Genomic DNA, 53,270 nt, shown 5'->3' with positions numbered 1-53,270 from the left:
GCGATCAGTCATGCCCCCCTCCTTCCACGATCACGTCGCGCGATGCCTCGGGGCGACGCACCGAAGATCCGGAAGCGGACTAGAAGGGCATCCGCCCGCGAGCCTTGCGGCCGGCGGAGCCGCTGTGGCCCACGGCGCGGGAGCTGGAGCTGAAGGGCTTGCTGAAGAGCTTCCCGAGTACGCCGGGCGCCTTGGCGCCGGCCCGGGAACCGGCGCCGAGTGTGCGCTGCGCGCCGTTCTGCGGATGCCGGGAGAGCCGGGGCAGCACGAAGGCGAGGATCGCCAGCAGGACGCAGAAGGCGAGGATGCCTGCGATGACCATGACATTTCTCCTGGGTTCGGGGCGGTGGTGCGGTGCCGTTGCTTGTGCCCCTTCTGGCGGGCGGCACGCTCGCCCTCCGCCGCCGAGCCCTGCGCGGCTCGACAACCCGGTACCGTATGACGGAATTCAGATACCGCTGTGCGGAAACAGTGAAGAGGTGGGGGCGTGCGAGGCACCGGGTTCGCCGCGCAGGTACTGCGCGGGCCGTCGCAGGTGGTGCTGCTGGCCGACGCGCGGGCCGGCGCCGTCGTCTGCCTGGCGCTGGCCGCGGCCGACTGGCGGTACGGCGCGTACGGGCTCGGGGGCGCCCTGGTGGGCACGGCCACCGCGCGCCTGCTGGGAGTCGGGCGCGGGCGCCTGGAACCGGGCCTGGAGGGCTTCAACTCCTTCCTGCTGGCCCTGTGCTGCGCGGTGCTCCTGGAGGCCGACCGGCCCGCCACGGCGCTGCTCGCGCTGACCGGGAGTGTGGTGGTCACCGTCGTCACCGCGGCCGCGGTCCGGCTGCTGGCCGCCTGGGACCTGCCGTCGCTGACCCTGCCCTACTGCCTGCTGGCGGGCGCGCTGGTCCTGGCCGCGCCCGCGCTGCCGCGCATCAACCCGGCCGGCGCCCCGCCCGCCGTCCCGGGTCCGACCGTGCTCACCCTGGCGGAGGCGGGGCGGGCGTTCTTCCGCAACGTCTCCCAGGTCTTCTTCCTGGACCAGTGGCACCTCGGGGCGCTGCTGCTCGCCGGCGTCTTCCTGGCCAGCCGGACGGCGGGCCTGGTCGCCTGCTGCGGCAGCGCGGCCGGCCTGCTGACCGCCTGGGCGCTGGGCGCGCCGGCCGCCCGGGTGGCCGACGGCACCCTGGGCTGCAACGCGGTCCTCGTCGCCCTCGCGCTGTGCGGGGCGCTGCTGGCCGCCACCCGGGCCACCTTGCTCTACGCGCTGCTCGGCGCGGTGACCGCGACGGCCGTCACCCCGGCGGTCGCCGCGCTGCTCGCGCCCTCCGGCGGCCGGGCCCTCACCTGGCCCTTCATCCTCACCACCCTCGCCTTCCTGCTGGCCGCCCGGTCCTTCCCGCGCCTGACCGGAGGGGCGGATCCCGGGGCCCGCGGCTACCGTGGGCAGGGCGGACGGGCGGCCCGCGCGGAGAGGAGCGCCGGCATGGCGGAGGTGAGTCCGCTGCGCGGCCGGGTCGCCGTGGTGACCGGCGCGACCCGCGGTCTGGGCGCGGCCCTGGCCCGGGAGTTGTCGGCGCGGGGCGCGGCGGTGGCGCTGCTCGGCCGGGACCCGGCGGCGCTGGCCCGGACGGCCGAGACCCTGCCGGGGCCGAGTGTGTGCTGCCGGGCGGACGTGCGGGACGACGAGGCGATGGCCCGCGCCGCCGACGACGTACGCGAACGCCTCGGCCGGCCCTCCGTGGTCGTCGCCAACGCGGGCGTGGCCGAGGGCGGGCCCTTCCACGAGACCGATCCGGCCGTCTGGCGCCGGGTCGTGGACGTCAACCTGACGGGCAGCGCGATCACCGCCCGGGCCTTCCTGGCCGACCTGTTCGCCACCCGCGGCTACTTCCTCCAGGTGGCCTCCCTCGCCGCGATCGGCGCGGCGCCGATGATGAGCGCGTACTGCGCCTCGAAGGCGGGCGCGGAGGCGTTCGCGCACGCGTTGCGGGCCGAACTGGCCCACCGGCACGTGGGCGTGGGCATCGCCTACATCAACTGGACGGACACCGACATGGTGCGCGACGCCGACGAGCACGCGGTGCTGCGCGAGTTGCGCCGGCACATGCCGCCGCCCGCGCGTCGGATGTACTCCGCGGCCCATGTGGCGAGCCGGCTGGTGGACGCGGCGGAGCGGCGCCGGGCCGCGGTGTACGTGCCCGGGTGGCTGCGCTCCACGCAGCTGGTGCGGGCCGCGATGCCGGCGGTCGTCACCTCGCTCTCGCGCCGCGAACTGCCCCGCCTCCAGGCGGCCGAGCCGTTCACGGCGACGGGCATCCTGGGGTCCGCCGGAGTCGAGGGGCGCGTCACAGGGCGCTGAGGAACCGCCGCACCTCGGCGGCGAACGCGTCCGGGACCGTCTGGTGGACGCCGTGCGCGGCGTCGAGTTCGACCAGCCGGGTGCCGGGCCGCCGCTCCGTCATCCGCCGCGCGAGGCCGGCGTCGAGGACCGTGCTGCGGCTGCCGCGCACCAGCAGCGCGGGGCAGTCGCCGGCGAGCCAGTCCGTCCAGTGGTCGCCGTTGAGTCGCTCCTGGGAGGCGTTCATGTCCTTCGGGTCGAAGGCGAGGCCCCATCCGTCGGGGTGCTCGCGCACGGCGTCGGCCAGGTGGGGCGCCGAGTCGCCGAGCCGGTCGAGGAGCGCCGCCCGGGTGGGGGCGCGGTGCGGCCAGGAGAGGCTGAAGGACAGGTCGTCGTGGACTTCGGCGCCGATGTCCTCCACGACCAGCGCCCGGACCAGGGCGGGGTCGCGGGCGGCGAGCTGGTAGGCGTTGACGCCGCCGAGCGAGTGGCCGAGCACGACGACGCCGGTGAGGCCGAGATGGGCGAGGAGGGCGGCGGCGTCGGCCACGTAGCCGGCCCGGGTGTAGTCGGCGGGGCGGTCGGAGCGGCCGTGGCCGCGCTGGTCGGGGGCGATCACCCGCCACTCCTCGCCCAGGTCCCGGGCCAGCCGGGTGAAGGTGCGGCCTTCCCCGAAGTGCCCGTGCAGGGCGAGCAGGGGGCGGCCGGGGCCGCCGAAGTCCAGGTAGGACAGGCGGCGCCCGGCCACGGTGAGGGCGGCGCGCACCGGCTCGCGGGGCTCGTCCGGCTCGGCTGACGTCATACGGGCCAGCTTGCCATGATCTTGCTCGCCCGCTGGTCAGCGCCCGGCGGTGCCGGGTGCCGGTGCGATGTCCTCGGGGAGGCGGGGCGGGGTGCCCCGGGTCCACACCACCGTCAGGGTGGTGGCGGAGATCCGCCAGCCGTCGGCCGTCCGGGTCAGCTCCGTGTCGGTGTGGCCGGCGGAGACGAAGACGCCCGGGGTGCCGTCCGCGAGGACGTGGGTGCTCAGCTGCGCGCCCCGGGCGGTGGCCCGGTCGCCGTCGACCTCGATGACCGCGTTGGTGCCCAGGTGCACCGTCCTGTCGAACAGCGCCATCCCCCGCCGCACCCGGTCCACCACGGCCTCGCGCCCCTGGACGGTGCCGACGGGCATCCGGGCGGTGACGTCCTCGGTGTGGAAGGCGCGGCCCCAGGCGTCGTCGATGACGCCGTCGTCCAGGGAGCGCAGGTAGCGGTCGAGCAGGTCGGCGATCTCGGCGCGGTCGGTCAGGGTGCGCAGCCGCCGCCGCACGTCCTGGATCTCTTCGGTCGTCTCTGTGGCGTCCATGCGACCAGCCTCCGACCTCGACCGGAGTCGAGGTCAAGGGTGCGCCGCCGAGGGACGGCATGCACCCGCCGGAAGTGGGCATTTGAACTTTCTATTACGGGAGGTTTACATGGCCATGACCGCGAGACCGGCCACGCCGGCGCCGGAGGGGCTGGACGCCGAGGAGTCGCCGCGGGAGCGGGTCAACCGGCGGTGGAACGAGATCATGCAGGAGACCCGGGTCGCCCAGACGGGCGTCCAGATCCTCTTCGGCTTCCTGCTGAGCGTCGCCTTCACGCCCCGCTTCCACGGCCTGGACACCTTCGACCATGTCGTCTACGTGCTGACCGTGGTCTTCGGCGCCTCGGCCACCGCGGCCCTGATCGCGCCGGTCTCGATCCACCGCTTCCTCTCCGGCCAGCGCATGAAGGACGAGACGGTGGAGATCGCGCACCGGTTCATGATGTGCGGGATGGCGCTGCTGGCGCTCACCCTCGGCTGCGCCCTGCTGCTGATCCTGCACGTCGTCGTGCCCGGTCTGCTGGCCGAACTCCTCGTCGGCGTGGTCATGCTGTGGTTCGTGCTGTCCTGGTACGCGCTGCCCCTGTGGCTGCGCCGCCGCGCGGCCCGGCGCCCGGAACCGGACGAGGCGTAGCGCCGCTCACCGGTTGCGGCGGTGGATGTCCGCGCCGAGCGCCGTGGCGAACGCGCACCACGCGGCGTACGGCACCAGCGCGGCGGCTGCCTTGCGGTCGGTGCGGGCCAGCCGGCGCAGCAGGCCGACGTTGGCGGCGTCGAGGAGCAGGGTGCCGCAGACCCCGGCGGTGGTGCTGCGGCGGCCGAAGAACAGCCAGGTCCAGGCCGCGTTGAGGGCCAGGTCCGCGCCGAAGGCGGCGGCGACCGCCCGCCGCTCACCGGGACCCCGGCTCTCGTTCAGGGCGTGGCCGGCGCTCCAGGCGAGGGTGGCGTACAGCGGCGTCCAGACCGCCGGGAAGGCCCAGGTGGGCGGCTGCCATCGGGGCTTGTCCAGGGCGGCGTACCAGTCGGTCGAGGGGCCGGTGGCCCGGGCCCCGACCGCGGCGCACCCGCTCACCACGGCCGCGGCGGCCCCGTAGGTGAGGCGCCGGCGGACCGGCGAGGCCGAAGGGTTGCCACGCGTGAGCTTCATGCCGGGCGGCTACCCGGTGGGGCCCGCCGCACCCGTCGGGATCCCCTCGGCACCGCCCGTCAGGGCTCCAGCGGCGGCAGGTCCGCCAGGCCGGTGTCCTTCATGACCCGCTCCACGGTCTCCGCGAGGCGGCTGTCGGCCTCGATGACCGTCTCGCCGCCGCCGGGCAGCAGGTCGCGCGGCCGGTACCAGGCGCGCAGCTGCGCCTCGTCGACGTCGTCGGCGATCGGCTTCGTGGCGTGCCGCAGGAGGGTCTCGGCGAAGGGGACGTGGAGGTAGTAGCCGTGGGTGGGGCCGCGGTGGTCCGCGCGCAGCCGGGTGAGCATGTCCCCGTAGTGGTCGGCGTAGAGGATGCCCTCCAGGACGACGTGGTAGCCGGCGTCCAGCGCGTAACGGGCCGTCAGGTCGATGAGGCCGATGTTCGCCGCGCCCGGCCGGTCCCGCTCGCGCAGCACGATGCGGCGCAGGTTGTCCTGGCCGACCAGGGCGAGGCCGCGCCCGAACCGGTCCCGGACGCCGGCCGCCACGGACGACTTGCCCGAGGCGCTGTTCCCGCGCAGCACGATCAGCCGCGTCGTGTCGCTGCCCACCCTCATCTCCGGCACGCTACCGGCCCGCACGGGCGCCGACGGGCCGTCCGCGGACGCCGGTGGGGGCGCACGGGGGCAGCCGGGGTCGTCGTCGGGGCGCGCGGCCCGAAGACGCACCGGGCGGTCGGGTCAGCGGGTGGCCCTCGCCATGGGTGCCTCCGTGGGCTCCCGGCCGTCCACCCGGCCGCCCGGGTGGAAGCGGGCGCACAGGAAGGCGATCGCGAGGGCGACGGCCATGCCGTAGAAGACCCAGCGGTTGGCCTCGGCGAAGTCCAGGCGTACGGCCGCCATGGCGTCCCGCATGGCGTCGGCGGCCGGGCCCGTGCCGGTGGGCGGGGCCGCGTCGCCGTTGCCGGTGACGGACTCGGTGATGTCCCGCGCCACCCCGCGGGCCTGCCCCGGCGGCACCCCGCGGCCGGTGAGCGTGTCCGTCACCTTGTCGGTGTTCACATGGGTGAGCACCGCGCCGTACACCGCCAGGCCCACGCTGGCCGCGTAGTTGCGCACGGTCTGGGTGATGCCGGTGACCTCGCCGTAGGAGGCGCCGATGGCCCGGTTGACCGCGTCCGTGGAGGCGGGGGCGAGGATGAAGCCGATGCCGGCGCCGGCCAGGGCCGCGTAGGGCCACTGGTCGTGCATCGAGAGGTCGGTCATCTTCGCCGCCCACAGGGCGAAGCCGACCGCGCCGAGCGCGGTGCCGATGCGCAGCGCGGGCCGCGCTCCCCGGCTGTCCAGGATCCGGCCGCCCCACTGGGAGGCGATGGCGAAGCCGACGAAGAAGTACAGCAGGAACAGGGCCGCCTGGTCGGGCGAGGCGCTCAGCGAGACCTGGGCGTAGACGGAGGCGAAGAAGAACACCGGCACGAAGGCGAGCATCGCGAAGAAGAGCACGACCACGTCCATCGTGAACGCCCGGTCCCGGAAGACCCTCAGGTCGATCAGCGGGTGGCGGACGGTGCGTTCGTAGCGGGTGAAGGCGTAGAGCACGGCGAGGCCGCCCACGACGCACAGCCAGGTGAACACGCTGTCCCAGCCCCAGGCGTACGCCTGCTGGAAGCCCAGCACGCTCAGGCCCATGCCGAGGGCGATGAGGACCGCGCCACGGGTGTCCAGGGTGCCCGACCTGCGCCGGTCGGGGATGTGCGCCAGCGCGGTGAGGACGAGCGCGATGATCGCCACGGGCACGTTGACCCAGAAGACCGCCCGCCAGGTCCACCCGGTGAGCCACCCGCCGAGCAGCGGCCCCACGGCGGTCAGCGCGCCGGAGAGGCCGAAGAACAGGGCGAGGGCGCGGCCCCGGCGCTCCACCGGGAAGACGGCCACCACCACGGCCAGGGCGGCCGGGAAGAGGAAGGCAGCGCCGAGGCCCTGGACGGCCCGGAAGACGATCAGCCAGGTCTGCGCGAAGTCGCCCTTGGGCACGCAGCCGCACAGCACCGAGGCGATGACGAAGACCAGGGTGCCCACGACCACGATCCGCCGGGGTCCGAGGAGGTCAGCGAGGCGCCCGCCCAGCGCGAAGAACGCCGCCAGGGACAGCAGGTAGGCGTTGACCACCCACTGCATCCCCGAGGTGGACAGGCCGAGTTCGCGGACGATGTCGGGGGCCGCGATGGCGACGATGGTCTGGTCGATGAAGGTCATCGCGACGGCGAACAGCATGGCCGCGAGGGCGAGCGTCTGCTGCGGCACCTGACGCACCGCGCCGGTGCCGTCCCCACGTCGGGAGTCGGTGCTACTCACGCCCTCAAGTCTGCGCCCGGTCGCGCGGGGCCGCATCACCAGCCGGGTCTCCCGCGGGGGCGCCGGCGACGGGAGCGGATGAGGGCCGTCAGGAAGTCATGTCCGGCCTGTTGACGGGATGTTACTGCGCTGTGCACATTACTTAACGGTAGAACCGCTTGGTAACAAGCGATGCCGCCGCACCCACGTCACCCGTGCCCAGCTCCCGGAAGAGAGAGCACATGCCGAAGCATGCCGCGCGCCGTGTCATGACCACATCAGCCGCCGCCCTCGGCGCGCTGGCCCTCGGCCTCAGCGGCACCCCCGCCGCCCACGCCGCCCCCGCGCCTTTGGACTACGTCGCCCTGGGCGACAGCTACAGCGCCGGCTCCGGCGTGCTGCCCGTGGACCTGAGCAACCTGCTCTGCCTGCGCTCCACCGCCAACTACCCGCACGTCCTCGCCGCCGCCACCGGCGCCCACCTCAAGGACGTCACCTGCGGCGCGGCCCAGACCAAGGACTTCACCCAGTCCCAGTACCCGGGCGTCGCCCCGCAGGTGAACGCGCTGAACGCGGACACCGACCTGGTCACCCTCACCATCGGCGGCAACGACAACGGCACCTTCATCAACGCCATCCTGGCGTGCGGCAGCGCGGGCGTGCTGAGCGGCGGCAAGGGCAGCCCCTGCAAGGACAAGAACGGCTCGGCCTTCGAGGACCAGGTCGAGACGAACACCTACCCCGCGCTCAAGGCCGCGTTGAGCGCCGTACGGGCCAAGGCGCCGGGCGCCCGGGTGGCCGCCCTCGGCTACCCGTGGATCGTGCCGGCCGCCGCCGACCCGTCCTGCTTCGTGAAGCTGCCGATCGCCGCCGGCGACGTGCCCTACCTGCGCTCCCTGCAGGCCCACCTCAACGACGCGGTCCGGCGGGCCGCCGAGGAGACCGGCGCCACCTACGTCGACGTCTCCCGGGCGTCCGAGGGCCACGACGCCTGCGCGCCGGCCGGCACCCGGTGGATCGAGCCCCTGCTGTTCGGCACCAACGTCGTCCCCGTCCACCCCAACGCGCTCGGCGAGCGCCGGATGGCCGAGCAGACCCGCGCCGTCCTCGGCCTGGGCTGAGGCCGGCCCGCGTGGACGTACGCTGACCGCGTGTCAGCCTCCCGCCCGCGCCGCGTCGCCGTCCTCGTCCTCGACGGGGCCAAGCCGCTCGACGTCGGCATCCCTGCGCAGGTGTTCACCACCCGCGCCAGCATGCCGTACGAGGTGCGGGTGTGCGGCGCGGCGCCGGGGCCGGTGACCGGGGGCGACGGGCTGTCGTACCACGTGGCGCACGGCCTGGCGGCGCTCGCCTGGGCGGACCTGGTCTTCCTGCCCGGCTACCGCTTCCCGGACCGCGACACCCCGCCGCCGGCCGTGCTCGCGGCGCTGGTCGCGGCCCGGGAGCGGGGCGCGCGGCTCGCCGCCATCTCCACCGGCGCCTTCGCGCTCGCCGCCACCGGCCTCCTCGACGGCCGGCGCGCCACCACCCACTGGCACTACACGCGGGCCCTCGCCGAGCGGTACCCGCGCGTCCGTGTCGACCCGAACGTCCTCTTCGTCGACGAGGGCGGCGTGCTCACCTCGGCCGGCGCCGCCTCCGGCATCGACCTGTGCCTGCACATCCTGCGCGGCGACCTCGGCGTGGCCGCCGCGAACCACGCGGCCCGGCGGCTGGTCGCGGCCCCCTACCGCAGTGGCGGCCAGGCCCAGTACGTGCCCCGCAGCGTGCCCGAGCCGCTCGGGGAGCGCTTCGCCGCCACCCGGGAGTGGGCCCTGCACCGGCTCGGCGAACCCCTCGGCCTCGACGTCCTCGCCCGGCACGCGGCGGTGTCACCCCGCACCTTCTCCCGGCGGTTCGCCGAGGACACCGGCTACACGCCGATGCAGTGGGTGCTGCGCGCCCGCGTCGACCGGGCCCGCGAACTCCTGGAGCGCTCCGGGCGCGGCGTGGAGCAGATCGCCGCCGAGGTCGGCCTCGGCACCGGCGCCAACCTGCGGCTGCACTTCCAGCGCGTCCTCGGCACCTCGCCGAGCGAGTACCGGCGCACCTTCGCCGGCGGCGAGTAGCGCCCCTCGGCCGGCGGCGGCTGGCGCGATCCTTGCGAACCATGGCACTGCCGCCGCTGCCGCCGCCGTACCCGGCGGGCGAGCCTGGTGGGGAGCCGCCGGCCACCGGATCCGGCACCCGGAACGGGTCACGCGGACCGGGAGACGAAGGGACACCACACATGACTCGCATCGCCGTCAACGGATTCGGCCGCATCGGCCGGGGCGTGCTGCGCGCCCTGCTGGAGCGCGGCAGCGACCTGGAGATCGTCGCCGTCAACGACCTGACCGAGCCCGCCGCGCTGGCCCGGCTGCTGGCCTTCGACTCCACCGCGGGCCGGCTGGGCCGCCCGGTGACCGCCGAGGCCGACGCCCTCGTGGTCGACGGCCGCCGCATCGCCGTGCTCGCCGAGCGCGACCCGGCCCGGCTGCCGTGGGCGGAGCTCGGCGTGGACGTCGTCCTGGAGTCGACCGGCCGCTTCACCTCGGCGAAGGCCGCCCGCGTCCACCTGGACGCGGGCGCCCGCAAGGTGCTGGTCAGCGCCCCTTCGGACGGCGCCGACGTCACCCTGGCCTACGGCGTCAACACCGGCGCGTACGACCCGGCGCTGCACACCGTCGTCTCCAACGCCTCCTGCACCACCAACGCGCTCGCGCCGCTGGCCGCGGTCCTCGACGACCTGGCCGGCGTCGAGCACGGCTTCATGACCACCGTGCACGCCTACACCCAGGAGCAGAACCTCCAGGACGGCCCGCACCGCGACGCCCGCCGCGCCCGGGCCGCCGCCGTCAACATCGCGCCGACCACGACCGGCGCCGCCAAGGCGATCGGCCTGGTGCTGCCGGCGCTGGACGGCAGGCTGTCCGGCGACTCGATCCGGGTGCCCGTGCCGGTCGGCTCGCTGGTGGAGCTGAACACCACCGTCGCCCGCGAGGTGACCCGCGAGGACGTGCTGGCCGCCTACCGCACGGCGGCCGAGGGCCTGTTGGCCGGCGTCCTGGAGTACTCCGAGGACGCGCTGGTCTCCTCGGACATCGTCGGCAACCCCGCCTCCGCCGTCTTCGACTCGGCGCTCACCCGGGTGGACGGCCGGCACGTCAAGGTGGTCGCCTGGTACGACAACGAGTGGGGCTTCTCGAACCGCGTCGTGGACACCCTGGAACTGCTCGCCGCGCCGGGGGACGGGCGGGGCGGTGCGTGACCTGCGGAGCGGGGGCGTCACAATGGTCCGATGAGCAATCCCACTGTTTTCTTCGACATCGACATCGACGGCCAGGACGCGGGCCGCATCGTCTTCGAGCTCTTCGCGGACGTCACCCCCAAGACCGCCCAGAACTTCCTGGAGCTGGCGACCGGCGAGCACGGCTTCGGCTACAAGGGCTCCCCGTTCCACCGCGTCATCCCGCAGTTCATGCTCCAGGGCGGTGACTTCACCCACGGCTCCGGCATCGGCGGCAAGAGCATCTACGGCGAGAAGTTCGCGGACGAGAACTTCCAGCTCAAGCACACCACCCCGTACCTGCTCTCCATGGCGAACGCGGGCCCGAACACCAACGGCTCGCAGTTCTTCGTCACCACCGTCGCCACGCCGTGGCTGGACGGCAAGCACGTCGTCTTCGGCAAGGTCGTCGAGGGCACCGACGTGGTCGACAAGATCGAGGGCTACGGCTCCCAGTCGGGCCGCACCTCGGCCAAGATCACGGTCCGCGACTCGGGCGTCGTCGGCGAGTCCGGCCAGGGCTTCGTCAGCAAGGGCTGAGCCTTCAGGGCGCGGCGTCCCCTCCGACGGGGGCGCCGCGCCCGACCCGTCTCCCCCGCCCGCCTGGTGAGGGCCGCCCGGTGGTGCGACGCTGGGGTGGTACGGCGTCCGCGGCAGGCAATCCGGGAGGACCGATGGGACGGGACGTCCCGGCGATGGTCTTCACTCGCGAGGACCGCCGCCGCTACCGGACCAAGATGCAGCAGTGCCTCGACGCCCTCGCCCAGCTGCTGCGCGACGACCGGTTCGAGACCGGCCGACCCCAGGTGGGCCTGGAGATCGAGCTGAACCTGGTGGACGCCGACGGCGAGCCGGCCATGTGCAACAGCGACGCCCTCGAGGCCATCGCCGACCCCGCCTGGTCCACCGAGCTGGGCCGGTTCAACCTGGAGATCAACATCCCGCCCCGGGGTCTGACGGCCGGCGGCCCCGACTCCTGGGAGGCGGAGATCCGCGCCGCCCTGAACCACGCGGACGACCGGGCCCGGTCCGTCGGCGCCCGCCTGGCGATGATCGGCATCCTGCCCACCCTGCGCCAGCAGGACGTCGGCGAGGCGTCGCTGTCGGAGAACCCTCGTTACCGGCTCCTCAACGACCAGGTCTTCGCGGCCCGCGGCGAGGACCTGCGCATCGAGGTGGACGGCGTGGACCGGCTGCGGACGTACGCGGACACCATCACCCCGGAGGCCGCGTGCACCAGCACGCAGTTCCACCTCCAGGTGGCGCCGGAGGAGTTCGCGGCGTACTGGAACGCGGCTCAGGCCATCGCCGGCGTCCAGGTGGCGCTCGCCGCCAACTCGCCCTTCCTGTTCGGCAAGGAGCTGTGGCACGAGAGCCGGATCCCGCTGTTCGAGCAGGCCACCGACACCCGGCCCGAGGAGATCAAGGCGCAGGGCGTCAGGCCGCGGGTCTGGTTCGGCGAGCGGTGGATCACCAGCGTCTTCGACCTCTTCGAGGAGAACCTGCGCTACTTCCCGGCCCTGCTGCCGCTCTGCGACGACCAGGACCCGGCACAGACGCTGGACCGCGGGGACGTCCCCGACCTCGGCGAGCTGACCCTGCACAACGGCACCATCTACCGCTGGAACCGCCCCGTCTACGCGGTCGCGAACGACGTCCCGCACGTGCGGGTGGAGAACCGGGTGCTGCCGGCCGGGCCGACCGTCGCCGACACGCTCGCCAACGGCGCCTTCTACTACGGGCTGACCCGCGCCCTGGTGGAGGAGGAGCGGCCGGTGTGGACCCGGATGTCCTTCTCGGCGGCCGAGGAGAACCTGCACACCGCGGCCCGGCACGGCATCGAGGCGCTGCTGTACTGGCCGGGCACGGGCGAGGTGCCGGCGGCCGAGCTGGTGCTGCGGCGGCTGCTGCCGCTGGCCCACCGGGGCCTGGAGCTGTCCGGCATGGACGCGGCGTGGCGGGAGCCGCTGCTCGGGGTGATCGAGCAGCGCTGTGTCACCGGCCGCAACGGCGCGGTCTGGCAGAAGGAGATGGTCCACCACCTCGACGCCGCGAACCGCGCGGGCCGGCACGAGGCGCTGCGCCGGATGACCCAGCAGTACCTGGAGTACATGCATCTCAACGCCCCGGTGCACACCTGGCCGGTGGAGTGACCGGCGACGGGGAGGAAGGCGGCGCACCATGTGCCGATGGCTCGCCTACTCGGGGACGCCCGTCCTGCTGGAGACGATCCTCTACGAACCCGAGCACTCGCTGATCGACCAGAGCCTGCACGCCAAGATGGGCGTGGAGACGACCAACGGCGACGGGTTCGGCGTCGGCTGGTTCGGCGCGGAGACGGACACGCCGGCCGTGGTCCGGGAGACCGGCCCGGCGTGGAGCAACCGCAATCTGCGGGAGATCGCGGGGCACGTCCGCTCCCCGCTGTTCTTCGCGCACATCCGCGCCTCGACCGGCAGCGCCGTGCAGCAGACCAACTGCCATCCCTTCCGGCACGGCCGGTGGATGTGGATGCACAACGGGGCGATCGACGGCTTCGACCGGATCCGGCGCGACCTCGCCCTGGCGGTCGATCCCGGGCTCTTCCTGGACATCGAGGGGTCGACGGACTCGGAGATGATGTTCTTCCTGGCGCTCACCCTGGGTTTGGAGCACGACCCGCCGGGTGCGGTGGCGCGGATGGCCGGGCTGGTCGAGGAGATCGGCCACGAGCACGGCATCGCCCACCCGTTGCAGATGACGGTGGCCGTGACCGAGGGGCACCGGCTGTGGGCCTTCCGGTACTCCAGCCAGGGCGCCTCCCGGTCGCTGTACTACAGCACCCGCGTGGAGACCCTGCGCGCGCTGCATCCCCGGACGACGTTCCTGCGGGGCGTCTCCGACGGGACCCGCCTGATCGTGTCCGAGCCCCTGGGCGACCTGCCCGGCGTGTGGCACGAGGTCCCGGAGAGCAGCTACGGGATCGTCGAGCCGGGCGGCGACGCGCTGCTCCCCTTCACGCCCCGGGCGGCGTGAGCCGGGTCAGGTGGAGTCGCGCTGCGAGGGGCGGGTGCGGGGGACGGCGCCCTGGTCGGGGGCCGGGGCCGCCGCGGGCGGGGTGTGCATGAAGTGGTCGAGGGTGCCGGTCAGTTCGAGGAGGCGGGCGAGGAAGCCCGGACACTCCTCCAGGCGCAGCACCGCGCCCGCCTCGGTGGCCAGCCGGTGCACCATCAGGAGCGTGGCCAGGCCCATCGAGTCGCACAGGGTGAGCCCGGCGCAGTCCAGGCGCAGGGCGCTCGGGGCAGGCCGGGCGCCGAGCCGGCCGCGGGCGCTCTCCAGGAGGTCCTGGGCGCTGTCGTAGTCGAGGTCCCCGGCGAGCCGCAGCCGCACCTCGCCCGCGGCGGCGCCCGCGGCGGTGACCTGGAAGGTGTGTTCGGGAATGGTCGTCATGCGGGGGTTCCAGGGCCGGGGATCGTGGAGCGGGTGCCGCGCGCGGCGAGGGCGGCGCGGCCCCGGGAGAGGAAGCGGAGGGCGCGCGGGAAGTCCTTGAGCTCCCCGCCGAGCAGGTCGAGGCCGGGCAGCAGGACGGTGGCGGGGACACCGCGGGCCTCGAGGATCTCGCCGGTCCAGTCGAGGAACCCGGTGAACAGGCGCACGTCGTCGGTGTAGAGCGCGGTGGCGAGGAAGTCGACGATGTGGGCGAGGTCCTCGGCGGTGCGCTCGCGCTGCGGCTCGGTGTAGGTGCGCATGGCGGGCAGCCGCTCCTCCAGTCCCGCCAGGGTGTTCTTGACCAGCTGCCCCTTGCTGCGGGACAGCAGGGTGTACTCCTGGTCGGTCAGGTGGGGCAGGTCGTCCACCGGCTGGTGGGCGGTGCCGGGGGCGGGCCGGGGCAGGCCGCGGTCGAGGATGTCCGCGGCGGCCCGCGCGTCGGGCGCCCAGGCGTCCGCGCCGAGCAGCCGGGCGTAGCGGCCGTCGGGGCCGAAGGCGGCGCCGCCCGCGATCACGGGGACGCCGATGGCCTGGACGGCGGTGACGGCCGTGTGCGCGCCGGGCAGGCGGGTCGGGATCGAGGAGGACAGCGCGAGCACGTCGGGGCCGGTCTTGTGCAGGTGCGCGATCAGGTGGGCGGTGGGCACCTGCGCGCCGAGGAAGTCGACCGCGTACCCGCGCCCGCGCAGTACCTCGGCGAGGATCCGCGCGGGCAGCGCGTGCCACTCGCCGTCCACGCAGGCCACGGTCACCGTGCCCGCCCTCCCCGGTCCCGGGGCGGCCGGTGCGGGGGCGCGGTGCGCGAGGGCGGCGATGACGCGGTCGTGGATGGCGGTCGCGACGTGCTCCTGGGCGACGCTGATGCGGTCGGCCGCCCATTCGACGCCGACCCGGCGCTGGACGGGCGCGATGACGTCGAGGAGGACCGCCTCGGCGCCCACGCCGTCGTCGAGGGCGCCGAGGACGACGCGTCCCGCCGCCTGCTCGTCGCGCGCCTGGACGGCGTCCCACAGGGCGTCCCTGAGCCGGGCGTGCGGAGGGACCGTGGCGCTGCCGGGCCCGGTGTCGGTCGAGATCATGCCGTGTACCTGCCCGCGGTGTGTCCGTCCACTGCTGTGAGATGCGCGTTGGGGGGCGCGGTGATGGCGACCAGCGCCATGTCGTCGTGCCGGTTGCCGCCCACCCATTCGCCGGCGAGCATCTGGATCCGCTCGACGACGGCCTCGGCCGGCATGCCGGCGCAGTCGGCGAGCGCCGTGCGCAGCCGGGCCTCCCCGAAGATGACGTCGCCGAGCGGGCCGCCCCTGGCCTCGGTGATGCCGTCGGTGAAGAGCAGGCAGGTCTCGCCGGGGGCGAGGTCGATGTGCGCGGTGTCCGCGCGCACCTCGGACAGGGCCCCGATGAGCGTGCCGTGGGTGTCGGCCTGCTCCACCGTGCCGTTGTGCCGCACGATCAGCGGCGGCGGGTGCCCGGCGCTGGTCAGCCGCAGCCCGACCCGGCCGCCGCGACGCACCACGGAGGCGAGGACGAGGGTGGCGAACCGGGTGTGGTGGCTGTTGAGCAGGGCGCCGTTGAGCAGGCGCAGCATGTTCTGGTGGTCGTCGGCCATCGGCAGCAGCGCCTGGAGCGTGTTGCGGATCTTGCCGGTGAGCACGGCGGCATCCAGGCCCTTGCCGCACACGTCGCCGAGGACGGCGAGCGTCTCCCGGGAGGGGTCGGCGCCGGGGTGGACGTCGTAGAAGTCGCCGCCCACCCGGTCGGTCTCGCGCGACGCCCGGTAGCCGCCGGCGAACTCCACGCCGTGCACGTGGTGCAGGACGGGCGGCAGCAGGTCGGCCATGAGGGTCGCGGTGATGTCGGCCTGCTCGGTGTACAGCCGCGCCGCGGACAGCGCCGCGCCGGCCCGGGCGGCGAAGAGGCGGGCGAAGACCTCCTCGGAGGCGTCGAACGCGGTGCGGTCGCCGCGGCGCAGCAGGACCAGTGCGCCGGCCGGCACGCCGTGCCCCGGCAGCGGGCTGACGACGACCGAGCCGACGGGCCCCTCGAAGCCCTCCGGCACCGCCCAGTCGGGCAGCGTGGCGGGGTCGATCCAGCGGGAGGGCACGGGCGGGAAGCCCTGGAGCGCCTCGCTGAGTCCGGGCACCGAGGACGGGTCGAGCCGGGCGAAGCCGTGCGCCACGGTGCCGCCGTCGACGCTGCTGGCGAAGGCGTGGCGCCGGCCGGTGGGCGGCGTGACGATCAGCGCGGCGTCGGCCAGGCGCTCGGCGGCAAGGGCCACCGTGACCTCCATGCACCGCTGCACGTTCAGGGAGGCCAGCAACCGCGTGGACGCCTCGGAGAGGAAGGCGGTACGTTCCTGCTCGCTCCTGAGGGCGCTCTCGGCCGTCAGCCGCTCGGTGTCGTCGACCAGCCACCAGACCACCGCCCCGTCGGCGCCCGGGGTGGGGTGCGCCTCCAGCGTCAGGTCGCGGTGCCGGCCGCGGACCGACCGGGCCACGGCGCCGTGGCCCTGCGAGACGATGCGGCGGTGGGCGTCGGCGAGCCAGGACGGCGCGACGTCCTCCAGCCAGGCGCCGCAGGAGGCGTCGCTGAAGAGGGCGGCGGCGGCCGGGTTGGCCCGGACGATCCCACCGCCCGTGTCGACGACGAGGACCGGGTACGGCGCCTGCGTCCACGACGGTGCGGGACTCAGCGCGAGTCCCGGCTGCGGAGCGGCGCCTTCAGAAGCGGTCATATGCGGAGACCCGTACTCGACGGGCCTCACCACCTTCCCCTGGAAGACACACGAACCGTCCCACCCTCTCCCATCGACGCCCACGCATCAACCAGCTCCCCCTGATCGGAGCAGCTCGCGACCGGGCATCGCCATTCGCGTGCAGGATCCGCCAGGTCCGCACACCGAACGAACACTTTCCTCTGCCCCGGGGGACGCCGTGCACCCAGTCCCTCCCCCGCTGTCCCCGGCCGGCCGACGGCTGCGACAATGCCGCGATGAGCGAAGACCCGGAGATCCGGACCACCGTCACCGACGGCGTGCGCGTCGTGGCGACCAGGGGTGAGTTCGACCTCGACACGGCCGAGACGCTGCTCCCGGCCCTGGCCCCCGAGGGGAACGGCGCGGTCGGCACGGTGGTCGACCTGTCCCAGGTCGACTTCGCCGACTCGGCCTTCCTGCACAGCCTGCTGCGCGCCCTGCGCGACCACGAGTCGGCCGGGTCCGCCTTCGTGCTCGCCGGGCCCAACACCTTCGTGAGCCGCCTGCTGGAGGTCACGGACACCGCCCGCGCCTTCGCCATCGCCCCGTCGGTGGCCGACGCGGTGGCCGATGTACGGGCCATGAGCCGCGGCGACGAGGTGACGCGGTGACCTCCCCCGCGGCCCCGCGCGCCGCACGGAACGGGAGGACGGCCGGATGACGGAGGGCACGGCGATCCACGACGCCATCGGAGTCCCGAGGGAGCGGCCCGCCACGGCCGCGGCCGCACGCGACCAGGTGCGCCGGGTGCTCGGCACGCTCCCGGGTGGCGTGCCGCAGCACCTGGTCGACGACATACTGCTGGTCACCTCGGAGTTGGTGACCAACGCGCTGCGACACGGCGGCGGCGTGGCCGCCTTCCATGTCGTCCTGGAGCCGGGCACCCTGCGCGTCGCCGTCACCGACCGCTCCCCCGCACTGCCGGTCGACCGGGCGCACGGCTCCTTCGCCGGACTCGGCGGCTTCGGCTGGCCCCTGATCCAGCGGCTGAGCGACACCGTGACGGTCACCTCGGCGCCCCGGGGCAAGACCATCGAGGTGCTGCTCGCCTGCGCGCCCCGACGCGGCTGAGCCGCCGGACACCTCTCCCCCACCGGAGTCCCACTCTCCCCACCGGACCTCCACTCCCCCCGCGCCGGGCCCCCACGGCGCGCAAAATGGTATGCCATTTTTCGGCCGAACCCTTGACGCTGCCGTTCGCCGAAAACTACGTTCTGGGCCACCGGAAGGCCGCTTCCGGTTCGCGGAAACACCTTCTCCCCGCCTCCCGAGCCCAGGAGTCCCGTATGACTGCCCTGGAAGACCGCCACCCCGCCACGCGGACCGGCGAGCCGGCCACCAGCCCCGAGCTGTACACCTACGACCTGGCCCCGACCCGGCGGGAGGGACGCCGCTGGGGCGCCTACAACGTCTTCACGCTCTGGGCCAACGACGTGCACAGCCTGGGCAATTACGCCTTCGCCCTCGGCCTGTTCGCCCTCGGTCTGAACGTCTGGGGCATCCTGGCCGCCTTCGCGCTCGCCTCGGTCCTGCTCTTCCTGCTGCTGACGCTCTCCGGATTCATGGGCCACAAGACCGGCGTCCCGTTCCCGGTCATGAGCCGGATCGCCTTCGGGGTCAGGGGAGCGAAGATCCCGGCCGCCGTCCGCGGCCTGGTCGCCATCACCTGGTTTGGTATCCAGACCTACTTGGCCTCGGCCGTGCTGAGCGCCCTCCTGGTGGCCTTGTTCCCCTCCCTGGCGAGCCTGGACAGCGGCTCCCTGCTCGGCCAGTCGACGCTGGGCTGGATCACCTTCCTGGCGCTGTGGGGCCTCCAGGTGCTCATCGTGAGCTACGGCATGCAGATGATCCGCCGCTACATGGCCTTCGCCGCGCCCACCACCCTGCTCACGATGTGCGCCCTGGCGGTGTGGATGTTCGTCCGCGCGGACGGCTCGATCTCCCTTTCCGACGGCGACCCGCTGACCGGCGGCGCGATGTGGCTCCAGGTCCTGCAGGCCGCCGCACTCTGGGTGGTCGTCTACGGCACCTTCGTGCTCAACTTCTGCGACTTCACCCGCTCCGCGCGGAGCCGCGGCTCCATCGTGCGGGGCAATGTGATCGGCATCCCGCTGAACATGCTGTTCTTCGCCGGCATCGTGGCCGTGCTCAGCGGAGCCCAGTTCTCCCTGGACGGGCGGATCATCACCAGCCCGACGGACATCGTGCGGACCATCCCGAACCTGGTCCTGCTCACCGCCGCCTCACTCGCCCTCATCGCGCTGACCGTGGCGGTCAACCTGCTCGCCAACTTCGTCGCGCCGATCTACGCGCTGGTCAACCTCTTCCCGCGCCGCCTCGACTTCCGCAGGGCCGGTCTGGTCAGCGCGGTGCTCGGCCTGGTGATCACGCCCTGGAACCTCTACAACAGCCCGGTCGTCGTGAACTACTTCCTCGGCGGGCTCGGCGCGCTGCTCGGGCCGCTGTTCGGGGTGATCATGGCGGACTACTGGCTGCTGCGCCGCGCCCGGGTGAACGTGCCCGCCCTCTACACCGACGACGCCGGCGCCGAGTACCACTACCGGCGCGGCTACAACCCGCGCGCCGTCGCCGCCTTCCTGCCCAGCGCCGGCCTCGCCGTGGTCGTCGCCCTGGTGCCGGTCTTCCACGCCGCGGCCGGCTTCTCCTGGTTCATCGGCGCCCTGCTCGCCGCCGTCCTCTACACTGCCGTCGCCGACCGCGCGGCCCCGGTGCGCGACGTGGACGGCGAGAGCATCGCCGTGGCCGCCGAGTAGCCGGTTCCCCTTCCCTCTCCGTACCTCCGCCGCCCGACAGAAGGCTCCTCATCGCCATGCGCATCCTCGTGGTCAACGTCAACACCACCCCGTCCATCACCGAGGCGATCGGCAGGCAGGCGGCCGCGGTGGCCGCACCGGGCACCGAGATCATTCCGCTGACCCCCTCCTTCGGCGCCGAGTCGGTCGAGGGCAACTACGAGAGCTACCTGGCCGCCATCGCCGTGATGGAGGCCGTCCGCGGCTACCGGGAGCCGTTCGACGCGGTGATCCAGGCCGGTTACGGCGAGCACGGCCGCGAGGGGCTCCAGGAACTCCTTGACGTCCCGGTCGTCGACATCACCGAGGCGGCGGCGAGCACCGCGCAGTTCCTCGGGCGCCGCTACTCGGTCGTCACCACCCTGGACCGCACCGTCCCGCTCATCGAGGAGCGCCTCGCGGTGGCGGGGCTGAGCGCCCGGTGTGCCTCGGTGCGGGCCAGCGGGCTGCCCGTGCTGGCCCTGGAGCAGGACGAGCGGGCCGCGGTCGCGGCCGTCTCCGAGCAGGCCGCCCGCGCGGTGGCCGAGGACCGCGCGGAGGTCATCTGCCTGGGCTGCGGCGGCATGGCCGGGCTCGCCGAGCAGGTGGTGGAGCGCACCGGCGTGCCGGTCGTGGACGGGGTGTCGGCCGCGGTGACCACGGCCGAGTCCCTGGTCAGGCTCGGCCTGTCCACCTCCAAGGTGCGCACCTACGCGCCGCCGCGACCCAAGCGGCTGGTCAACTGGCCCCCGGTGGCGAGCTGACGCACCGGGGTATTCTGACGGGCCGCCCGGCTGCCGCACCGCACCGCCGCAGCCGGCGCGGACCGCGGAACGGGAAGACAGGCGAGGGACGGCGATGGCTGCGGCAGGGGACTTCACGCCCGAGTCCGAACGGGTCACGCGGCAGTTGCGCGACGAGATCGTCGACGGCGCGCGGCGGCCGGGCAGCCGGCTGGTCGAGCGCGACCTGGCCGAGGCGCTCGGCGTGAGCCGGCTCCCCGTCCGGGAGGCGCTGCGGACCCTGGTGTCGGAGGGCCTGGTGACGCCCAGGCCGCGCAGCTGGGCGGTGGTCCGCGAGTTCACCGCGAGCGACATCGCCGACCTGGACGAGGTCCGCTCGGGCCTGGAGACCCTGGCCTTCCGGCTGGCCGCGCAGCGGCACACCCGCCCAGGGCTCGAACGGCTGCGCGCCACCGTGGACGCGGAGACGGCGGCGGCCCGGGCCGGCGACGCGGTGGGAGCCCGCCGTGCGGCGGCCGACTTCCACGAGACGGTGATCTCGCTGGCCGCCAACGAGCTGCTCAACGAGCTGGAGCACGTGCTGCGCAGCCGCCTGCGCTGGCTGATGGGGCAGCACGACGACCTCCTCGGCGTGGCCCGGGAACACGAGGCGCTGTACCGGGCCATCGCGGAACGGGACGTCGAACGCGTCCAGGAGCTGGTCCTGGAGCACCTCGCGACCAGCCGCAGCACGGCCCTCGGCCACCACGCGCGGTCGCAGGACCCGGCCTGAGCGACGCGGGCGCCGTGCCCCGGGCCGTTCCCCCTCGTTGGGAGTGTCCGGGGACACTCGCCGCCGGACACGTGGACGGGCGGGCGCCGGGCATACGGGTGTCCTGGAGACCCGTATCCGCCGACCGTCCGCTGGAGTCGCCCCGTGACGCCGAGCCTGCGCACCGCGCACGCGTGCCGCGCCGCCTGTGCCCTGCTGCTCGCCTCAGCCGCTTGCGCCGCCGCCTGGCACCCCTGGCTCGCCGCCGCCGGCCTCGGCGCCGCGGCGGTGTTCGCCCACCGCGCGGCACGGGCCGGCACGGAGCACCGCCGGCGGGTGGCGCTGGCCCGGCAGGCGGAGTTGCTGGCCCGCCCGGCCGGGCCGGTGCCGGTCGCCGCACCCCGCCCGTGCTGCGCGTTCTGGCTGCTCGGGGACGGCAGGTCGCACGCCGAGGAGTGCGCGGGCGCGCGGCACCGGCCCGCGCCGAGCCGGCGTCAGCCCGCCCTGCCGTCGGGGAGCAGCGGGCGCATGAAGGTCCGCTCGTAGCGCACCACGCAGCCGCTCTCGTCGCGGATGCGGTCCGCCTCGACGAAGTCGGGGTCGGTGCCGAAGCGGGTGCGGTACTGCTCGTACGCGGCGAGGCTGGGGAAGCTGAACAGCGCGAGCGCGGCGTCGCTGGCGCCCTCGGCCGGCAGGAAGTACCCGTGGTGCTCGCCGCCGTGCCGGTTCACCAGTTCCATCCAGCGCCTGCCGAACCGCTCGAACGCCTCGGTCTCGGCCGGGTCGATGACGTAGTGGACCACGCAGGTAATCACGCCGGTCAGCCTAGGCGGGCCGCCCCGCCGACGCCTGCGGTTTCCAGCGCGGTCCGCAGCGCCAGCGGGGTGGCGGCGGCCCATGCCTGGGGCGAGCAGGAGTGCGGGTAGGGCACGGGCGCGGTGGTGGCCGCGCGGTCGTAGCCGGCGAGCACCTCGGGCAGGCGGTGGCCGTGGTGGGCGGCTGCGGCGAGGAGCCCGTCGGCGACCCTGCGCACCTCGTCGGCGAGGCCGTACCGGGCAAGGCCCAGGGCGATGACGGCGTTGTCGTGCGGCCAGGCGCTGCCCCGGTGGTAGGAGAGCGGGTGGTACGGCCGCTGCCCCGCGGCGAGGGTGCGGATCGCCCAGCCGGAGAAGAAGTCCGGTTCCAGGAGCCGCCGTCCGACCCGGCGGGCGCGGTCCACGTCCAGGATGCCCGACCACAGCAGGTGCCCGGCGTCCGAGGCGAGCGCGTCCACCTGCCGTCCCGCGCCGTCCAGGGCGAGGGCGGGGAAGTCCGCGTCCGGCATCCAGAAGTCGGCGGCGAAGCGGGCGCGCAGCGCGGCGGCCGCCTCCTCCAGGCGTGCGGCGTAGGTCTCGTCCCGCCAGACGTGCCGGGCGAGTTCGGCGGTGCCGAGCAGCGCGTCGTAGGCGTAGCCCTGCGCCTCGCAGACGGCGATGGGGCCCTCGGCCTGGGTGCCGTCGCGGAAGCAGATCGCGCCGGCGGAGTCCTTCCAGTTCTGGTTGACCAGGCCGTTCGGGTCGGGGGTGTAGACGAGGTAGCCGTGCTTCTCCAGGCCGCCGTCGGTGAGCATCCAGTCGACCGCGCGCCGGGCGTGCCGCTCCAGGCGGGCGGCGAGGCGGTCGCCTCCGGTGGTGTGGCGGTGGGCGTGCAGCAGGACGAGGAAGAGCGGGGTGGCGTCGACGGCGCCGTAGTAGCGGCCGTAGGGGACCTGCCGGAAGTGGGCGAGTTCGCCGTGCCGGGTCTCGTGGACGATGCGTCCGGGCTGCTCGCCGCTGAAGGCGTCGTGGCGCTCGCCCTGGGTGGCGGCGAGCGCGCTGAGCACGGCGGCGGCCGTCTCCGGGCGGTGGGGCAGCAGGAAGCAGGAGGTGAGCAGGGAGTCGCGGCCGAAGAGGGTGAGGAACCAGGGGATGCCGGCGGCCGGCACGGCCACCTGCTCGCCGTCCACGCCGGTGGCGGGGACGGTGAGCAGGTCGAGGTCGGCGAGGCCGCGGGCGCAGGTGAGCGCGAGGTCGTCCCGGCCTTCGGGTGCCTCGGCGGCCGGGCGTCCCGTGGCGGGTCGGTGCGCCGGGCGTCCGTGCGGGTGGGCGCGGACGGTCAGGTGCAGCTCGGCGGCGCCGTGCGGGTCGAGCGGCAGGTGCCAGCTCAGGACGCGGGCGGTGGGGGTGGGCCCGGGCCGCACGGCGTCGGGGGCGGGGCGTGAGGTCAGCTCGGTGCGGGCGTGCCAGTCGGCGCGGGTGTAGGTGAAGCCGAGGCCCTCGGGGGTCTGGTGGCTCTCCCGGACCGCGTCCGGCTTGGCGTACGTCCGGTCGTCGGCACGGAGTTCGAAGAGGTCGGCGAAGTCCGCGTCGACGGTCAGCTCGACGTGCGCGATGACCGGCTCCGGGCGGTTGCCGACCAGGCGGAGGTGTTCGGTGAAGGTGTCCGCCGCGACGCCCTGCCGGCGGAAGACGGTGTAGGCGGGCGGGTCGTCCCGGGTGCCCTCGGGGGTCAGCACGCAGGTCGCGGTGGCGTCGTCCTCGGCGGTGGCGGGCACCAGGGCGGCCGGCGCGGTGCCGTCCACGGTGAGCTGCCAGCGGCTCAGGTGCCGGGCGTCCTGGCAGAACAGCCCGCCGGGGGCCCGGCCCCGGCCGCCGGTGAGCGCGGCGTCGGCGCCGAGCCGTACGAAGGTGGCGTCGCGCACCAGTTGGACGTGGGCGTCGGCGGTCACGGGGTGGCCCCCTTCGGGTCGCACAGCAGGTCCAGGGCGAGGGCGGCGGTCCAGGAGAAGTCCCGGGCGCCGCGGGCCTCGCCGGTGAGCGGGTCGACGTACTCGGCGAAGCCGCTGCCGCCGGCCTGGTCGAGGAGGCCGGCGCGCAGCCGTGCGGCGTCCTCGTGGTGGCCGTGGGTGGTCAGGCCGCGCTGGATCAGCCAGGCGGTGTTGAACCACGCGGGGCCGCGCCAGTACCGGGTGGGGTCGAAGGCGTGGCCGGTCAGGGCGTAGCTGGGGACGAGGTCGGTGCCCGTGGCGCGGAAGTCCGGCCCGGTGAGGGTGGCGTGCAGGCGCCGGACGACGTCGGCGGGCAGATGCGGGACGAGCAGCGGGACCAGGCCGCTGACGCCCTTCTCGTCGACGGGGGCGCCGGTGTGCAGGTCGCGCACCCGGAACAGGCCGGCCTCCGCGTCCCAGAGCCGGTCCACCAGCGCCTCCGTGAGCCGGGCGGCGCGGGCGGTGTGCCCCGGGTCCGGTACGCCCAGCTCGCGGCAGATGTCGGCGAGGGCCAGCTCGCCCACGATGAGCAGGGCGTTGAAGCAGGGGTCCTCGACGGCGAACCGGTGCGGTGCCGCCGCGTCGTCGTAGCCGGCGTCCCGGTAGTCGGCGGCCAGCCGCACGTAGCGGCCGTAGTCCAGGTCGGTGGGCCGGTCGGCGGGGTGGCCGTGGTCGAGGTCGGCGCGGCGGAAGGCGCCGGCCGGCGCGGGGTCGACGCGGCGCAGGGCCTCGTCCCAGCAGGGGCTGTTGTCCATGCCGGGCTCCCACGGGTGGACGACGGCGGCGAGCCCTTTGCCGCCGAGGTCGCGCCGGGTGAGGAGGTAGTCGTGCCAGGCCGCGAGGCGGGGCCGCACCCGGGCCAGGAAGCCGCGGCGGCGGGACTCCGCCGGGTCGGCGCGGTGCACCAGCCAGGCGGCCAGCGCGTGCACCGGCGGCTGGACGATGCCGGAGGTCTCCGGGACCCGAGGCGCGCCGGCGACGCGGCCGGCCGAGGAGGAGCGCCAGAAGTCGGGGCTCGGGAAGTACGCGTCGTGCGGCACCGCCGGGTTGAAGACGATGTGCGGGACGCGGCCGTCGGCCCACTGGGCGGACAGCAGGGACTCCAGTTCGCGCTGGGCGCGGCGCACCGAGAGGTGGCGCAGGCCGATGGCGACGAAGGCGGAGTCCCAGCTCCACTGGTGGGGGTAGAGGGTGCGGGAGGGGACGGTGGAGGTGCCGGTCCAGTTGCCGATGAGGACCCGTGCCGCACCGCGCCGCAGGGTCAGGTCCGCGGGCGCGGTGGGCGCGGGCCGGTCCAGGAGGGCCGGGGTGTCCGCGGAGTCCAGGAGATCCAGGGGGGACTTCACGCGCCCGACCTCTTCAGGAAGTCCGGGACGGAGCGGACGGCCTCGGCGGGGTCGCCGGTCAGCCGGCATTCCAGGGCGAGGTGGCCGTCGTAGCCGGCGGTGTGCAGGGCGCCGAGCCAGGCCGGCCAGTCCAGGTGTCCGGCGCCGGGCTGGAAGCGGTTGGAGTCGGAGACCTGGGCGTGGCCGATGAGGTCGGCGTGGGCGAGGATCGCGGCGGCCGGGTCGGCCTCCTCGATGTTCATGTGGTAGCTGTCGATGCCGATCCGGACCGAGTCGAGGCCGGTGGCGCGGATCAGGTCTGCGGCCTGGTCGAGGCGGTTGACCATGTGGTCCTCGTACCGGTTGAGCGGCTCCAGGAAGAGCGTGACGCCCTCGCGGCGGGCGTGCTCGCCCAGTTCGGCCAGCCCGGCGAGCAGCACCTCGCGGTCCTCCTCCTCGGTGCGCGGCGGCTCGAAGGGCGGCAGCCGGCGGGAGAACATGCCGTACGAGGCCGGGGTCTGGGCGCCGGTGCCGCCGATCTCGGCGATGACGGTGAGCTGGGACTTCATCTGGGCGACGGCGTCGCGGCGCAGGTCCTCGTCGAAGGCGCCGAGGAAGTGCAGCATGTCGACGCAGACGGTGGGCATGACGACGCCGTCCTTGCGGGCCTGCTTCAGTTCGTCGAGGCGGGCGGCGAAGTGCTGCTCGCCCTTGCCGCGCAGCTCGATGGCGTCGTAGCCGGCCTGCTGGGCGAACTCCCACTTGGCCTGGAGGGTGTCACCGGGGAGGAGTTGCTCCTGGGCGGCGGTCTTGAGCATGAGGGGCCTTTCGGGGATCAGGCGGAGGAGAGGGCGGCGACGGGCGGCGGTCAGAACTCGAGGACGACCTGGAGCGCCTCGGCGGGCCGCTCGTCGAGCAGCACGTAGGCGTCGGCGGCCTCGGCGGCCGGGACGACATGGCTGACCAGGGAGGCGACATCCACGCGGCCCTCGGCGACCAGGCGCAGGAAGGTCTGCTGGAGGCGCTCGACGCTCCACCGATGGGCGAGCTGCGGGGGCACGGCGCCGATCTGGGAGCAGATCAGCTGGACGCGGTTGTGGTGGAACTCGTCGCCCAGGCGCAGGCCGATGCCGTCGCCCTGGTAGAAGCCGGAGGCGACGACGCGCCCGCCGGCGGCGACCGAGCGCAGCGCCTCGTGCAGGGCGGGGTAGGCGCCGCTGATCTCGATGGCGAGGTCGGCGCCGAGCCCGCCGGTGGCCTCGCGGACGCGTTCGGCGACGGCGTCGGTGCGGGCGTTGAGGGTGTACCGGGCGCCGTACGCCCTGGCGCTCTCCAGGCGGCCGTCGAGCGCGTCGACGGCGGTGACGCGGGCGCCGCTGAGCTGGGCGAGGCGGGTGGTGAGCAGGCCGATCACGCCCTGCCCGAACACGGCGACGTCCTCGCCGAGGTGGATGTCGCCGGCCAGCACGGCGTTGTAGGCGATGGCGCCGACCCGGGCGAAGGCGCCGGCCAGCGGCTCCAGGCCGGCCGGCAGGGTGTGCCCCAGCATGCGCTCGGCGGGCACGATGCCCTCGCTGCGGTGGCCCCAGATGCCCCACGCCAGGTCGCCGGGGACCGGCAGGCCCGGGGTGCCGGCCAGCTCCGGGGAGACCTCGGTGACCTCGCCGACCTCGGAGTACCCCCAGCCGGCCACGGGGTAGGCGATGCCGGCCGCGCCGTCCCGGAAGAGCCGGGCCTCGGGGTCCCAGGTGCGGGTCAGGTACGGGTTGGTGCCCCGGTAGGCGGTCAGCTCCGTGCCGGCCGAGATGCCCGAGTAGCGGGTCCGCACCCGCAGATGGCCGGGCGGCAGCTCGGCCCGGTGGTGCTCGGCGACCTCGACCTGGCGGGGGCCGGTGAACTGGACGACGCGTTCCACGGATGACACGGGTGACACGGGTGGCTCCGATGAGGGTTGCTGGTGGGCTGCTGATCGGTGTGCTGCTGGGCGTGCCGAGCAGTTGCGTCGACAATATCCGCAACTTATGTCTTGTCAACCGGCAAAAGTAATGCTGTGATGCGTGACGAGTAGACGTAAGCCGGAACGAGGACACGCAATGCGCTTCAGGACCCTGCGGTCGAGGATGACCGCGGTCGGCGTCACGGCCACCGTGGTCGGCGGCCTGCTGACGGGCTGCGCCGGCCGCACCGGGCCGGGCACACCGGACCGGGAGATCACGGTCTGGTCCCAGGAGAACCTGCCCGACCGCGTCGCCGCGACGCGGAAGGTCGTCGCCGGGTTCGAGGAGAAGACCGGGATCAAGGTCCATCTCGTCGGGGTGGACGAGGGGCAGATGCCCCAGCTGATCATGTCGGCGGCGGCCTCGGGCACCCTGCCCGACGTCATCGGCGCGGCCCCGATGGGCCAGGTCTGGCAGATGTACGGCAACGGCCTGCTGAACACCGACATCCCGAAGAAGATCGTCGGCGAGCTGGGCCGGAACACCTTCAACGCCAACGCGCTGGACCTGACCTCCGACGGCGCCACCAGCCTCGGCGTGCCCTCCGACGCCTGGCTCCAGCTGCTCGCCTACCGCAAGGACCGGTTCGCCGAGCAGGGCCTGCCGGCCCCCGACACGTACGGCAAGGCGCTCACGGCCGCGAAGGCGCTCACCGGCGACGGGCACGACGGCATGTCGGCCGCCACCGACCCCAGCGACGTCTTCACCTCGCAGAGCTTCGAGAGCATCGCCCTCGCCAACGACTGCCAACTGGTCGACGCCAAGCACGAGGTGGCCCTGAAGTCCCCGCAGTGCGAGAAGGCGTTCGACACCTACGACAAGCTGGCCCGCGAGTACGGCGCCCCCGGCACCCAGACCGTGGACTCCACCCGCGCCACCTACTTCTCCGGCCGGTCCTCCATGGTGATCTGGTCCTCCTTCCTCCTGGACGAGCTGGCCGGCCTGCGCTCCGACGCCCTGCCCAGTTGCCCGGAGTGCAAGAAGGACCCGCACTATCTGTCCGACAACACCGGCATCACCACCGCGATGCGGGGCCCGGACGCGAAGCAGGCCGCCCAGTTCGGCGAGATCACCTCCTGGGTGACCACCAAGACGGCCGAGACCGCCGCCTCCCAGCAGTTCATCGAGTACATGATGGGCACCGGCTACGAGTCCTGGTTCGGCATGGCGCCCGAGGGCAAGATCCCGGTCCGCAAGGGCACGGCCGCCGACCCCGACCGCTACCTGACCGCCTGGCGGCACAGCGACATCGGCGTCGACACCCGCAAGCCCCTCGACCAGGTCTTCTCCGGCCAACTCCTCGACCAGCTCGCCGACGGCGTCGGCAACCTGCGGCGCTGGGGCATCACCGAGGGCGAGGGCGCTCTGGTCGGCGCCACCAACGGCGAGCTGCCGGTGCCCAAGGCCGTCGGCGCGATGACCAGCGGCCAGACCTCCCCGTCGGAAGCGGCGCACGACGCCGACGACGAGGTGGCCGCCCTGAAGAAGTCCCTCCAGTAGCCGCCCGCACGTCGTTCGAAGGTCTTCCATGACAACAGCCCCCACCGGCGCACCGCAGCGCCGGGACACCCCGCCCAGGGCCGCGGACCGGCCGGACTCCCCCGGCCGCCGTCCGCTGACCGCGAGCCGGCGCGCCAACCGCGCGGGCCTCGCCTTCGTCTCCCCCACCTTCCTCGTCGTCCTCGTGGTGGTGGTGCTGCCCATCGCCTGGACCGTGCTGCTCGCCTTCCAGCGGTCCCGGCTCGTCGACATCCAGGGCATGGGCCTGTTCGGCAACTGGACGCTGCACAACTTCGCGCAGGTCTTCGACTCGGCCGGCTTCTGGTCGAGCCTCGGCACCACCCTGCTCTACACGGCCGGCGGCACCTTCGGCTCCGTACTCCTCGGCCTGGTCGCCGCGCTGGCGCTGCGCAAGCCCTTCAAGGGCCGCGGCCTGCTGCGCGCGGCGATGCTGCTGCCGTACGTCGCCCCCGTGGTCGCCGTGGCCTTCGTCTGGGAGGTCGCGCTCAGCCCGCAGTACGGCATCGTCAACGACTGGGGCCGGCGCCTGTTCGGCTGGGACGACCCGATCGCCTTCCTCTCCACCCGCGAGTACGAGGTGAGCTTCCTCGGCGCGCACTTCGACATCCCGCTGGCCCTGCTGACGGTGATCGCCTTCGAGTGCTGGCGCTACTTCCCCTTCGCCTTCCTCTTCATCCTGGCCCGGCTCCAGGCGGTGCCCGACGGCCTCGAGGAGGCGGCGCTGGTGGACGGCGCCACGACCACGCAGCGGTTCCGGCACATCCTGCTGCCGCAGCTGATGCCGGTGATCGCGCTGCTGTGCGTGCTGCGCTTCATCATGACGTTCAACAAGTTCGACGACGTCTACCTGCTGACCGGCGGCGGCGCCGGCACCGACGTGGCCGCCGTGCGCGTCTACGACTTCCTCACCGCCCGCTACGACGTGGGAGCGGCGGCGGCCCAGGCGCTCGTCCTGGCGGTCGCGCTGATGATCCTGCTGGGCCTCTACTTCAAGTTCTTCGGCAACAAGGTCCAGGAGGAAGCGTGAGCGGCAAGGCGGTCCTGACCCGGGCCCGGTTCGAGGAGCGGCTGTTCGGCGTCCTGCGCTGGGTGGTCATCGCGTTCCTCGTGGTGATCACGGTGGTGCCCTTCTACTACATGGTGCTGCTGTCCCTGAAGCCGATCGACGCGCTGCTGCTCGACCCGGGCTCGCTGTGGGTCTCGGGCAAGGACTTCACCCTCTCCACCTACCGGGACGTGCTGAAGTCGGCCGACTCCGGCGGGCAGGGCTTCCTGAAGTTCCTGCTCAACTCGGCGCTGGTCTCGCTCGGCACGGTGGTGCTGACCCTGCTGGCCGCGGTGCCCGGCGCCTACGCCGTCAGCCGGCTGCAGTTCTTCGGCCGGCGCCAGGTCAGCGCGCTGTTCCTGGCCGTCTACCTGTTCCCGGCGACGCTGCTGGCCGTGCCGCTGTTCGTCATCTTCGCCCGGATCGGCCTCTCCTCCAGCCTGGTGGGCCTGGCCATCGTCTACGTCGCGCAGACGGTGCCGGTGTCGATCTACATGCTGAAGAACTACCTCGTCACCATCCCGGCCTCCATCGAGGAGGCGGCGGCGCTCGACGGCTGCTCGCGGCTCCAGACGGTGCGCAAGGTGATCCTGCCGCTGGCCCTGCCGTCCCTGATGGCGACCGGCCTGTACGTGTTCATGATCGCCTGGAACGAGTTCCTCTTCGCGCTGCTCTTCCTGGCCGCCGACCCCGGCAAGTGGACGGTCTCCCTGGGTCTGGCGCAGCTGTCCAACGGCATCGAGGTGCCCAAGACGGTGCTGATGGCCGGGTCCGTGGTGCTGACGATCCCCGTGGTACTTCTGTTCTTCGCCGCCGAACGCCTCCTGACCGAGGGTCTGACCAGCGGCGCCGACAAGAGCTGAGCCGTGGGGGACGCCATGATGACACCGAGTCAGGCCAGCGCGGGCGCGCTGCTGCAACTGATCCGCAGCGGACGCGCCAACACCCGGGCCGACCTCCAGCAGGCCACCGGGCTCTCCCGGTCCACGGTCGGGCAGCGCCTGGACCTGCTCAACCGGGCCGGATGGCTGCGCAGCTCCACCGGTTCCTCGACCGGCGGGCGCCCCTCGCACCGGATCGTCTTCGACCCCACCCACGCCTCGGTGCTCGCCGTCGACCTGGAGACCCGGCACGCCCGCGCGGCCGTCCTGGACCTGGCGGGCACGATCCTGGCCGAGCACACCGGACCGATGGACGTCGGCGAGGGCCCGGAAGTCGTCCTGGACCGGCTGGCGGACTGGTTCCCCGACCTCATCGCCGCCGCGGGGATCACACCGTCGCACGTGGCCGGGATCGGACTGTCCGTGCCGGGCCCGGTCGACTGGGAGAGCGGCCGGGTCATCGAACCGCCGATCATGCCGGGCTGGGACCGGTACCCGATCCGGGAGCGCCTGCAGAAGACGTTCGCGGCGCGGACGGGGCTCGACGGGACGGACGTGCCGGTGCTCGTGGACAACGACGCCAACCTGATGGCGCTCGCCGAGTACCAGGCCAGCCACCGCGACTGCGCGTCCTTCGTGCTGCTGAAGGTGTCCACCGGCATCGGCGCCGGGGTCGTCATCGGCGACCAGCTCTACCGGGGCATCGACGGCGGCGCCGGGGACATCGGGCACATCCGGCTGCACGACCGGGCCGACGCGCTGTGCATGTGCGGCTCGCAGGGCTGCCTCGCGGCCGTGGCGAGCGGGCGGGCCATCGCCAAGGAGCTGGCCGCCCTGGGCCTGGACACCGCCTCCGGACAGGATGTGCGGCGGCTGCTCAACGAGGGACACCCGGACGCCGTGCGCCTCGCCCGGGAGGCCGGGCGCCGGGTGGGCGAGGTCCTGGTGACTGTCGTCACGCTGCTCAACCCCGGCGTCCTGATGATCGCCGGCGAGCTGTCCGGGGTGCCCTTCCTGACCGGCGTGCGCGAGCTGGTCTACCAGCGCGCGATGCCCCGGGCCACGGCCAACCTCCAGGTCGTCACCTCACGGCTCGGCGACCACGCGGGACTCATCGGGGCCGCCGCGATGGTCGTGGAGCACCTCTACTCCCCCGCCGGCGCGGACGCCCGGCTGGAACGCCTCGACGAGACGGGAACACCGCGATGACCACCTCTGCCGCTTGGAACCACCCGCCGGTGGAGGTCGGCCTGGTGGGCGCCGGCCCCTGGGCCCGCGCCATGCACGCCCGGGTGCTGGCCGCCGGGCCCGAGACACGGCTGACCGCCGTATGGGCCCGCCGCGCGGAGGCCGCCCGGGAGGCCGCCGCGCCCTACGGTGCCCACGTCGCCGCCGGGTTCGAGGAGCTGCTCGACTCGTGCGAGGCGGTGGCCTTCGCCGTGCCGCCCGCCGTGCAGGCCGAGCTGGCGCCGCTGGCCGCGAAGCGGGGGAAGGCGGTGCTCCTGGAGAAGCCGCTCGGTCCCGACCTCGCCGCGGCGCGCCGGGTGGCCGACGCGGTCGCGGAGGCCGGCGTGGTCTCGCAACTGGTGCTGACCAAGCGCTACCACCCCACCACCCGCGCCTTCCTGGACGCCGCCCGCTCCTTCGAGGCGGCCGGCGCCCGCTCCTGCTACCTGCACGGCGCCTTCCTGGGCGGCGAGATGGCCACCGGCTGGCGCCTGGAGCACGGCGCCCTGCTCGACCTGGGCCCGCACCTCCTGGACCTGCTGGACGCGGCGGTCGGCCCGATCACCGACGTGCGTGCCACCGGCGACCCGCGCCGCTGGGTCGAACTGACCTGCGTGCACGAGAACGGCGCCGTCAGCCAGGCCTCCCTCTCCGGCGCCGTGGCGGTCCCCCGCGCGGTCACCCGCGTCGAACTCTTCGGCGCCGCCGAGCCGCTGGTCTACGACACCGCCGGCATCGACCACGAGGAGTGCTGGCCGGTGCTGCGCCGCGACTTCGCCACCGCCGTCCGCACCGGCACCCCCGCCACCCTTGACGCCCGCCGGGGGCTGTACCTCCAGGAGCTCCTGGAGCGGGCCGCGCGCGGCTGACGCTCTGCCAGGGGATGACGCGCCGGACCCCCGTTCCGCCGAAGCGGGACGGGGGTCCGATTGGAGCGCCGGGCAGGCCTTGCACCTGCATTTCCCCGCGGGAAGCGGGGTGTCTTGCCTTAGACGACCAACGCATGTCGACCGGTTCCCGGAAGCGGGCGGCTGACCTAGAAGGACTCTAACCGAGCCGGGTGCGCCCCGCACGCCGACGCGCCACGGGACGCCCAGCCGGGGGGGTCAGCTGTCGTAGTCGACCGTGAGCTTCTCGGAGACCGGGTAGCTCTGGCAGGTCAGGACGTAGCCGGCGTCGACCTCGGCGGGTTCGAGGGCGAAGTTGCGGCGCATGTCGGCCTCGCCGTCGGTGACCAGGGCCCGGCAGGTGCCGCAGACGCCGCCCTTGCAGGCGAAGGGCAGGTCGGGGCGGGACTGCTGGGCGCCGTCGAGGATGCTGCGGTCGCGGGGCAGGGCGGAGGTGGTGGAGCGGCCGTCGAGGGTGAGGGTGACCTCGCTGACGGGTCCGTCCGGTCCGGCCTCCTCGTGGCGCGTCTCGCGCACCGGCTCGTCGTCGGCGTGGAACAGCTCCTGGTGGACGCGGTCGGCGGGGACGCCGAGCGTGGCGAGGACCTGGCGGGCGTCGCGGACCATGCCGTGCGGTCCGCACAGCCACCAGTGGTCGGCGGTGCCCACGTCGACCAGGGCGTTCACGAGCGCGGTGAGCCGCTCGGCGTCGAGCCGGCCGGAGAGCACCTCGGCCTCGCGGGGCTCGCGGGAGAGCACGTGGGCGAGGTGGAAGCGGGCCGGGTGGAGGTCTTTCAGGTCGGCCAGCTCGTCGGCGAACATCACCGTGTCGGTGCGGCGGTTGCCGTAGAGGAGGGTGACGGTGGAGCGGTCGTCGGCGGCCAGCACCGACTCGGCGATGGAGACCATCGGCGTGATGCCGGAGCCGGCGGCGATCAGCACGTGGTGGCCGTGGGCGGTAAGGTCCGGGGTGAAGAGTCCGGCCGGCGCCAGCACCTCGACCGTGTCGCCGGGGCGCACCTCCTCGACCAGCCAGGACGAGAAGAGGCCGCCCGGCACGACCCGGACACCGATCCGGGGGGCGCTGCCGGCGGGCGAGCAGATGGAGTACGACCGGCGCTCGTCGCGGCCCTCGATCTCCCGGCGCAGGGTGAGCGACTGGCCGGGGGTGAAGGCGAACTCGGCGGCCAACTCCTCGGGTATCGCGAAGCTCACGGCCACCGCGTCGGCGCAGAGCCGGTCGACGGCGGCGACTCGCAGCCGGTGGAAGGCGGGCCGGCGGCGGGTCCGCGCCGGTGCCGGCGAGGCGGGGGCGGCCTGGGCCATCAGATCTCCTTGACGTACTCGAACGGCTCGCGGCAGGTCCGGCAGCGCCAGAGCGCCTTGCAGGCCGTGGCGGCGAAGCGGGAGGTCTCCTCGGTGTCCGCCGAGGCGCAGCGGGGGCAGGGCACCGTGCGCCGGGTCGGGGAGAGCACCAGCGGGACCGGGCCGGGGGGCGTGGCGGCGCGCGGGGCGGCACCGGGCGGGGCGATGCCGTGCTCGGTGAGCTTGCGGCGGCCGGACTCGGTGATCCAGTCGCTGGTCCAGGGCGGGTCGAGGACGGTGCGGATCTCGACCCGCTCGTACCCCGCCGCGCGCAGCCGGGCGGCGACGTCGGCCCGCATCTCGGCCATGGCCGGGCACCCCGAGTAGGTGGGGGTGAGGCTCGCGACCACGGTGCCGTCGGGGCGCACTGCCACCTCGCGCAGCACGCCGAGGTCGGCCAGGGTGAGCATGGGCAGCTCGGGGTCGGGCACCCGCTCGGCCACCCGCCGGGCGCGGCCCGCCGCCAGGGACGCGGTGGCCGGGGACGCCGTGGTCGCGGACGCCGTGGTCGGGGACGCGGTCACCATGTCGCCCCCGGGTTCGCGCGGGCCACGTCCTGCAACTCGGCGAGGAGCGGCGCGAGATGCGCGGTGTGCTCACCCTCGCGGCCGGCGCCGGGCAGCGCCGGGAGCGTGGGCAGCGGCAGCCCGGCCGCCTCCGCGACCTGTCCGAGCACGGCGTCGACCTCCTCGCGCGCGTCGTGGGCGGCGTGCAGCTCCGCCAGGTACGGCGCGACCTCGGTCCAGGCCGCGCGCATCCTGCGGTGCGACTCCTCCGTCCCGTCGCCCAGGCGCACGGCCCATTCGGCGGCGTACTGCCGGTGGTAGGCCAGCTCCTTGACACCCTTCGCGGCGACGGCCGCCAGGACCGGGTCGGGGTGCTCGGCGAGCCGCTGGAAGTGCGCCAGGCGCCAGCTGGAGAGCACAAGCAGCCGCAGGATCGCGAAGGCGAAGTCGCCGCGCGGGAGTTCGGCCAGGCGCACGTTGCGGAAGTCGGCGGCGTCCCGCAGGTAAGCGTAGGCGTCCTCGTCGCGCCCGGTGCCGTCGGCCTGCCCGGCCCGGGTGTACAGCAGGCGGGCCTGGCCGAGGAGGTCGAGGCCGATGTTGGCCAGCGCGACCTCCTCCTCCAGCTCCGGCGCCCGGGTGACCCACTCGGCCAGCCGCTGGGCCGATATCAGGGCGTCGTCGGCGAGGGCCGTGCAGTCGGCGGCCAGAGCCGTCGCGTCGACACCCTCGGGGACGGTGGTGTCGACGCCGTGCAGCGGGTCCTCGAAGCCGGTGCCGTAGGCCCACCGGGTGTCGTCCTCGTGCCCCTCGGCCAGGGTCAGGTAGACATGGTCGTCGCTCATGCCCTGCTCCTAGATGTGGGGGACGTCGTCGGGGATGTCGTAGAAGGTGGGGTGCCGGTAGACCTTGTCGGCGCTGGGGGCGAAGAAGGGGTCCTTCTCGTCGCGGGTGGAGGCGGCGATGTGCTCGGAGCGCACCACCCAGATGCTCACGCCCTCGTTGCGCCGGGTGTACAGGTCGCGGGCGTGGGTGAGCGCCATGGCGTCGTCGGCGGCGTGCAGCGAGCCGACGTGGACGTGGTTGAGGCCGCGCTTGCCGCGCACGAACACCTCGTACAGCGGCCAGTCCGGCCGCTCGGGCGTCAGGTCGTCGCCGCTCATGCCGCCGCCCCCTGCTCCGCGCGGGCCGCCTGCTTGGCGGCGTGGGCGGTGGCCGCCTCGCGGACCCAGGCGCCCTCCTCGTGGGCGGTGCGCCGCCGCGCCACGCGCCCGGCGTTGCACGGGCCGTCGCCCTTGATGACGCGCGTCAGCTCGTCCCAGTCGGGGGTGCCGAAGTCATGGGTGCCCCGCTCCTCGTTCCACCGCAGCTCCGGGTCGGGCAGGGTGACGCCGAGCGTCTCGGCCTGCGGGACGGTCATGTCGACGAAGCGCCGGCGCAGTTCGTCGTTGCTGTGCCGCTTGATCTTCCAGGCCATCGACCGCGCGGAGTTGGGCGAGGCGTCGTCGGGCGGGCCGAACATCATCAACGAGGGCCACCACCAGCGGTCCACGGCGTCCTGGACCATCGCGCGCTGGGCCTCGGTGCCGCGCATCATGGTCAGCAGCAGCTCGTAGCCCTGGCGCTGGTGGAAGGACTCCTCCTTGCAGATGCGCACCATGGCGCGGGCGTAGGGCCCGTAGGAGCTGCGGCACAGGGGCACCTGGTTGCAGATGGCCGCGCCGTCCACGAACCAGCCGATCACGCCGACGTCGGCGTAGTTCGCCGTCGGGTAGTTGAAGATCGAGGAGTACTTCTGGCGGCCGTCGATCAGCCGGCGCGTGAGGTCGGCGCGGTCGGCGCCGAGAGTCTCCGCGGCGGAGTACAGGTACAGGCCGTGGCCGGCCTCGTCCTGGACCTTGGCGAACAGGATGGCCTTGCGGCGCAGCGAGGGCGCCCGGGCGATCCACTCGCCCTCGGGCTGCATGCCGATGATCTCGGAGTGGGCATGCTGGGCGATCTGGCGGATCAGCGTCTTGCGGTAGCCGTCAGGCATCCAGTCGCGCGGCTCGACGCGCCGGTCGTGCGCGATCGTCGCGTCGAAGTGCGCCTGCAACGGCTCCGGCGGCGCCTCGGCGGCCTGCGTCGTGGTCATCGCTGCTCGCTCCCCTGATCCGTGATCCGCGATCCGTGATTTCTACCAACCGACCATTCGTTCGGTACTAGTCTGCCGCGTTTCCCCGGCCCCGGCAAGGGCCGGTCGGTGTGCGTCCACATGCCTTGACAGCTCGGGGCGCGGCTTGGTTACTTGGCCGTGCCGGATCGCGGACCGAATGGTCGGTCGGTACACAAGGTGGTGGACGGGCATGGCAGGGGTCGACGCGCGCAGTCCCGCGCAGGAGATGTTCGCCGCGGACGAGGCGTCCCGGCGGCTCGGCATCGAGCTGCTCGAGCACGGCCCCGGCGCCGCCGTGCTGCGCATGACTGTGACGCCGGCCATGGTGAACGGCCACGGCATCGCCCACGGCGGCTATGTCTTCCTCCTCGCGGACACCGCCTTCGCGTGCGCCTGCAACAGCCACGGCCCGGTCACCGTCGCCGCCGGCGCGGACGTCGTCTTCGTCGCCCCGGCCCACGAGGGCGACGTCCTGACGGCGCACGCCGAGGAGCGGGTGCGGTACGGCCGCAGCGGCGTCTGCGACGTGACCGTGCGGCGCGGCGACGAGGTGGTCGCGGAGTTCCGCGGGCGCAGCCGCAGTGTGCGTGGGCCGGCCGGGGAGCCCGGTGCGGACATGACGAAGGAGTCGCGATGACCAGCCGTCCCGCGCCGCTCGACGAGGCCGAGCGGCTGACCCGCGAGGAGCTGGCCGCCCTCCAGCTCGACCGCCTGCGCGCCACCCTGCGGCACGCCTACGCCAACGTGGAGCTGTACCGGCGCAAGTTCGACGCCGCCGGGGTGCGGCCCGAGGACTGCCGCAGCCTGGCGGACCTCGCCCGCTTCCCCTTCACCACCAAGGCCGACCTGCGGGAGACGTACCCGTACGGGATGTTCGCCGTGCCGATGTCCGAGGTGCGGCGGCTGCACGCGTCCAGCGGCACCACCGGCCGGCCCACGGTGGTCGGCTACACCGACCACGACCTGTCGGTGTGGGCCGACGTCGTGGCCCGCTCGATCCGGGCCGCCGGCGGCCGTCCCGGCCACAAGGTGCACGTCTCCTACGGCTACGGCCTGTTCACCGGCGGACTCGGCGCGCACTACGGGGCCGAGCGCGCCGGCTGCACGGTGATCCCGGCCTCCGGCGGCATGACCGCCCGGCAGGTGCAGCTCATCCGGGACTTCCGGCCCGAGATCATCATGGTCACGCCCTCCTACATGCTGACCCTCCTCGACGAGTTCGAGAAGCAGGGCGTGGACCCACGCGAGACCTCCCTGGAGGTCGGGATCTTCGGCGCCGAGCCGTGGACCGAGGCGATGCGCCGCGAGATCGAGGAGCGCGCGGGCATCCACGCCGTCGACATCTACGGGCTGTCCGAGGTGATGGGCCCCGGTGTGGCGCAGGAGTGCGTGGAGACCAAGGACGGGCTGCACGTGTGGGAGGACCATTTCTACCCCGAGGTGGTCGACCCGCTGACCGACGCCGTGCTGCCCGACGGGGAGGAGGGGGAGGTCGTCTTCACCTCCCTCACCAAGGAGGCGCTCCCGGTCATCCGGTACCGCACCCGCGACCTGTCCCGGCTGCTGCCCGGCACCGCCCGGCCCGCCTTCCGCCGGATGCGGAAGGTCACCGGACGCTGCGACGACATGATCATCCTGCGCGGGGTGAACGTCTTCCCGACCCAGATCGAGGAGATCGTCCTGCGCACCCCCGGCGTCGCCCCGCACTTCCAGATCCGGCTCACCTCGCGCGGGCGGATGGACCACCTGACCGTCGCCGTCGAGGCCCGCCCCGACGCGGGACCCGAGCAGCGGGCCGCCGCCGCCCGCGCGGTCGCACAGGGCGTCAAGGACGGGGTCGGCGTCTCGGTGGAGGTGGAGATCGTGGAGCCGGAGACCCTGGAGCGCTCGCTCGGCAAGCTGCGCCGGGTCAAGGACCTGCGCGGCTGACCCCCAGGGCCGCGAGGGGAGTGGGGCCGGCGTCCACGGACCGGACGGCCCGGCACACAGGTGGCGGATGCATCTAACCTGCCGGGCAACGACGGCGTCCGCTGCGAAGGAGCGTCCCATGGCCGGGTCCGCAGTCCCCTCCCCCACCGGCGAGCAGGCGGCGCCCGTCCTCGACCTCGAAGGCGTCGCCGTGCGCCGCTACGCCACCGACCAGGTGATCCTCGACTCCATCGACTGGTCCGTCCGGCCCGGCGAGCACTGGGCGCTGCTCGGAGCCAACGGGGCGGGCAAGACAACGCTGCTGCGGCTGCTCGGGGCGATGATGTTCCCCACCACCGGCACCGTGGAGGTGCTCGGCAGCCGGCTCGGCCGGGTGGACGTCCGGGAGCTGCGGGCCCGCATCGGCCACGTCACCTCGGCGCAGCGCGTGCCGCAGGACCTCACCGCGCACGGCGTCGTCCTCACCGGCCACAGCGGCACCGTCCAGCCGCTGTGGCGGACGTACGACGCGGCGGTCCGGCTGCGCGCGCACGAGCTGCTCGCGGAGCTGGACGTCAAGGAGCTGGCGGACCGTCCGTACGGGGTGTGCTCGGGCGGGCAGCGGGCGCGGATCCTCATCGCCAGGGCGCTGATGTCCGACCCGGCGCTGCTGCTCCTGGACGAGCCGTTCAACGCGCTCGATCTGCCCTCCCGCGAGGACCTCGTCGAGGCCATGCACCGGCTGGCCGAGGGGCGTCCCGGGCTGGCCACCGTCACCGTCACGCACCACCTGGAGGAGCTGTCCGGCGCCGTCAGCCACGCCCTGCTGCTGCGCGAGGGACGGGTCCTTGCCCGGGGTCCGGTCGCGGAGGTGCTGACCGACGAGCGGCTCACCGTCTGCTTCGGCCGCGAGATCACGGTGACCCGTCGCGAGGGCCGCTGGGCCGCCTTCTCCGGCCGCGCCCGGCGCCCGTAGTCCGTCGCCCGGACGGTGGTTGACCTCGACCGCGGTCGAGGTACGAGACTCTGCGGCATGATCACCGAAAGCGGCGACGCCGCCGACCTGAAGGCCGTCCGGGACGTCGTGGCGGCCGTCGAGCGCGCCCAGCGCGCCAAGGACCCCGAGGCGTTCCTCGCCCTCTTCCACCCCGACGCGCTGTGGACCACCGCCCACGGCAAGGTCCTCGTCGGCCTCGACGCGATCGCCGAGTTCACCCGGGCGGTGCTGCCCGCCGCGTCGTTCGACGGCGAGGTCACCTACGAGGTCGCGCACACGCGTTTCCTGCGGCCGGACGTGGCGGCCGTGAAGGTCCGGCAGGTCTACCACGCGCCGGACGGCGGCTCGGAGGGCTCCCCGCTGTACGTGATGACCCGGCAGGACGACGGGCGATGGCTGCTGCACGCCTGCCAGAACACCGAGGTGCAGGTGCACTAGCAGCGGTGGGGGGCATGCGGAGGGGGTGGGGCCCGAGGGCCGGCCCCCTGACGCGAGGGGGCAGCCGCACCGTGGGAACCGCCGTCCACGTCCCGCAGACCCGGGACATGATCGGGGAGGAACTCTCCGGCGACGAAGCCCTGACCGCCCTGCGCCGCTACGGGGGCGTGCGGCTGCTGGTCGACTCCTTCACCCGCTTCCGCTACGCGGACGGCTTCACCAACGCCCGGGCGCTGGCCTTCCAGATGGTCATCGGGCTCGTCCCGTTCACCGTGGTGCTGGTCGGCCTCGCCACCTCGGTGCACACCGAGGGCGTGGGCCGGGTGATCGAGCTGACCCTCGGCAAGATCGTGCCGGGGGCCAGCGCGGACGTCGTGCAGAAGGCGTTCGAGTCCACCCGGCGCAGCGCGGACAGCGACGCGTGGAGCGCGGTGGCGCTGTGGCTGGGCCTGGGATTCGCCGTGCTCAACCTGGCCTCCGCGATGGGCCAGATCGAGCGGGGCGCCAACCGCATCTACGGCATCGAGCGCGACCGGCCCTTCCCGCGCAAGTACGGCCGGGCGCTGACGCTCGCCGTCTGCGCCGGCCTGCCCATGGTGCTGGGCTTCCTGGTGCTGGTGGCGGGGCAGGCGGTCGGGGACGCGGTGGCGGAGTCCACCGGCGACCATCACGGCGGCGCCGGCTGGTGGGGCGCCCTGGAGGTGCCGGCCGGCCTGGTGCTGGCCTGGGTGGCCTCGGCGGTGATCCTGCGCTGGTCGCCGCGCCGGGACCAGCCGGGCTACACCTGGCTGGCGTTCGGCTCGGCGGTCCACCTGCTGCTGTGGGTGTCGGCCACCTGGCTGCTCGCGCTGTACGTCGGCAAGAGCGGCGCGTTCGGCGCCGTCTACGGGCCGCTGACCGCCTTCATCGCGCTGCTGCTGTGGGCCAACCTCACCGCCGTCGCGCTGTTCCTCGGCATCGCCTTCGCGGCCCAGCTGGAGGCCGCCCGGGCCGGGATCGACGCGCCGGTGCGGCCGGATCCCGGGCCGGGCGACTGAGCCGGGGCCTCGGCCCGGTTGCGTCAGGCCGCCTCGCGGGGCGGGGTCATGGCCCAGCGGATGCCGGCGGTCACGGCCGCGCCGAGCGGGCGCACGCACAGCTGCTCGGCCGGGCGGAGCCGGGGCAGGCCGAGGGCGCGGGAGGCCCAGCCGGGCAGCAGCGAGACGGCGTTGGCGGCCAGGACGCCGTAGGGCACCCGGGCCGGCAGCGGCAGCGGCGGGTTCAGCAGCAGGAACCGGGCGGTGCTGCGGGCCTCGGCGGTGGCGCGCAGCTCGTCGCGGTAGGCGGCCAGGCGGCGGTCGAGCCCGTCGCGGGTGACCGGCGGGTCCGGGACGCCGAGCGCGGTGGCGATGCGGGCCATGTCGGCCACGTAGCCGTCGCAGCCGGCCGCGTCCAGCGGGTGGGAGCCGTAGCGCTGGTGGGCCCGCAGGAAGCTGTCGGCCTCGGCGATGTGCACCCAGCAGAGCAGGTGCGGGTCGGCGGCGTGGTACTCCTGCCCCGCCGGTGTGGTGCCGCGCACCCGCTCGTGCACGGCATGGACCCGGTCGACGGCCTGCTGGGCGGCGTCGGCGGGGCCGTAGGTGGTGACGGCGAGGAAGGTGCTGGTGCGCTGGAGCCGACCCCAGGGGTCGGAGCGGAACCCGGAGTGCGCGGACACGGCGGCCATGGCCAGCGGGTGCAGCGACTGCAGCAGCAGCGCCGACAGGCCGCCGATGAACATCGAGGCGTCCCCGTGCACCCGCCTGACCGGCCGGTCGGGGCCGAACCAGCGCGGCCCTGGCGTCTCGTGGATGCGGGCGCGGTTCGCCGGTCCCTCCGGGCCCGCGACCCGGGAGAAGATCAGACCGCCGAGCCAGGCGCGCGGATCGGGGCGGTCCGCCGGCAGAAGTCCCATGACTGCCGGGTGCCCGCGACGACGCGAACGAGGCATGCCCCCTGGATCAGGATCAGGCGCAGCCCCAGGCGCCCATCCCCTGGAGCCGGGCCAGCTTCTTCGCCACGAGGATCTGCTCCTCGCGGGTGGCCAGGTCCGCGCGCGGGGCGTAGGCGAGGCCGCCGGCGGCGATCCAGCTGGACCGGGCGAACTGGAGGCCGCCGTAGTAGCCGTTGCCGGTGTTGGCCTGCCAGTTGCCGCCGGACTCGCAGGCGGCGATGGCGTCCCAGTCGGCGGTCCGCGAAGCGGCGGGGGCGGCCGTGGCCGTGGTGGTGGCGCCGAGGGCGGTCAGCGCGGACAGGGCGGTGAGGGCCACCAGGAGGGTCCGGATGCCGCGGTGGCCGGGGGTCCGGCGGGCGGCGCTCGTACGAGCATCTGATCCACAGAACATACCGGGACTGCTACCACGCGTGACGGCCGAAGCCGCCGTCCCCGGGCCGGGTGTCCTCGATCGTGTGAAGTCCGACGCGCACACTCCGCCGCCCGGGTGACGGCGGCCCGGCGCCCCCGCGTGGCGCCGCTACGTTTTCGCGATGACCTCGATCACGTCAGACACCCCGCCGCTGCGCACCGCCGACCTCGGCACGCTCGTCATCATGTCCTGGAGCCGGGAGACGCCCGACGGGGACGTCCCCTTCCTGCTCGCCTGCTCGCTGGGGGACGGCGAGAACGGCCCGGAGGCCACCCCGGCCGCCGTCGAGCGGCTGCTGCTGAAGGCCGGGCTCACCACCGGCGAGGGCGTCCTGGACGCCACCCGGCTGCCGAGTCTGCCGGTGACGCTCCTGGTCGTGCCGGGCGCCGCCGCGCTGACCATGCCGGGGATCAACGCCCAGTTCGCGCCGACACCGGCCTGGCGGGCCGCGGTGGACGAGCGCGGCTACGCCTGCCTGATCTTCGCCACCCGCCCGTGGAGCGGCGGCGAGCCGGGCGAGGCGGAGGCGGTGGCCGCCTTCGCCAACGACGCGGCGACCCTGACGACGGCGGCGCAGGTCGTCCTGCCGGTCCGCACCCTGCGGACCTGACCCGCCGCTGCTCCGCCCGCTCCCCCAGGTCGTCGCCGACGCACACCCGGTGGATCGCGGGGAGGGCGCGCTCTCGCATCCGCTTCAGCAGGGCGGCGATCACCGTCGCACCCACTCGCCGGTGGGAATCAGCCGCGGTCCTGCTCAGCGCCACGACTCCTCCGGGCCGACGTCGCTCCCGCGGTCGTGGCGCTCGCAGCAGAGACCGGCTGTCGCCTGCCCGAGCCGGTCCGGGCCCAGTGTGGCGTGGTCCACGGCCACCGCCGGGAGCGGCTCGTCCACGACCGTGACGCAGCCGGCCGCCGCCTCCTCCTCCAGCGCCTCCAGCGCCGTGGCCGTCGCCTTCTCCAGGACGTCGGTGGTGCGCCGGGCCAGAGCCCAGCCTGCGAGGCCGGACGACCGGCGGCGCCGCAGGACGACGGCCAGCACCGCGCCGCTCCCCAGCAGCACGGCCCACACCGGACGCCGGTCCGCCACGTCGAACGCGGTCCGCACCGCCCAGCCCGCCACGCACAGCCCGACCGCGGCCAACCCGAAGAACATGGCCGTCGCGCGCAGGTCGAAGCGGCGTCCGGTGGGCAGCGGGCGGGTCGGGCTCTCGGGTGTGGTCACGGCGGTCGTTCCTCTCGAGGGCGCCGGCGGACGGCGCGTGAAGGTCACCTACGCCGTCTGCCCGTGATCATCGGCTTCACCGCCGGGCCGGGCCCGCCAACGGCCCTGCGGCCAGGCGCGGGTGACACGCCGTCGGATGGCGCATCCGCCCGAGATGCGAATCTTCCCGGCATACCGTACGCAATATGAAGAACTGCCATGTCGTGTACCTGGTGTGCACCGCAGCGATGATCGCGACGGGGCTCGGCGCCGCTCCCGCGTCGGCCGTCCCGCTGACCCATGTGGTCGGCCCCGGGGAATCGATCCAGAAGGCGGTGGACGCCGCCGCACCCGGCGACACCGTGCTCCTCACCCCCGGCATCTACCGCCAGAGCGTGCGGGTGAGCACGCCCGGGCTGACCTTGCGCGGCATGGGCCGGAGCACCGTGATCACGCCGGGCACCGCCAAGGCGGCGGAGAGCTGCGCCGCGGGCGGCAACGGCATCTGCGTCACCGGCACGAAGGAGCACCCGGTGACGGGTGTCACCGTCGCCTCCCTCACCGTCAGCGGCTTCACCCGCAGCGGCGTGTCCGCCACGGCGACCGACCGGCTGACCGTGCGGGACGTGACCGCGGTGCGGAACAAGGTGTGGGGCATCGCCCTGGAGCGCTCGGTGCGCAGCGTCCTGCGGGACAACACCGCCCGCGGCAACGGCGACGCGGGCCTGTTCCTCGCCAACACCGTCACCTCCGAGGAGGGCGCCGCGGACACCGCGGGCACGGTGGTCGCCGGCAACCGGGTGGCGGACAACCGCATCGGTGTCACCGTACGACGGCTGCGCGACCTCGTCGTCGAGCGCAACCAGGTCACCGGCAACTGCGCGGGCCTCTTCCTCGTCGGCGACGAGAACACCCCCAAGGCCGGCGACCTCACGGTGCGCGGCAACCGGATCACGGCCAACAACCGGTCCTGCCCGGCGACCGACCGGCTGCCCGCGCTGCAGGGCTCCGGCATCGTGCTGACCGGTGTGGAGAAGACGCTGGTCACCGACAACCTGGTGAGCGGACACGCCGGCACCTCGCCGATGTCCGGCGGCATCGTCCTCTTCAAGAGCTTCGTCGGCACCCCCGGCGAGCAGAACCGGATCGAGCGCAACACCCTGCGCGACAACACCCCCGCCGACCTGGTGAACACCGAGACGGCGACGACCAACACCTTCACGGGCAACACCTGCGCGGCCTCCCGGCCCGCGGGCATGTGCTGACCGGCCGCCCGTGAGTCCCGTGGACCGACGAAGGAAGGAAGGCGGCACATGACGACCGCCCCGACCGCCCAGACCGCCCCGCCCCCGCCGATGCGGCTGCGGGAACTCGTGTTCGGCGCGGCGTGCGCCGCCGCCCTGCGCGCCGCCGCCCGGCTCGGTGTCGCCGACGCCCTCGGCGAGACGCCGCTGACCGCGGAGGACCTCGCGGCGGCGGTGAAGAGCGAGCCCAAGCCGCTGCGCCGGCTGCTGCGCGCCCTGACCTGCTACGGCGTCTTCGCCGAGGGCCCGGACGGCACCTTCGCGCACACCGACATGTCCCGGCTGCTGCGCGAGGACGACCCGCACAGCCTGCGGTACATCACCCTGTGGTGCACCGAACCGTGGACGTGGGACGCCTGGCCCCTCCTCGACGAGGCGGTGCGCACCGGCGACAACGTGGTGGAGAACCTGTACGGCAAGGAGTTCTTCACCTGGCTGAACGAGGACGCGCCGGCCTCGGCCGAGGTCTTCAACCGCGCCATGACCACCTCCAGCCGGCAGTCGGCCGAGGACGTCGCGGCCCGGCTCGACCTGTCCGGGGCGGACTCGGTCGCGGACATCGGCGGCGGCCAGGGGCACGTGGTGGCGAGTCTCCTGGAGAAGTACCCGGCGATGCGCGGCACGCTGCTCGACCTGCCGGGCGTGGTGGCCAATGCCGACGAGCGGCTGCGCGAGGGCGGCGCGCTGGCCGACCGGGTGCGCCTGGTGCCGGGCGACTGCCGGGTGGAGGTGCCGGTCCAGGCCGACGTCTACATCATCAAGAACATCCTGGAGTGGGACGACGAGTCCACCGCGCGGGCGCTGCGCAACGTCATGGCGGCGGGCGGCCCCGGGGCGCGGGTCGTGGTCATCGAGAACCTCGTGGACGACTCGCCGTCGATGCGGTTCAGCACCGCGATGGACCTGCTGCTGCTCCTCAACGTCGGCGGGGCGAAGCACACCACCGAGAGCATGACGGGGCGACTGACCGAGGCGGGGCTGGTGATCGAGGAGATCCGCCCGGTCAACCCGTACCTGCACGCCTTCGAGTGCGTGGTGCCCGGGTGAGCTGACACCCGGCGCCGGCACGACGGCCGCCGGGGCCCCGCCCCGGGGGCGGGGGGGGGGGGCGGCCGCCGGGGGGGGGGGGGGGGGGGGGGGGGGGGGGGGGGGGGGGGGGGGGGCCCCGCCCACCCCCTCGGGTCTCCCCGCTGGTGTGGGGTGGGGGGGGGGGGGGGGGCGCCCGCCCCCGCCCCCGCCCGCCCCCCCCCCCCCCGCCCCCCGGGCGGGGGCCCCGGCGGCCGTCCGTCGTGTGCGCGGGGCGCGTCAGGCGTCGGGCGCGCGGCGGTCGGTGACCAGGTCCATCCGGGCGTTCGCCAGCGCCTCGGCGAGGTCGCCGGTGCCGGCCCGGTCCTCCAGGAGGGTGGTCAGCTCGCCGGCCGCGGCGGCGTCCGGCAGGCCGAGGGAGACCGCCGGGTCGGCGGCGGCGAGGTCGCCGCGCACGTCGACCAGGCGGACCACGATGTCGTCGCGCTGGAAGATGGTGCTGCACAGCACCGGGCTGCGCGGGTCGTCCGCCGCCGCCTCGTCGCGCTGGGCGAGCAGCCGGGCGAGGCGCATGCCGCACTCCGGGCGCGCCGGGTAGGCGAAGGCGTGCCGCTCGGCGCGCTCCTCCTCCCGGCCCGCCGCCACGTGGTGCACGGCCGGCAGCGCCGCCCGGGTGTAGAAGACCCGCGCGGACTCCGGGTCGGCGAGGTCCCGGTCCTGCTCCAGGTAGGGGTTGATGGCCTCCTCGAGGGCCCGCACCTCGGGCTGCTGGGCCACGTGCTGGAGGGCGGCGAGCAGGTCGCCGCGCACCTCGATGGCCCGCACCACGCGGTTGCCGTGCAGGAAGAGCGAGGTGCGGAGCAACCGGGTGGTGCCGTTCACCTCGGCCTCCGGCGAGGCGTAGTCGGCGAGGATCCCGGCGACCTTGTCCTCGCTGCCCGGCCGCACCGTGAAGGTGAGCGCGTGCCGGATCACGCCGTCCCCGATCCGGGCGACGCTCTGCAGGCCGGCACCGGCGGGCGCGGCGCCCTCGGCCGGGTGGCCGATCTCGCGGACCACGTGGAACCGCAGCGACCTGGTGTCCCGCACGCAGCGGTGCAGAGGCCGCACCGCCCGCACGTGCTCCTCGCTGCTCACCCAGTCGAGGAACGGCGGGGCGCTCTCCCACTCGCTGGTGATGAGCCACTGGGAGGGGTTCTCGATGGACTGGCAGAGCTGCTCGCTGATGTGCCCGGGGACGGACTCGACATGGCTGCGCAGCTGGTCGTAGGTCTCCAGGAACTCCTGCTGCGCACCGTCGTTCACGTCCACCAGCAGGACGACCCGGAGCCGGGAACCGTCGAACACGGACTGGGAGACGCGGTGGGACGCCGGGCGCGTCGTCGGCTCGGTGGCGGGGGCGGGCGTGGTGGTCATCCTGCGTAGGTCTCCTTCGCGGATCCCCGGGGGATCCATGGCGGGGGCGGGACTCGATCCTGTGCCGGGCCCCGGGGGTGCGCGAGCCGGGTGGGCGCATCAGGTGAGGTGCGCGAAGACCACCAGGTTGTCCTTGTAGTCCTTGGCCTGGCGGTCGTAGTCGCCGGCACAGGTGATCAGGCGGACCTCGGGCCGGTCGGCGTCGGCGTACACGCGGCGGCTCGGGAAGGCGTCCTTGGCGAAGGTCTCCAGGCTGTCGACGGTGAACGACGCCTTGCGGCCGTCGGCCCGCAGGACCTGGAAGACGTCGCCCTTCTGCAGCTGGTCGAGGCGGGCGAAGACGGCCGCGGAGGTCTTGGTGTCGACGTGTCCGGCGATGACCGCGGTGCCCGTCTCGCCGGGCGCGGCGCCCTTGGCGTACCAGCCGACGAGGTTGGTGTCGGCGGCGGGCGGCGGCTGGAGCTGCCCGTTCGCGGCGAGGGTGAGGTCGGTGAACGGGGCGTCGACGGCGATGCCGGGGACGGTCAGGCGGACCGGCCGGGAGCGCGGCAGGGCTGCCGCCCCGGTACCCGACGAGGCCGGGGCGCTCGCGCCGGCCCGCGCGGGCAGCGGGGCGCCCGCGGAGTCGTCGGAGCCCCGGTTGCCGCCGAGCAGGCTGACCGCGAGGACCAGCAGGGCGACGGCGCACAGCACGGTCAGGCCGCCGCGGGAGCCCTGTCCGGCGGAAGCCGGCGGGTCACCGGCGGGGAGAGAAGGGGGGACTGCCATCGGGAACCACCTCATCAGGGCACGGCAGCGGGGGCGGAGCTGAAGGCGGGCGCGGGCCGGGCCGCCACCGAGGGGTGCGGGTGGCGGCCCGGCTCCTATCGCGCCCGGCACGGGTCAGGCCGCCGGCTGGGCCGACTTCTTGCGGCGCGCGGCGTACAGGCCGGTCGCGGCGACGGCGAGGACCGCGAGGCCGCCCGCGGTCGCGCCGTTCGTGGCCAGGCCACCGCCGCCGGTGTGCATGCCGCCGCGGGGCTCGTCGTTGCCGCCCCAGGACTTCTCGCCCTCGTCGTCCTTCTTCCAGGAGCCCGAGTCGCTCTTGGACTCGCCGCCGCCCCAGTCGCCCTTGTTCAGGACGGTCAGCGCGCCGCCGCCGGTGTGCACGCCGCCGCGCGGCTCCTCGTGCTTGCCGCCGTCCTCGTGCTTGCCGCCGTCGCCGTGCTCGTCCTTAGCGCCGTGCTCGTCCTTGTCGCTGTGCTCGTCGCTGCTGCCGTACTCGTCGTCGCCGTGCTCGTCGTCCTTGCTCCAGGAGTCCGAGTCGTCCTTCGACTCGTGGTCGCCGCCGCGGTCGCTCTCGCCCAGGAGGGCGGTCAGCGCACCGCCGCCCGTGTGCATCCCGCCACGCGGCTCGTCGTGCTTGCCGCCGTCCTCGTCCTCCTTGCTGTAGGAAGAGTCGTCCTTGCTGCCCTTGTCGTGCTCCTTGCTGTAGGAAGAGTCGTTCTGGTCCCAGTCGCCCCCCGCGGCGAGGGCCGCCGGGGCGCCGAGGACGAGGGCGGCCGAGGCCGCGGAGGTGGCCAGGATCATGCGAGCAGAACGCATCTGAGGTTCCTTCCGTCGTGCCGGGGCAGCTGCTGATTCGTCAGCTGAAGGGACCCGGGCCCGACGTGAATCACCGTCAGGCACCCGCGCGCCGCCCACCACTGGAGCCGCTCAGCCGGGTGACGCCCGGGGGTTGTCCCCCGCCCGGGGGTCCACCGATCGGTGGACGGCAGGTTCGACCGGACGCCTCTGTCGAACGACCTCGCAGGTCAGCGAGGGTTTCGGACATGAACTCACTCACTGTGCGCACGGCGCGCTGGAGCGCCCGGCACCCCTGGCGGGCGCTCGTCGGCTGGCTGGTGTTCGTCATGCTGTGCCTGGCCGCCGGCTCGGCCGTCGGCACTCACAGCGCCACCACCGCCGACTACCGCGTCGGCGAGGCCGGCCGGGCCGAGGCCATGGCGGCCGAGGGCGGCCTGGAGCGCAGACCCGCCGAGCAGCTGCTGATCTCCGCCCGTTCGGGTGCCCTGGACGAGCAGATGGCCCAAGCGACGGCGGGCGAACTGACGGACCGTACGGAGCGGCTGCCCGAGGTGGCGTCCGTGGCCGCCCCGCGGTGGTCGAAGGACCACCGGATCCTGCTGGTCGAGGTGGCGCTGAACGGCGAGGAGCGCGACGCCAAGGACAAGGTGGACGCGGTGGCCGCCGAGGCGGACGCGGTGCGGCGGGCCCACCCCGGGCTGCTGCTGGAGGAGACCGGCAGCCCGTCCGTCAGCAAGGGTGTCGACGCGCAGCGCGGCGACGACCTGGCCCTCTCCGAGAAGATCACCCTTCCGGTCACGCTGGTCACCCTGCTGGTCGTCTTCGGCTCCCTGACGATGGCCGCCGTGCCGCTGCTGCTCGCCCTGTCGTCCATCGCGGCGGCGATCGGCCTCTCCATGGTCGTCTCGCACGTCTCGCCCGACGCGGGGGTCGGCACCAACGTCATCCTGATGATCGGCCTGGCGGTCGGCGTGGACTACACGCTCTTCCACCTCAAGCGCGAACGTGAGGAACGGGCCCGGGCCGGCGGCCGGCTGAGCAGCGAGGCGCTGGTGGAGCTGGCGGCGGCCACCTCGGGGCGGGCGGTCGTGGTGTCCGGTCTCGCGGTGGTCGCCTCCACCGCGACGCTCTACCTGGCCTCCGACGTGATCTTCTCCTCGCTGGCCACCGGCACCATCGTGGTGGTGCTGGTCGCCGTGGCCAGCTCCCTGACGGCGCTGCCGGCCCTGCTGACCGTCCTCGGCCGGCGCTCCGAGCGGCGCGCCGGGCGGCGGGCGGAGCGCGGCCGTCCGCCGCGGCGGACCCGGGGCGAGGGGGGCGGCCGCGTCTGGACGGCGCTGCTGCGCCCGGCCGCCCGGCACCCGCTGGCCACCCTCGTGGTCTCGGTGCTCGCCCTGCTCGCCCTGGTCCTGCCGCTGGCCGGCCTGCACATCACGGAGATGAGCCGGGACACGCACTCCCGGGAGATCCCGGCGATGCGCGTCTACGACCGCCTCAACGCGGCCTTCCCCGAGCAGCGCGTCACCCATGACGTCGTCGTGCGCGCCGACGCCTCCGAGAGCGGCGAGGTCACCGCGGCGCTCGGCCGGCTCGCCGGACTGGCGGGCGCCGATCCGCTGTTCGCCGACGGCTCGTCGGTCGCCACCTCCGCCGACCACCGGGTCAGCGTCCTGCGGCTGCGAGTGCCGCACCTGGGCAACTCCGCCGAGGCACGCGCCTCCCTGGAGCGGCTGCGCGAGAAGTACGTGCCGGAGACGGTGGGGCGGGTCGCGGGGGCGCGGTACGGGGTCAGCGGGGACGTGGCCCGATACGCGGACTATCCGGCGCACCAGAACGCGAAGCTGCCCCTGGTTCTCGCGGCGCTGCTCCTGGTGACCTTCGCGATGACCGTGTACGCCTTCCGCTCCGTGGTGCTCGGGCTGCTCGGCGTCGCGCTGAACGTGCTGTCGGCCGCGGCGGCGCTCGGGCTGCTCGTCCTCGTCTTCCAGCACACCTGGGCGGAGGGGCTGCTCGGCTTCACCTCCACCGGGTCGATCGGGTCGCGGGTGCCGCTCTTCCTCTTCGTGATCCTCTTCGGGCTCTCCATGGACTACCAGGTGTTCGTGGTCAGCCGGATCCGGGAGGCCGTGCTCGCCGGGGTGCCCACGCGGCGGGCGGTGCTCGACGGGATCCGCTCCTCGGCGAGCGTGGTGACCAGTGCCGCGGTCGTGATGACGACGGTGTTCGTCAGCTTCGTGCTGCTGCACATCATCGAGATGAAGCAGATCGGCTTCGTCCTGGCGGCGGCCGTGCTGCTCGACGCCTTCGTGGTGCGGATCATGATCCTGCCGGCCGCGCTGCTGCTGCTCGGCGAGCGGACCTGGTGGCCGGCGCGGCCGGAGCGGCCGGCGCCCGCGCAGGCCGACCCCGCCGGTCACCGCGCCCGGGCGGCCGACGTACGTTGACCGGTATGACCGCTCTCGCCGGGCCGGCCGCCGACGCCTTCTGGTCCGCCTCGCTGCGCCGCTGGAACGCCGTGTGCTGGGTGCTGTTCGCCGCCATGGCCGTCGGCCTCGTCACGATGGACGGGCCCGCCGGGAGCAGGACGTGGGCGCTCGCGCTGTTCGGCTGCGTGGTCCTGTCCTACGCGCTGCTGCTGCGCTTCCCCGGCAACCCGGTGGTCCGCCCGCGCGTCTACCTGGCAGTGCTGGTGGGCGCGTTGGGCGGGCTGGCCAGTCTCGGGGGCTCCTACGCGGCGCTGTTCATGGTGACACTGCCGCACTACTGGATGTTCGGGCGGACGCCCCGGGTGTCCATGACGTTCCTGGGCGCGGCCACCGTGGCGACTCTCGCGGGCAGTTGGACCCGGCAGGGCTGGTCCCTGGAGTTCCTCGGCGAGACGGTGGTGTCGACGCTGATCGTGGTGGCCGTGGGTGTCCTGATCGGGCTGTGGGCGCACGCGGTGGTGGAGCAGAGCAGCGAACGGGCCGCGCTCATCGTGGAGTTGCGGCGGACGCAGGAGGAGTTGTCCGAGGCCCACCAGCGCCAGGGCGCGGCGGACGAACGGGAGCGCATGGCCCGGGACATCCACGACACCCTGGCCCAGGGCCTCGCCTCCATCGTCGTCCTCGCCGAGGCGGCGCGGGCGCAGCTGGCCGGCGATCCGGGGCGCAGCGCCCAGCAGTTGCGCTCGATCGAGTCGACGGCCCGGGAGAACCTGGCCGAGGCGCGGGAGCTGGTCGGCTCGGCGCAGCGGGACGCGGGCGGTCCGGCGGGCACGGTGGCCGGGACGCTGCGCCGGATCCTCGGCCGGTTCGCGGAGGACACCGGGGTCGCGGTGACGGCCGAACTGGCGGAGGTGCGGTGCGACCAGCAGACCCGGATCGCGCTGCTGCGGTGCACGCAGGAGTCGCTGGCCAACGTCCGCAAGCACGCGCGGGCGGCGGCGGTCGGGGTGGTCCTGGCCGGCCGGCCCGGCGCGGTGGAGCTGGAGGTCACCGACGACGGCACCGGGTTCGACCCGGAGGCGGCGGCCGGGTTCGGCCTGGACGGGATGCGCAAGCGCCTGGCGGAGCTGGGCGGCCGGCTGACGGTGACCAGCTCGCCGGGCGACGGCACGCGGGTGCTCGCGGTGCTGCCGGCCCCGGTGCGGGCCGGGGACGACGACACGGAGAGCGAGGGGGCGCGATGACCGGCGGACCGATCCGGGTGATCGTGGTGGACGACCACACGGTGATGCGGGCGGGGGTGATCGCGCTGCTGGCCGGCGAGGACGGCATCGAGGTCGTCGGGGAGGCGGGTGACGGCCGGGCGGCCCTGGACCTGGTCGAGCGGCACGACCCGGACCTGGCCCTGGTCGACCTGCGGATGCCGGTCCTTGACGGGGTCGGCGCGACGGAGCGGATCGTCGCCCGCCATCCGCGCACCCGGGTGCTGATCCTGACGACGTACGACACCGACCAGGACATCGAGCGCGGTGTCGAGGCCGGGGCCATCGGCTACCTCCTGAAGGACACCACCCGGGAGCAGCTCGCCGACGCGATCCGCTCGGCGGCGCGCGGGGAGACGGTGCTCGCGCCGCGGGTCGCGGAGAAGCTGGTGGCGCGGATGCGGCGCCCGGCGCAGGACCCGCTCACGGCCCGGGAGACCGACGTCCTCGGCGCGGTGGCCGACGGTCTGACCAACGCCGAGATCGGCCGCCGCCTGGTCATCTCGGAGGCCACCGTCAAGACCCACCTGCTGCGGCTGTTCGCCAAGCTCGACGTGAACGACCGCACCCGGGCGGTGGTGGTGGCCATGGAGCGGGGGCTGCTGCGGCGGACCTAGTACTGCAACGGTCTTTGTCGTGACGGTTGGGCAGGTGGTTCGTTGGTCTGGTCATGGGTGGGGAACTGTCTGATGCCCGGTCGTGGGCGGG

56 protein-coding genes and 1 pseudogene (1 of these 57 running past the window's edge) are annotated in these 53,270 nt (G+C 74.2%); 31 read left to right on the top strand and 26 right to left on the bottom strand.

From position 1 onward, the window contains the following. Positions 1–12: the beginning of an acyl-CoA dehydrogenase family protein gene (locus tag ACGFZL_RS23960; RefSeq protein WP_393694555.1), read on the bottom strand. The gene continues 1,182 nt to the left of window position 1, outside the view; the window shows 12 of its 1,194 coding nt (coding positions 1–12); it begins with the start codon at positions 10–12; its stop codon lies off the left edge, out of view. A gap of 67 nt (positions 13–79) precedes the next feature. Further along, positions 80–322, bottom strand: coding sequence for a DUF6411 family protein (locus tag ACGFZL_RS23955; protein WP_355171858.1), 243 nt, complete (start codon positions 320–322; stop codon positions 80–82). Positions 323–487: 165 nt separating this feature from the next. Here ACGFZL_RS23955 and ACGFZL_RS23950 point away from each other — a divergent pair. Further along, a pseudogene (locus ACGFZL_RS23950) lies at positions 488–1,309 on the top strand (urea transporter); the annotation flags it as partial. A gap of 156 nt (positions 1,310–1,465) precedes the next feature. Then, positions 1,466–2,341 carry an SDR family oxidoreductase gene (locus tag ACGFZL_RS23945; RefSeq protein WP_393694778.1) on the top strand — a complete coding sequence of 292 codons (876 nt, stop codon included), beginning with the start codon at positions 1,466–1,468 and terminating at the stop codon, positions 2,339–2,341. Here ACGFZL_RS23945 and ACGFZL_RS23940 read toward each other — a convergent pair. Beyond that, on the bottom strand, positions 2,328–3,122 hold the full coding sequence (locus tag ACGFZL_RS23940) for an alpha/beta fold hydrolase (protein ID WP_393694553.1): 795 nt from the start codon (positions 3,120–3,122) through the stop codon (positions 2,328–2,330). The two genes, ACGFZL_RS23945 and ACGFZL_RS23940, sit on opposite strands and share 14 nt — an antisense overlap. A gap of 36 nt (positions 3,123–3,158) precedes the next feature. Then, entirely contained in the window at positions 3,159–3,668 is a 510-nt protein-coding gene (locus ACGFZL_RS23935) for a nuclear transport factor 2 family protein (protein WP_393694551.1), read from the bottom strand. Positions 3,669–3,777: 109 nt separating this feature from the next. On the opposite strand from ACGFZL_RS23935, the gene ACGFZL_RS23930 reads away from it, so the two are divergent. Continuing rightward, positions 3,778–4,302, top strand: a complete 525-nt coding sequence (locus ACGFZL_RS23930; RefSeq protein ID WP_393694549.1) for a DUF6328 family protein — start codon at positions 3,778–3,780, stop codon at positions 4,300–4,302. Between the two features lie 6 nt (positions 4,303–4,308). Here the strand turns inward: ACGFZL_RS23930 and ACGFZL_RS23925 are convergent, their stop codons facing one another. The 3 genes from ACGFZL_RS23925 to ACGFZL_RS23915 all read right to left on the bottom strand — a co-directional run bounded on the left by ACGFZL_RS23925 (position 4,309) and on the right by ACGFZL_RS23915 (position 7,067). Continuing rightward, positions 4,309–4,815 (bottom strand): TspO/MBR family protein, encoded by a 507-nt coding sequence (locus ACGFZL_RS23925; RefSeq protein ID WP_393694547.1) that lies wholly within the window; start codon positions 4,813–4,815, stop codon positions 4,309–4,311. A gap of 59 nt (positions 4,816–4,874) precedes the next feature. Then, on the bottom strand, positions 4,875–5,411 hold the full coding sequence (locus ACGFZL_RS23920) for a kinase (RefSeq protein ID WP_355171868.1): 537 nt from the start codon (positions 5,409–5,411) through the stop codon (positions 4,875–4,877). A gap of 123 nt (positions 5,412–5,534) precedes the next feature. Beyond that, entirely contained in the window at positions 5,535–7,067 is a 1,533-nt protein-coding gene (locus tag ACGFZL_RS23915) for an MFS transporter (protein WP_393694776.1), read from the bottom strand. A gap of 302 nt (positions 7,068–7,369) precedes the next feature. On the opposite strand from ACGFZL_RS23915, the gene ACGFZL_RS23910 reads away from it, so the two are divergent. The 6 genes from ACGFZL_RS23910 (at position 7,370) to ACGFZL_RS23885 (ending at position 13,449) form a co-directional block, all read left to right on the top strand. After that, positions 7,370–8,248 (top strand): SGNH/GDSL hydrolase family protein, encoded by an 879-nt coding sequence (locus tag ACGFZL_RS23910; RefSeq protein WP_355171870.1) that lies wholly within the window; start codon positions 7,370–7,372, stop codon positions 8,246–8,248. Between the two features lie 30 nt (positions 8,249–8,278). After that, the gene (locus ACGFZL_RS23905) at positions 8,279–9,235 is read left to right on the top strand and encodes a GlxA family transcriptional regulator (protein ID WP_393694545.1); all 957 of its coding nucleotides are present in this window, start codon (positions 8,279–8,281) and stop codon (positions 9,233–9,235) included. Between the two features lie 161 nt (positions 9,236–9,396). Further along, complete coding sequence (gap, locus tag ACGFZL_RS23900) at positions 9,397–10,416, top strand: type I glyceraldehyde-3-phosphate dehydrogenase (RefSeq protein WP_393694543.1); 1,020 nt, start codon at positions 9,397–9,399, stop codon at positions 10,414–10,416. Between the two features lie 30 nt (positions 10,417–10,446). Further along, a complete protein-coding gene (locus tag ACGFZL_RS23895) occupies positions 10,447–10,974 on the top strand; it encodes a peptidylprolyl isomerase (protein ID WP_355171876.1) in 528 nt (175 codons plus the stop codon). A 134-nt stretch (positions 10,975–11,108) separates the two neighbouring features. Continuing rightward, positions 11,109–12,587, top strand: a complete 1,479-nt coding sequence (locus ACGFZL_RS23890; protein WP_393694541.1) for a glutamate-cysteine ligase family protein — start codon at positions 11,109–11,111, stop codon at positions 12,585–12,587. Between the two features lie 28 nt (positions 12,588–12,615). Continuing rightward, on the top strand, positions 12,616–13,449 hold the full coding sequence (locus tag ACGFZL_RS23885) for a class II glutamine amidotransferase (RefSeq protein ID WP_393694539.1): 834 nt from the start codon (positions 12,616–12,618) through the stop codon (positions 13,447–13,449). A 6-nt stretch (positions 13,450–13,455) separates the two neighbouring features. Here ACGFZL_RS23885 and ACGFZL_RS23880 read toward each other — a convergent pair whose 3' ends face one another. From ACGFZL_RS23880 to ACGFZL_RS23870, 3 genes are read right to left on the bottom strand one after another with little or no spacing between them, the layout of a single operon-like run. Then, positions 13,456–13,863, bottom strand: coding sequence for an STAS domain-containing protein (locus tag ACGFZL_RS23880; RefSeq protein WP_355171882.1), 408 nt, complete (start codon positions 13,861–13,863; stop codon positions 13,456–13,458). Then, the gene (locus ACGFZL_RS23875) at positions 13,860–14,981 is read right to left on the bottom strand and encodes a B12-binding domain-containing protein (RefSeq protein WP_393694537.1); all 1,122 of its coding nucleotides are present in this window, start codon (positions 14,979–14,981) and stop codon (positions 13,860–13,862) included. The genes ACGFZL_RS23880 and ACGFZL_RS23875 overlap by 4 nt, the downstream gene beginning before the upstream one ends. Further along, positions 14,978–16,636: a SpoIIE family protein phosphatase gene (locus ACGFZL_RS23870; RefSeq protein ID WP_393694535.1), complete on the bottom strand. Its 1,659-nt coding sequence runs from the start codon at positions 16,634–16,636 to the stop codon at positions 14,978–14,980. Before ACGFZL_RS23870 ends, ACGFZL_RS23875 begins: the two co-directional genes overlap by 4 nt. Positions 16,637–16,893: 257 nt before the next feature. Here ACGFZL_RS23870 and ACGFZL_RS23865 point away from each other — a divergent pair, with 257 nt between their 5' ends. From ACGFZL_RS23865 to ACGFZL_RS23840, 6 genes are all read left to right on the top strand, one after another. Continuing rightward, positions 16,894–17,268, top strand: coding sequence for an STAS domain-containing protein (locus tag ACGFZL_RS23865; RefSeq protein WP_393694533.1), 375 nt, complete (start codon positions 16,894–16,896; stop codon positions 17,266–17,268). Positions 17,269–17,314: 46 nt separating this feature from the next. Further along, the gene (locus ACGFZL_RS23860) at positions 17,315–17,728 is read left to right on the top strand and encodes an ATP-binding protein (RefSeq protein WP_355171890.1); all 414 of its coding nucleotides are present in this window, start codon (positions 17,315–17,317) and stop codon (positions 17,726–17,728) included. A 215-nt stretch (positions 17,729–17,943) separates the two neighbouring features. Next, positions 17,944–19,431, top strand: a complete 1,488-nt coding sequence (locus ACGFZL_RS23855; protein ID WP_393694531.1) for an NCS1 family nucleobase:cation symporter-1 — start codon at positions 17,944–17,946, stop codon at positions 19,429–19,431. A gap of 56 nt (positions 19,432–19,487) precedes the next feature. After that, a complete protein-coding gene (locus ACGFZL_RS23850) occupies positions 19,488–20,213 on the top strand; it encodes an aspartate/glutamate racemase family protein (RefSeq protein ID WP_393694529.1) in 726 nt (241 codons plus the stop codon). Positions 20,214–20,307: 94 nt separating this feature from the next. After that, positions 20,308–20,964, top strand: a complete 657-nt coding sequence (locus ACGFZL_RS23845; protein WP_393694527.1) for a GntR family transcriptional regulator — start codon at positions 20,308–20,310, stop codon at positions 20,962–20,964. Positions 20,965–21,108: 144 nt separating this feature from the next. After that, positions 21,109–21,489, top strand: coding sequence for a hypothetical protein (locus ACGFZL_RS23840; RefSeq protein ID WP_393694525.1), 381 nt, complete (start codon positions 21,109–21,111; stop codon positions 21,487–21,489). Here the strand turns inward: ACGFZL_RS23840 and ACGFZL_RS23835 are convergent. From ACGFZL_RS23835 to ACGFZL_RS23815, 5 genes are read right to left on the bottom strand one after another with little or no spacing between them, the layout of a single operon-like run. Next, positions 21,438–21,758 carry an NIPSNAP family protein gene (locus tag ACGFZL_RS23835; RefSeq protein WP_355171900.1) on the bottom strand — a complete coding sequence of 107 codons (321 nt, stop codon included), beginning with the start codon at positions 21,756–21,758 and terminating at the stop codon, positions 21,438–21,440. The genes ACGFZL_RS23840 and ACGFZL_RS23835 overlap by 52 nt on opposite strands. A gap of 5 nt (positions 21,759–21,763) precedes the next feature. Then, on the bottom strand, positions 21,764–23,689 hold the full coding sequence (locus ACGFZL_RS23830; protein WP_393694523.1) for a glycogen debranching N-terminal domain-containing protein: 1,926 nt from the start codon (positions 23,687–23,689) through the stop codon (positions 21,764–21,766). Next, on the bottom strand, positions 23,686–25,074 hold the full coding sequence (locus ACGFZL_RS23825; protein WP_393694521.1) for an MGH1-like glycoside hydrolase domain-containing protein: 1,389 nt from the start codon (positions 25,072–25,074) through the stop codon (positions 23,686–23,688). The genes ACGFZL_RS23830 and ACGFZL_RS23825 overlap by 4 nt, the downstream gene beginning before the upstream one ends. After that, positions 25,071–25,871, bottom strand: a complete 801-nt coding sequence (locus ACGFZL_RS23820) for a sugar phosphate isomerase/epimerase family protein (protein WP_393694519.1) — start codon at positions 25,869–25,871, stop codon at positions 25,071–25,073. The genes ACGFZL_RS23825 and ACGFZL_RS23820 overlap by 4 nt, the downstream gene beginning before the upstream one ends. Positions 25,872–25,921: 50 nt before the next feature. Beyond that, positions 25,922–26,968, bottom strand: a complete 1,047-nt coding sequence (locus tag ACGFZL_RS23815) for a zinc-binding alcohol dehydrogenase (RefSeq protein ID WP_393694774.1) — start codon at positions 26,966–26,968, stop codon at positions 25,922–25,924. Between the two features lie 178 nt (positions 26,969–27,146). On the opposite strand from ACGFZL_RS23815, the gene ACGFZL_RS23810 reads away from it, so the two are divergent. Genes ACGFZL_RS23810 through ACGFZL_RS23790 form a run of 5 tightly spaced genes read left to right on the top strand, consistent with a single transcriptional unit; the run spans position 27,147 to position 32,593 of the window. Next, positions 27,147–28,550, top strand: coding sequence for an ABC transporter substrate-binding protein (locus ACGFZL_RS23810; RefSeq protein WP_393694517.1), 1,404 nt, complete (start codon positions 27,147–27,149; stop codon positions 28,548–28,550). Positions 28,551–28,578: 28 nt separating this feature from the next. After that, positions 28,579–29,598, top strand: coding sequence for a carbohydrate ABC transporter permease (locus tag ACGFZL_RS23805; RefSeq protein WP_393694515.1), 1,020 nt, complete (start codon positions 28,579–28,581; stop codon positions 29,596–29,598). Next, positions 29,595–30,479, top strand: a complete 885-nt coding sequence (locus ACGFZL_RS23800; protein WP_355171910.1) for a carbohydrate ABC transporter permease — start codon at positions 29,595–29,597, stop codon at positions 30,477–30,479. Before ACGFZL_RS23805 ends, ACGFZL_RS23800 begins: the two co-directional genes overlap by 4 nt. An 18-nt stretch (positions 30,480–30,497) precedes the next feature. Next, on the top strand, positions 30,498–31,706 hold the full coding sequence (locus ACGFZL_RS23795) for an ROK family protein (RefSeq protein WP_393694772.1): 1,209 nt from the start codon (positions 30,498–30,500) through the stop codon (positions 31,704–31,706). Further along, positions 31,703–32,593 (top strand): Gfo/Idh/MocA family protein, encoded by an 891-nt coding sequence (locus tag ACGFZL_RS23790; protein WP_393694512.1) that lies wholly within the window; start codon positions 31,703–31,705, stop codon positions 32,591–32,593. The genes ACGFZL_RS23795 and ACGFZL_RS23790 overlap by 4 nt, the downstream gene beginning before the upstream one ends. Before the next feature lie 237 nt (positions 32,594–32,830). Here ACGFZL_RS23790 and paaE read toward each other — a convergent pair whose 3' ends face one another. Genes paaE through paaA form a run of 5 tightly spaced genes read right to left on the bottom strand, consistent with a single transcriptional unit; the run spans position 32,831 to position 36,613 of the window. Continuing rightward, positions 32,831–33,937 carry a 1,2-phenylacetyl-CoA epoxidase subunit PaaE gene (paaE, locus tag ACGFZL_RS23785; protein ID WP_393694510.1) on the bottom strand — a complete coding sequence of 369 codons (1,107 nt, stop codon included), beginning with the start codon at positions 33,935–33,937 and terminating at the stop codon, positions 32,831–32,833. Further along, on the bottom strand, positions 33,937–34,503 hold the full coding sequence (gene paaD / locus ACGFZL_RS23780) for a 1,2-phenylacetyl-CoA epoxidase subunit PaaD (protein WP_393694508.1): 567 nt from the start codon (positions 34,501–34,503) through the stop codon (positions 33,937–33,939). Before paaD ends, paaE begins: the two co-directional genes overlap by 1 nt. Beyond that, entirely contained in the window at positions 34,497–35,324 is an 828-nt protein-coding gene (gene paaC, locus ACGFZL_RS23775) for a 1,2-phenylacetyl-CoA epoxidase subunit PaaC (protein WP_393694506.1), read from the bottom strand. The genes paaD and paaC overlap by 7 nt, the downstream gene beginning before the upstream one ends. A gap of 9 nt (positions 35,325–35,333) precedes the next feature. Continuing rightward, positions 35,334–35,642: a 1,2-phenylacetyl-CoA epoxidase subunit PaaB gene (gene paaB, locus ACGFZL_RS23770; RefSeq protein WP_393694504.1), complete on the bottom strand. Its 309-nt coding sequence runs from the start codon at positions 35,640–35,642 to the stop codon at positions 35,334–35,336. Further along, entirely contained in the window at positions 35,639–36,613 is a 975-nt protein-coding gene (paaA, locus tag ACGFZL_RS23765) for a 1,2-phenylacetyl-CoA epoxidase subunit PaaA (protein WP_393694502.1), read from the bottom strand. The genes paaB and paaA overlap by 4 nt, the downstream gene beginning before the upstream one ends. 211 nt (positions 36,614–36,824) lie before the next feature. Here paaA and paaI point away from each other — a divergent pair, with 211 nt between their 5' ends. From paaI to ACGFZL_RS23740, 5 genes are all read left to right on the top strand, one after another. Next, complete coding sequence (gene paaI, locus ACGFZL_RS23760) at positions 36,825–37,271, top strand: hydroxyphenylacetyl-CoA thioesterase PaaI (protein ID WP_393694500.1); 447 nt, start codon at positions 36,825–36,827, stop codon at positions 37,269–37,271. Continuing rightward, on the top strand, positions 37,268–38,563 hold the full coding sequence (gene paaK / locus ACGFZL_RS23755) for a phenylacetate--CoA ligase PaaK (RefSeq protein ID WP_393694498.1): 1,296 nt from the start codon (positions 37,268–37,270) through the stop codon (positions 38,561–38,563). Before paaI ends, paaK begins: the two co-directional genes overlap by 4 nt. Positions 38,564–38,681: 118 nt before the next feature. After that, positions 38,682–39,518 carry an ABC transporter ATP-binding protein gene (locus tag ACGFZL_RS23750; RefSeq protein ID WP_393694496.1) on the top strand — a complete coding sequence of 279 codons (837 nt, stop codon included), beginning with the start codon at positions 38,682–38,684 and terminating at the stop codon, positions 39,516–39,518. Between the two features lie 57 nt (positions 39,519–39,575). Beyond that, entirely contained in the window at positions 39,576–39,977 is a 402-nt protein-coding gene (locus tag ACGFZL_RS23745) for an SgcJ/EcaC family oxidoreductase (RefSeq protein WP_393694494.1), read from the top strand. Between the two features lie 71 nt (positions 39,978–40,048). Continuing rightward, positions 40,049–41,014: a YihY/virulence factor BrkB family protein gene (locus ACGFZL_RS23740; RefSeq protein ID WP_393694492.1), complete on the top strand. Its 966-nt coding sequence runs from the start codon at positions 40,049–40,051 to the stop codon at positions 41,012–41,014. 23 nt (positions 41,015–41,037) lie between these two features. On the opposite strand, the gene ACGFZL_RS23735 is transcribed toward ACGFZL_RS23740, so the two are convergent. Both ACGFZL_RS23735 and ACGFZL_RS23730 read right to left on the bottom strand, forming a co-directional pair. After that, complete coding sequence (locus tag ACGFZL_RS23735) at positions 41,038–41,910, bottom strand: oxygenase MpaB family protein (RefSeq protein WP_393694490.1); 873 nt, start codon at positions 41,908–41,910, stop codon at positions 41,038–41,040. A gap of 52 nt (positions 41,911–41,962) precedes the next feature. After that, positions 41,963–42,340 (bottom strand): transglycosylase family protein, encoded by a 378-nt coding sequence (locus ACGFZL_RS23730; RefSeq protein ID WP_393694488.1) that lies wholly within the window; start codon positions 42,338–42,340, stop codon positions 41,963–41,965. Positions 42,341–42,482: 142 nt separating this feature from the next. Between ACGFZL_RS23730 and ACGFZL_RS23725 the strand changes: the two genes are divergently transcribed. Next, positions 42,483–42,971, top strand: a complete 489-nt coding sequence (locus tag ACGFZL_RS23725; protein ID WP_393694486.1) for a DUF5949 family protein — start codon at positions 42,483–42,485, stop codon at positions 42,969–42,971. Between the two features lie 144 nt (positions 42,972–43,115). On the opposite strand, the gene ACGFZL_RS23720 is transcribed toward ACGFZL_RS23725, so the two are convergent. Then, the gene (locus ACGFZL_RS23720; RefSeq protein WP_393694484.1) at positions 43,116–43,583 is read right to left on the bottom strand and encodes a hypothetical protein; all 468 of its coding nucleotides are present in this window, start codon (positions 43,581–43,583) and stop codon (positions 43,116–43,118) included. A gap of 185 nt (positions 43,584–43,768) precedes the next feature. On the opposite strand from ACGFZL_RS23720, the gene ACGFZL_RS23715 reads away from it, so the two are divergent. Beyond that, positions 43,769–44,827 (top strand): nitrous oxide reductase family maturation protein NosD, encoded by a 1,059-nt coding sequence (locus ACGFZL_RS23715; RefSeq protein WP_393694482.1) that lies wholly within the window; start codon positions 43,769–43,771, stop codon positions 44,825–44,827. A 48-nt stretch (positions 44,828–44,875) separates the two neighbouring features. Beyond that, the gene (locus ACGFZL_RS23710; protein ID WP_393694480.1) at positions 44,876–45,913 is read left to right on the top strand and encodes a methyltransferase; all 1,038 of its coding nucleotides are present in this window, start codon (positions 44,876–44,878) and stop codon (positions 45,911–45,913) included. 258 nt (positions 45,914–46,171) lie between these two features. On the opposite strand, the gene ACGFZL_RS23705 is transcribed toward ACGFZL_RS23710, so the two are convergent. The 3 genes from ACGFZL_RS23705 to ACGFZL_RS23695 all read right to left on the bottom strand — a co-directional run bounded on the left by ACGFZL_RS23705 (position 46,172) and on the right by ACGFZL_RS23695 (position 48,892). Further along, a complete protein-coding gene (locus tag ACGFZL_RS23705) occupies positions 46,172–47,308 on the bottom strand; it encodes a SchA/CurD-like domain-containing protein (protein ID WP_393694478.1) in 1,137 nt (378 codons plus the stop codon). A 99-nt stretch (positions 47,309–47,407) separates the two neighbouring features. Then, positions 47,408–48,076, bottom strand: a complete 669-nt coding sequence (locus tag ACGFZL_RS23700; protein WP_393694476.1) for a class F sortase — start codon at positions 48,074–48,076, stop codon at positions 47,408–47,410. Between the two features lie 114 nt (positions 48,077–48,190). After that, the gene (locus ACGFZL_RS23695) at positions 48,191–48,892 is read right to left on the bottom strand and encodes a hypothetical protein (RefSeq protein WP_393694474.1); all 702 of its coding nucleotides are present in this window, start codon (positions 48,890–48,892) and stop codon (positions 48,191–48,193) included. A gap of 227 nt (positions 48,893–49,119) precedes the next feature. Here ACGFZL_RS23695 and ACGFZL_RS23690 point away from each other — a divergent pair, with 227 nt between their 5' ends. From ACGFZL_RS23690 to ACGFZL_RS23680, 3 genes are read left to right on the top strand one after another with little or no spacing between them, the layout of a single operon-like run. Next, positions 49,120–51,318 carry an MMPL family transporter gene (locus ACGFZL_RS23690; RefSeq protein ID WP_393694472.1) on the top strand — a complete coding sequence of 733 codons (2,199 nt, stop codon included), beginning with the start codon at positions 49,120–49,122 and terminating at the stop codon, positions 51,316–51,318. 5 nt (positions 51,319–51,323) lie between these two features. Continuing rightward, entirely contained in the window at positions 51,324–52,544 is a 1,221-nt protein-coding gene (locus ACGFZL_RS23685) for a sensor histidine kinase (protein WP_393694470.1), read from the top strand. After that, a complete protein-coding gene (locus ACGFZL_RS23680; RefSeq protein ID WP_393694468.1) occupies positions 52,541–53,179 on the top strand; it encodes a response regulator in 639 nt (212 codons plus the stop codon). Before ACGFZL_RS23685 ends, ACGFZL_RS23680 begins: the two co-directional genes overlap by 4 nt. Positions 53,180–53,270 lie beyond the last annotated feature (91 nt).

It is taken from the genome of Streptomyces sp. NPDC048182, from assembly GCF_043202555.1.
In the GTDB taxonomy this organism is placed as follows: Bacteria; Actinomycetota; Actinomycetes; order Streptomycetales; family Streptomycetaceae; genus Streptomyces.
The sequence above is the reverse complement of the archived record's forward strand: the minus strand, read 5'-3'. Positions and strand labels throughout refer to the sequence as shown.

What these genes read in the sequence shown, in the direction of transcription:
- ACGFZL_RS23955 (WP_355171858.1), bottom strand. Translation starts at nt 322, where the DNA reads ATGGTCATCGCAGGCATCCTCGCCTTCTGCGTCCTGCTGGCGATCCTC.
- ACGFZL_RS23805 (WP_393694515.1), top strand. Translation starts at nt 28,579, where the DNA reads ATGACAACAGCCCCCACCGGCGCACCGCAGCGCCGGGACACCCCGCCC.
- ACGFZL_RS23880 (WP_355171882.1), bottom strand. Translation starts at nt 13,863, where the DNA reads ATGACGACCATTCCCGAACACACCTTCCAGGTCACCGCCGCGGGCGCC.
- paaI (WP_393694500.1), top strand. Translation starts at nt 36,825, where the DNA reads ATGGCAGGGGTCGACGCGCGCAGTCCCGCGCAGGAGATGTTCGCCGCG.
- ACGFZL_RS23790 (WP_393694512.1), top strand. Translation starts at nt 31,703, where the DNA reads ATGACCACCTCTGCCGCTTGGAACCACCCGCCGGTGGAGGTCGGCCTG.
- ACGFZL_RS23945 (WP_393694778.1), top strand. Translation starts at nt 1,466, where the DNA reads ATGGCGGAGGTGAGTCCGCTGCGCGGCCGGGTCGCCGTGGTGACCGGC.
- ACGFZL_RS23695 (WP_393694474.1), bottom strand. Translation starts at nt 48,892, where the DNA reads ATGCGTTCTGCTCGCATGATCCTGGCCACCTCCGCGGCCTCGGCCGCC.
- paaK (WP_393694498.1), top strand. Translation starts at nt 37,268, where the DNA reads ATGACCAGCCGTCCCGCGCCGCTCGACGAGGCCGAGCGGCTGACCCGC.
- paaC (WP_393694506.1), bottom strand. Translation starts at nt 35,324, where the DNA reads ATGAGCGACGACCATGTCTACCTGACCCTGGCCGAGGGGCACGAGGAC.
- ACGFZL_RS23725 (WP_393694486.1), top strand. Translation starts at nt 42,483, where the DNA reads ATGACCTCGATCACGTCAGACACCCCGCCGCTGCGCACCGCCGACCTC.
- paaB (WP_393694504.1), bottom strand. Translation starts at nt 35,642, where the DNA reads ATGAGCGGCGACGACCTGACGCCCGAGCGGCCGGACTGGCCGCTGTAC.
- ACGFZL_RS23710 (WP_393694480.1), top strand. Translation starts at nt 44,876, where the DNA reads ATGACGACCGCCCCGACCGCCCAGACCGCCCCGCCCCCGCCGATGCGG.
- ACGFZL_RS23690 (WP_393694472.1), top strand. Translation starts at nt 49,120, where the DNA reads ATGAACTCACTCACTGTGCGCACGGCGCGCTGGAGCGCCCGGCACCCC.
- ACGFZL_RS23895 (WP_355171876.1), top strand. Translation starts at nt 10,447, where the DNA reads ATGAGCAATCCCACTGTTTTCTTCGACATCGACATCGACGGCCAGGAC.
- ACGFZL_RS23865 (WP_393694533.1), top strand. Translation starts at nt 16,894, where the DNA reads ATGAGCGAAGACCCGGAGATCCGGACCACCGTCACCGACGGCGTGCGC.
- ACGFZL_RS23885 (WP_393694539.1), top strand. Translation starts at nt 12,616, where the DNA reads ATGTGCCGATGGCTCGCCTACTCGGGGACGCCCGTCCTGCTGGAGACG.
- ACGFZL_RS23730 (WP_393694488.1), bottom strand. Translation starts at nt 42,340, where the DNA reads ATGTTCTGTGGATCAGATGCTCGTACGAGCGCCGCCCGCCGGACCCCC.
- ACGFZL_RS23705 (WP_393694478.1), bottom strand. Translation starts at nt 47,308, where the DNA reads ATGACCACCACGCCCGCCCCCGCCACCGAGCCGACGACGCGCCCGGCG.
- ACGFZL_RS23795 (WP_393694772.1), top strand. Translation starts at nt 30,498, where the DNA reads ATGACACCGAGTCAGGCCAGCGCGGGCGCGCTGCTGCAACTGATCCGC.
- ACGFZL_RS23875 (WP_393694537.1), bottom strand. Translation starts at nt 14,981, where the DNA reads ATGATCTCGACCGACACCGGGCCCGGCAGCGCCACGGTCCCTCCGCAC.
- gap (WP_393694543.1), top strand. Translation starts at nt 9,397, where the DNA reads ATGACTCGCATCGCCGTCAACGGATTCGGCCGCATCGGCCGGGGCGTG.
- ACGFZL_RS23850 (WP_393694529.1), top strand. Translation starts at nt 19,488, where the DNA reads ATGCGCATCCTCGTGGTCAACGTCAACACCACCCCGTCCATCACCGAG.
- paaE (WP_393694510.1), bottom strand. Translation starts at nt 33,937, where the DNA reads ATGGCCCAGGCCGCCCCCGCCTCGCCGGCACCGGCGCGGACCCGCCGC.
- ACGFZL_RS23745 (WP_393694494.1), top strand. Translation starts at nt 39,576, where the DNA reads ATGATCACCGAAAGCGGCGACGCCGCCGACCTGAAGGCCGTCCGGGAC.
- ACGFZL_RS23680 (WP_393694468.1), top strand. Translation starts at nt 52,541, where the DNA reads ATGACCGGCGGACCGATCCGGGTGATCGTGGTGGACGACCACACGGTG.
- ACGFZL_RS23930 (WP_393694549.1), top strand. Translation starts at nt 3,778, where the DNA reads ATGGCCATGACCGCGAGACCGGCCACGCCGGCGCCGGAGGGGCTGGAC.
- ACGFZL_RS23685 (WP_393694470.1), top strand. Translation starts at nt 51,324, where the DNA reads ATGACCGCTCTCGCCGGGCCGGCCGCCGACGCCTTCTGGTCCGCCTCG.
- paaA (WP_393694502.1), bottom strand. Translation starts at nt 36,613, where the DNA reads ATGACCACGACGCAGGCCGCCGAGGCGCCGCCGGAGCCGTTGCAGGCG.
- ACGFZL_RS23750 (WP_393694496.1), top strand. Translation starts at nt 38,682, where the DNA reads ATGGCCGGGTCCGCAGTCCCCTCCCCCACCGGCGAGCAGGCGGCGCCC.
- ACGFZL_RS23915 (WP_393694776.1), bottom strand. Translation starts at nt 7,067, where the DNA reads ATGCTGTTCGCCGTCGCGATGACCTTCATCGACCAGACCATCGTCGCC.
- ACGFZL_RS23890 (WP_393694541.1), top strand. Translation starts at nt 11,109, where the DNA reads ATGGGACGGGACGTCCCGGCGATGGTCTTCACTCGCGAGGACCGCCGC.
- ACGFZL_RS23845 (WP_393694527.1), top strand. Translation starts at nt 20,308, where the DNA reads ATGGCTGCGGCAGGGGACTTCACGCCCGAGTCCGAACGGGTCACGCGG.
- ACGFZL_RS23700 (WP_393694476.1), bottom strand. Translation starts at nt 48,076, where the DNA reads ATGGCAGTCCCCCCTTCTCTCCCCGCCGGTGACCCGCCGGCTTCCGCC.
- ACGFZL_RS23855 (WP_393694531.1), top strand. Translation starts at nt 17,944, where the DNA reads ATGACTGCCCTGGAAGACCGCCACCCCGCCACGCGGACCGGCGAGCCG.
- ACGFZL_RS23860 (WP_355171890.1), top strand. Translation starts at nt 17,315, where the DNA reads ATGACGGAGGGCACGGCGATCCACGACGCCATCGGAGTCCCGAGGGAG.
- ACGFZL_RS23715 (WP_393694482.1), top strand. Translation starts at nt 43,769, where the DNA reads ATGAAGAACTGCCATGTCGTGTACCTGGTGTGCACCGCAGCGATGATC.
- ACGFZL_RS23920 (WP_355171868.1), bottom strand. Translation starts at nt 5,411, where the DNA reads ATGAGGGTGGGCAGCGACACGACGCGGCTGATCGTGCTGCGCGGGAAC.
- ACGFZL_RS23935 (WP_393694551.1), bottom strand. Translation starts at nt 3,668, where the DNA reads ATGGACGCCACAGAGACGACCGAAGAGATCCAGGACGTGCGGCGGCGG.
- ACGFZL_RS23925 (WP_393694547.1), bottom strand. Translation starts at nt 4,815, where the DNA reads ATGAAGCTCACGCGTGGCAACCCTTCGGCCTCGCCGGTCCGCCGGCGC.
- paaD (WP_393694508.1), bottom strand. Translation starts at nt 34,503, where the DNA reads ATGGTGACCGCGTCCCCGACCACGGCGTCCGCGACCACGGCGTCCCCG.
- ACGFZL_RS23820 (WP_393694519.1), bottom strand. Translation starts at nt 25,871, where the DNA reads ATGCTCAAGACCGCCGCCCAGGAGCAACTCCTCCCCGGTGACACCCTC.
- ACGFZL_RS23870 (WP_393694535.1), bottom strand. Translation starts at nt 16,636, where the DNA reads ATGACCGCTTCTGAAGGCGCCGCTCCGCAGCCGGGACTCGCGCTGAGT.
- ACGFZL_RS23810 (WP_393694517.1), top strand. Translation starts at nt 27,147, where the DNA reads ATGCGCTTCAGGACCCTGCGGTCGAGGATGACCGCGGTCGGCGTCACG.
- ACGFZL_RS23910 (WP_355171870.1), top strand. Translation starts at nt 7,370, where the DNA reads ATGCCGAAGCATGCCGCGCGCCGTGTCATGACCACATCAGCCGCCGCC.
- ACGFZL_RS23735 (WP_393694490.1), bottom strand. Translation starts at nt 41,910, where the DNA reads ATGGGACTTCTGCCGGCGGACCGCCCCGATCCGCGCGCCTGGCTCGGC.
- ACGFZL_RS23940 (WP_393694553.1), bottom strand. Translation starts at nt 3,122, where the DNA reads ATGACGTCAGCCGAGCCGGACGAGCCCCGCGAGCCGGTGCGCGCCGCC.